This is a genomic window from Paracoccus subflavus (assembly GCF_004310345.1).
GTDB lineage: Bacteria > Pseudomonadota > Alphaproteobacteria > Rhodobacterales > Rhodobacteraceae > Paracoccus > Paracoccus subflavus.
Window position 1 is genome coordinate 218,673 of record NZ_SISK01000002.1, and the last position, 55,199, is coordinate 273,871.

Consider the following 55,199-nt stretch of genomic DNA (forward strand, 5'->3'; position numbering starts at 1 on the left):
CTTCACGGCGATCGTGAATTCCGTGATGACCGACCTTATTACCCCGATCCTGGGCGTGCTGACGGGCGGCGTCGATTTTTCGAACCTGTATGTCGTGCTGCCCACCGACATCGCCGTGCCCGAGGGGGCTGGCCTTGCGGCTGCCCGCGACACCGGGGCGCCGATCCTTGCCTATGGGGCCTTTATGATGGCGGTGCTGAACTTTCTTCTGGTTGCTTGGGCCGTTTTCCTGCTGGTCAAGGCGGTCAACCGCGTGCAACGGCTGGCAACCCGGCCAAGGCCCGATGAGGTGGTGGCCGCACCGACCCAAGAGGAACTGCTGGCGCAGATCCGCGATCTTCTGGCCGACCGTGCCATCTGGGCCGACCCTCGCGACCCGCGCGCCTGAGGGGTGTCACCCCGCCAAGGCCTCGTCGGGCGTGATCGCCTCGATTCCCAAGGCTTCCCCCACCGGGCGCGAGGTCAGGCGTCCTGCATGGGTCGAAAGCCCCGCCCGCAGATGGGGATCGTCGCTGACGGCCTGATGCCAGCCCTTGTCAGCCAGGGCCAGCACAAAGGGCAGCGTCGCATTGCCCAGCGCCTGGGTCGAGGTGCGGGCCACGGCGCCCGGCATGTTGGCCACGCAATAATGGACGATCCCGTCCACATCGTAGATCGGGTTTTCGTGGGTCGTCGGGCGCGAGGTTTCAAAGCACCCACCCTGGTCGATGGCGACATCCACAAGCACCGCACCGGGCCGCATCATGCCAAGCTGGTCGCGCGTCACCAGTTTCGGCGCGGCAGCGCCGGGGATCAGCACAGCGCCGATCACCATGTCGGCCACGCGGATCAGGTCGGCGGTAGCCGCCGCACTGGAATATTGCGTGGTCAGACGGCCCATGAAAATGTCGTCAAGATATGACAGACGCGGCACCGACCGATCGGTGACGGTGACGTTTGCCCCCATGCCCACCGCCACCCGCGCGGCCGCCGTGCCCACCACGCCGCCGCCGATGATGACAACATTCGCGGGCTGCACCCCCGGCACCCCGCCCATCAGCACGCCGCGTCCGCCATTGGCCTTTTGCAGCGCCCATGATCCGACCTGCGGGGCCAGCCGCCCTGCGACCTCGGACATGGGGGCCAACAGGGGCAGGCCGCCCCGTACATCGGTCACGGTTTCATAGGCGATGGCGGTGACGCCGCTGTCCAGCAGATCGCGTGTCTGGTCCGGATCGGGCGCCAGATGCAGATAGGTGAACAACACCTGACCCTTGCGCAGCATCCGACGCTCTGCGGCCTGCGGTTCCTTGACCTTCACGATCATCTCGGCCGTATCGAAGACGGACTTTGCATCGGGCGCGATCGTGGCCCCCGCGTCGCTGTAATCCCGGTCGGCAAAGCTCGCACCCAGGCCCGCGCCGGTTTCGATCACCACCTTGTGGCCACGTCCGATGGCCTCGGTCACGGCAGCGGGCGTCAGGCCCACACGAAATTCCTGCGGCTTGATTTCCTTTGGGCAACCTATCTTCATGGCTCCATCCTTCCCTGCTGCCGCAAGTGTGGCATGACGCGAAAGCAAGGTGCTGCGAAGCTGCCTGTGGAACAAAGGCCAGCATGGCAAAAATTGCTGGAAATGCGGGGATGCGTCGAAGAATATCGCGTCATGTCCGATCTTGATGCAATAGACCGCCGGATCCTTGCCCTTCTTCAGAAAGAGGGGCGAATCACCAATGCCGAATTGGCACTGCGCGTTCATCTGTCGCCCTCGGCCTGCCACAGGCGGGTCCAGCGGCTGGAGGAGGCGGGCGTCATCAACGGCTATGTGGCGCTGCTGGACGCGCGCAGTCTGCGCCGCCAGACCACGGTTTTCGTGGAAATCACCCTGTCCGGCCAGACGGATGAGGTATTGGAGGCATTCGAAAAGGGGGTGCGCGCCATTCCCGATGTGCTGGAATGCCACCTGATGGCCGGGACCGCCGACTATCTGCTCAAGATCGTGGTCGAGGATACCGACGATTTCGCCCGCATCCATCGTCAGCATCTGGCCCGGCTGCCGGGCGTGGCGCAGATGCATTCGTCGTTCGCGCTGCGCACGGTGTTCCGCACCACCGCGATCCCGGTCTGACATGGCGATGGGTCGCCGTTCCCTGCTGGGCCTGCTGGCCGCCGCCTCGGCGGGATCTGCGCTGGGCCAGCCGCGCCGCGATCCGCCGCCCGAGGTGGCAGATCCCCGTTCCAGTCATTTCGCCTTCGGCCCCGAAGGCAGGCAGTGGCGTATCCTTGTCGGGTTGCCTGCCGTTCCGCCCCCGGCGCAGGGCTATTCGGTGATCCTGTCGCTGGACGGCGCAACGACCTTTCCGCATTTCTGGCAGCATCGGCAGGAACGCGCAGCGCAGTCGCCCGTCATCCTGTTCGCCATCGGCTACGAAGGTGCCAACCGTCGCTGGTACGACCTGACATCGCGCGCGATGAAACCCATCGCCCCCATCCTGTTCTATCGCGCCCCGCCCGCCGATCGCCTGACAGGCGGGCGCGAGGCATTTCTGGCGATGATCGCCGACCAGCTTCTGCCCGAACTGGCCCTCCGCTATCCGTTGGATCGGGACGACATGACGATCTATGGGCATTCGCTGGGCGGATTGTTCGTGGTTCACGCGCTGCTGTCACGGCCGGGCCTGTTCGCCCGTTATGCGGCAGCCGATCCCTCGGTCTGGTGGAACGCCGGCGAATCGCAACGCGAGGCGGCGGCTTTTGTTGCAGGCGTCAGAGCGGCAGGCGGGACGATCAGACCCGGCGTCCGGCTGATGATCGCACAGGCGGGACGTACACGGCAGAACCATCCCCATGATCCGACAGCCCTTGTGCGGATTCTGTCGGGCCTTGGAGGGTTGGAGGTTCTGTATCGGCCCTATCCGCAGGAAAGCCACGGCTCTCTGGTAGGGCCCTCAACAGGCGATGCACTGGATTGGCATTTGAAACGCTAAAGTGTCAGGTTGTCCGGGGCTGCCGGGACGGCAGGCCGGCCGCATAACCAACCATCAGAGACAGAAAAATCATTTCGCCACCGTCTTCCAGAATGGCCATCAGGTCTTCCAACCGTGTTGCTCCTGGCGTGTAGGTATGCAGAAAGTCGATCACGACCCCGCAGAATATCATCCCTCCGAACAGCAGCAAAAGGGGAACCATCTGACTCCGGGCAGAGGGCGACGAATGTTTCCAGCCGTAAGCGAATGCCAGGACGATTATGATGCCCTCCATGGCCATGAACATTATTTCGCCAATCCCCAAGGGCAACTCAGGGAACAGCGAGGGGGCAATCACATCACCGAAATATTCATGCAATTGAAGGCTGTCATCCAGAAGTGCTAGCAGGCCCAGAAGGGCGATCCCAAGAAAGACAGGCTGTTTCCGTCTGCTATTCAAGGCCAATGCTATGCCGATCAGGAACAGCCATTTCACATAATTTGTCGTCTCGCCGATACCCCAGTCGCGATCAATCCGCAAAGCGTTGGGGGATTTGCCAATCACTCCTGCAACCGTAGCAACGCCAACGCCGACATGCACCAAGATCAGCAGGACATCGACCAGCAGCAGTCCCCGCGTCACGCGCCGATCAAAGATGCCAAGGACGGCAGAAAGGGAAAAACTCCACCTTTTGTCGGCCACCGCAGCGATAGTAGTTCCATTTTTCATACATCGCACCCCTTAAGTTACAAAACTGTTACACAGGATGCAGGAACAAGCAATCAGCAGTATTTCTGTCGTTGTGAAATCACCCGATAACTAGGCATGCAAACCCCCGCAGAAATGCTCTGCGGGGGTTTGACATATAATGCAGCTCGCGTTGTCTGTCACAACGCTTCGCGTCGCCTTACAGCGCGCCTTCGCGCTGTGCCTTTTTACGGGCCAGCTTGCGGGCGCGGCGCACGGCCTCTGCCTTTTCACGGGCTTTCTTGACCGACGGTTTCTCGAAATGCTGCTTGAGCTTCATTTCGCGGAACACGCCTTCGCGCTGAAGTTTCTTCTTCAGGGCACGAAGCGCCTGTTCGACGTTGTTGTCGCGAACGTTGACCTGCATGTGGTTGTCACCACCTTCCTAGGTTAGAGTTGCAAGATTGCAGGATGCGCCCCCCTACCAAGGCAGGGCGTCCTTGTCCAGACCGGAGGCTGTTTCATGAAACGAACCGACCGCGAGGCGCTGCTGGATGCCGCCCTGAACCATGTGCCCTTCGACGGGATGAACGACCGCGCGCTGATGGCGGGCGCGCGCGATCTGGGCATGTCGCGCGATCTGGCGCGGGTGCATTTCCCGAATGGCGGTGCGGGGCTTGCCGCAGCCTACCATCGCCGTGCCGACCGGATGCTGCGCGACAGCATGGTCCAGACCCCGCCGGGCGGGCGCATCCGCGACCGCGTGGCCGAGGCGATCTGGCGCCGGCTGATGCTGGTCGATCCCGAACTGGTGCGCGCCGGTGCCGCCACCCTGTCCCTGCCGCAGCACGCGCCCCTTGCCGCACGCCTGGTCTGGGAAACGGCGGATGTGATCTGGACGGGCCTGGGCGATACATCCGACGATGTGAACTGGTACACAAAGCGGGCCACCCTGTCGGCGGTCATCAGTGCCACGGTGCTGTTCTGGCTGGGCGATCATTCGCCCGACCATGCCGACACGCGCGCCTTTCTCGACCGGCGCATCGACGGCGTGATGCGGTTCGAGCAGGTCAAGGCAGGCTTGCGCAAGCTGCCGGGTGCAGAAACCTTGGCGGGACTGGCCTTTGGCTGGGTCCGCGCCCCGCAGCCGCGCGATCTGCCCGGCCGAATCCGGCCCTGAGCCTTGCCCTTGACCACAGGAGAAACGATGTTCCCCGATGCCATGAACGCGATCGAGATCGCAGACCCCGGCGATGCCACGATGCTGCGTCCCACGACGCGCCCGGTGCCGGTGCCGCGTCACGACCAGATCCTGATCCGCGTCGCCTGGGCCGGTGTGAACCGGCCCGACGTGCTGCAACGCCAGGGTCTTTATGCCCCGCCCGCGGATGCCTCGGACCTGCCGGGGCTGGAGGTGTCGGGAGAGATCGTGGGCATGGGCGTGGGCGTCACGCGCTGGCGCAAGGGCGAACAGGTCTGCGCCCTGGTGCCGGGCGGGGGATATGCCGAATACGTTGCCTGTAACGGCGACCACGCGCTGCGCATCCCCTATGGCCTGACCATGCGCGAGGGCGCCTGCCTGCCCGAAACGGCCTTTACCGTCTGGTCCAATGTGGTGACTCGCGGCCGCCTGGCGGGGGGCGAGCGGTTTCTGGTTCACGGCGGCACCTCGGGGATCGGGATGATGGCTGTCCAGGTGGCCCGCGGCCTGGGCGCGCGGGTTTTTGCCACGGCCGGCAGCGACGAGAAATGCGCGGCCATCGCCGCCCTGGGGGCCACGCCCATCAACTATCGCGATGCCGACTTCGTAAAGGTGCTGGAGGCCGAGGGCGGGGCCGACCTGATCCTGGACATGGTGGGCGGCGGCTATATCCCGCGCAACGTCCGTGCCTTGGCCGATGACGGGCGGCTGGTGATGATCGCCTTTCTGGACGGACCCAAGGTCGAGTTGAACTTTGCGCAGGTCATGGTCAAGCGCCTGACGCTGACCGGATCGACGCTGCGCCCCCAATCGGACGCCGCCAAGGCCGAGATCGCCGAGGCGCTGCGCAAACGGCTGTGGCCGATGATCTCGGCCGGGACGGTCAAGGTCGCGATCGACAGCGAATTCGACCTGAACGATGCGCCAAACGCCCACCGCCGCATGGAAAGCAGCCAGCATATCGGCAAGATCGTCCTGAAGGTGGCAGGCGATCCCGGCTGACCGGCCGCCGCGTCAGGCCCAGTATTTCCGGGCCCTGGCCAGCCGGTCATGGGCATCCTGCGCCGCCCTCATCAGGGCATCGCGGTCGGCTGTGGCCGTCAGGCGATCCGCCTGGGGCATGTCGATCAGGCCCAGGCGTTCCAGCACCAGCGGCGCGGCGGCCAGATCGTTCAGCGCGCCCATGCGGTCCTGGAAATCGCTCAGCGCGGCGCCAAAGCGCTTGTGGGCCTTGCGATGGTCGTCCTGGAACAGGGGTTCAAAGAAATCCGCGGCATAGCGCAGTTTCTTGGCGTCCTTGCGCAGGTCGTGACGGGCCTCGTCGTTCAGGGCGGCCAGGTTCCGCCCGCCCGCCTTGACCTTGCGCCGGAACCGCGACAGGGCCTTGGCGGCAAAGTTGTGGGCGGACATGCCGCGCGCATCCGCTGTGGCCGGATCGGACTGCCAGTCGCCCATGGCGATCCATTCGGCCAGATCCAGCATCAATCCGCGCGTGCGGCCCGACAGCAGGGCGGTTGTCATCCTGTCGTAGGCTTTCGCGCGTGCGGTACGCAGGCGGTCGCGCAGGGCGCCGTCCGGGCTGCGTACCAACAGCACGTCCAGATCGCGGGCATCGCCCAGTTCCCCCGCCAGCCAGCGCAATTCCTCGCGCAAGGCGGCCCCGTGATCGCCCAGCATCGGCTGAAAGATCGCAAGGGCCGATCGCAGACGGCGCAACGCGACCCGTGCCTGATGCAGGGATTCCGGGGATCGCGTAGCCAGCAGCAGATCCTCGTTTAGGCGGAACTGCCGCTGGCAGGACAGGACGATACGCCCAAAGGCCTCGGCGGCGGTCAGGTCGCCTGTAAGGGGGATCGCTTCGGCCTTTGCCGCCTGGGGCAGGGGGCCGATCAGGCGATAGCCGCGTTCGGATTTCGACAGCACCCCCAGCGATAGTGGGGCGGCTGCGCTGATCCGGCGGGCCAGGGCGAACAGGGCCTGCGGCGAACCTGACACCAGTTCCAGCTCGCATTCGCAGATCGGGCAGCGGCGGTCGGCGGCGGAAATCTCGCCCTGGTCGATGACAACCTCGATCCGGGCGCCGTCATGGGACACTTCCCAGGTGCGGCGCGTCACGGCCACGGCAAAGACCGGGGCAAGCTGCGCCGCCTGTTCGCCCAGGACATCGGCCAGGGGCGTCCGGTCGTCAGGGACAGGGGTGTCGCCCCTGACCGGAATTTCCCATTCCGGCCGAGAGAAAACCCCGACGGCGGCCTGATCTGCCTGCTTGATGGTCTGGATGCGCTTGCTGCCGGTCCTGCGGATGCGCAGCGACAGGCTGGCCGCGGCAAGATCATGACCGGGCGTGTCGAAATAAACCGACCGCTGCATGGCGGTTTTCGGCCGGCCCGTCAGCAGGCCCGAGACGCGAAGGGATTCGGCGGCGTCCTCGGTCAGTTGCAGCTTCAGTTCGGTCTCTTGCGCGGCGGTCATCGGATTTTTTCCATCAGCAGTCGCGGGCGGGAACAATCGCGCCGCACGTCCGGGGCGCAGTCGCGCGGCGCCAGGTCGCGGGTCAGGCAGATCCGCACCTCGTGCAGGGCATCGGCCTTGCAGGTGACGGTCACGCCATCGGGCGACAGGCGGGGATTGGCCTCAGTAAAGGCCTCCTCGACAACAGCGGGGGGCAGGGTGATGTCGCGGGCCAGATCGTCGAAGGGGGCGGGCACCGCCACACTGCGGGCGGCCTCGCGCAGGGCGGCGTAATAATCGGCTGCCGACAGTCCCGAACATCGGCCATGCTTGCGCCATTGGTGCAGCGCCAGTCCGGCCGGCATCAGGTCGGATACGGCCTGCGTTTCGCGCCGCGAAGGATCGCGTTCACCGGTGTCGCAATATTCGGGATAGCCGCGTTCGTATTGCGGCCAGAGCCCGTGAACGGTGAAGTCGATCCCGCTACCCGGCTTGCATTCGCTGGCACCGCGCCGGTCGCCGGTCGTGCGGCACCAGGCGGGCTGCCAGCTCAGCGACAGAACGTAATAGTCGAAATCCCCCGCTGCGTCCTGCGCGGGCACGGCGGCAGGCCACAGGGGCAGGATCAGGGCAAGGAACCGAAGGGCACTCATGGCGGCAGAATGCCCTCCCTTATGACTGTCGTCCACAGACCTGTGCGAATCCTCTTTTCTGCACGCATCAAAATCGCTATAGCGGCTGCCAATTCCCCCCGAAAACGAGGAATGGCAACCGCCGAAAGCCGTTTTCCCGGCCTGAAACCTGCTGTTCGGGGCAGACACGCGAAGGAGATTGACATGAGCAAGCCACTGATGGCCAAGGCGACCGCCGTCTGGCTGGTGGACAATACCACGCTCAGCTTCAAGCAGATCGGCGATTTCTGCGGTCTGCACGAACTCGAGGTGCAGGGCATCGCCGATGGCGACGTGGCTGCGGGGGTCAAGGGTTATGACCCTGTGGCTTCGCACCAACTGGATGCCGAGGAAATCCGCAAGGGCGAGGCCGATCCAGCCTACAGCCTGCGTCTCAAGCACAATCCCGCCGCCGAGGGCGAGGAAAAGCGCCGTGGGCCGCGCTATACGCCGCTGTCCAAGCGACAGGACCGTCCCAATGCGATCCTGTGGCTGGTCAAGTTCCACCCGGAACTGCCCGATGCGGCCATCGCCAAGCTGGTGGGAACGACGAAACCGACCATCGCCTCGATCCGCGAACGCACGCACTGGAACATTCAGAGCATGCAGCCCATCGACCCGGTGGCCCTGGGCCTGTGCCGCCAGACCGAACTGGATGCGGCCGTCCAGAAAGCCGCGAAAAAGGCCGCTGCCAATGGCGAGGTGATGAGCGACGACGAACGCCGCAAGCTGGTCAGCACCGAAACCTCGCTGTCCATGCCGGACGAACCGCGCCTGCCGTCGTCCATTGCGGGGCTGGAGAATTTCTCGCTGACCCGTGACGAGGAAAAGGCGCCAGAACCCAATCTGGATGCCGACAGCTTCTTCAACCTGCCCGATCGGGACGAGGACGACGAGGACCGCTGATGGCGGTTCATGAAAAAGGCCGGTGCGTCGATGCGCACCGGCCTTTTCTGTTTCAGAACGCCATCAGGCGCGGCCACGCACCATCCGCACGATCCAGATCAGGAGACAGGCACCGATCACGGCCACGATAAGCTGCCCGATGATGCTGCCTTCGGCGCTGGTGCCGATCAGCATGTCGAAGATGAAGTTACCGACCAGGGCGCCGATGATGCCGATGATGATGTTCATCAGCAGGCCGGTATCGGTCTTCATGATCTTTTCAGCGATCCATCCGGCAATAGCCCCCAGGATGATCGACATAATCCAGCCAAAACCTTCCATGCACTTCCCCTTTTTCCAAATGACCCCCATGGAACCGGAACGGCGGGGCCTTCGCCAGTCAATGCACAACTCCCGCCATGCGTTCCCGCAAGCGACGGATTTTGCTGCAATCTGTCAAATCGACAGGCAGATGTACTTCAACTCCAAGTAATCCTCGATCCCGTGACGGCTGCCCTCGCGGCCCAGCCCCGACTGCTTGACCCCCCCGAATGGCGCAACCTCGGTCGAGATGATGCCGGTGTTCACGCCGACGATGCCGTATTCCAAGGCCTCCTGGACACGGGTGATGCGGCCGATGTCGCGGGCATAGAAATAGGACGCCAGGCCGAAGATCGTGTCGTTGGCCTTGGCAACGGCTTCCTCTTCGGTGTCGAACCTGAACAGCGGGGCCAGGGGGCCAAAGGTTTCCTCGGTCGCGACCTTCATGCGGTCGGTGACTCCGGTGACGACGGTGGGTTGAAAGAACAGCCCCTCCATCCGTTCGCCGCCGGTGACGACCTCGCCGCCGCCGTCCAGAACGTCGCGGATATGCTCCTCGACCTTCTCGACCGCATCCTTGTTGATCAGCGGTCCGGTGGTCACGCCGTCTTCCAGCCCGTCGCCCACGCGCAGCTTGTCCACCGCCGCCGCCAGCTTTTCGGCGAATGCGTCATAGACCCCCGCCTGGACATAGATGCGGTTGGCGCAGACGCAGGTCTGGCCGTTGTTGCGGAACTTGGACGCCATCGCGCCCTCGACCGCCGCATCCAGATCGGCGTCGTCAAAGACGATGAAGGGCGCATTGCCGCCCAGCTCCATGCTGCATTTCATCACCTGATCCGCGGCCTGGCGCAGCAGGATGCGTCCCACCTCGGTCGAGCCGGTGAAGGTCAGCTTGCGAACCAGCGGGTTCTCGCAGAACTCCTTGCCGATGTCCGAGGACCGCGACGATGTGATCACGGATAGGATGCCCTTGGGCAGGCCCGCGCGTTCCCCCAGCACCGCCATCGCCAGGGCCGACAACGGCGTCTCGGCGGCGGGGCGGGCGACAAAGCCGCAGCCCACCGCCAGCGCCGGCCCTGCCTTGCGGGCGATCATGGCATTGGGAAAGTTCCAGGGGGTGATGGACCCCACCACGCCGATCGGCTGGCGGATCACGGTCAGCCGCTTGTCAGGCTGGTGCCCGGGGATGGTTTCGCCATAGACGCGCTTGGCCTCTTCGCCGAACCATTCAATGAAGCTGGCGCCATAGGCGATCTCGCCCTTGGCCTCGGGAAAGGGCTTGCCCATCTCGGCGGTCAGGATGCGGGCAAGGTCGTCCTGATTTTCCATCATCAGGTCGAACCACTTGCGCATCACCTGCGCGCGGTCCTTGGCAGTGCGGGCGGCCCAGCCCTTCATCGCCTCGGCCGCGGCCTCGATGGCGCGGGCGGCATCCTTTCGATCCATGTCGGCGACCTTGGCGATGATGTCGCCGCGGGCCGGATTGACGACGTCGAAGGTCGCACCGTCGCACGCCTTGACCCATTCGCCGGCGACGAAGGCGCGGGTTTCCAGCAGCGACGGATCGCGAAGCAGGGTCTGTAGGTCAGTGGAATGCTTGGTCATGGCTGGCTCCTGAAAGGTCGGGGCAAGATCAGCACGCGGGCGGGGCGATGTCAAAGCGGCGACGATCCGCCTGAAGACGTGCAGGGCGGGGGAAAGTCGCTTTGTGGGTGAAACCAGTAGGATGCGGCCGCGTTGAGCCGACATCGCTAAGCCTTCCCTCTTGGCGACTCTCTCTGGACGGGGCGGTGTGCCGACGGCACGCCGCCTTTTTCCTTCAACGATGCAAGGTGTTCCAGCAGGGTTGCAGATCGTCGGGAACGGGCGTGGCCGCATGGATGCCCCGTGCGATCGCGCGCGCAAGAACACAAGCTGCCGCATGGCCCAGCGCAAAGGCATCGGAAACTGGATCGGGCAGGGGCCGTGATCGGGTCGAGACCGCAAACACAAGGTCGCCGTCAAGGGGCGTATGGCTGGGCACAAGCGCGCGGGCCATGCCGTCATGGGCCGCAACGGCCAGCCGTTGAAGCGAGGCCTTGTCCAATGCGGCGTTGGTGGCGACGATGGCAATGGTCGTCGCCTCGCCCAACCGCTTGGCCGGGGCGGGCTCATGCCCGGCCGCAAAAGTCGAGGACAGGCCGAGGGCGCCGAATTCCGCCCCCAGTTCCCAGGGGGCGGCCCAGAAATGCGGCCCTTTTCCCACGGTGGCGCAGCCCAGGGCGTTGACCACGACCAGCGCCCCGACCGTCAGCCCGTTTTCCAGCAAGGCCGAGGCCGACCCGATGCCCCCCTTGAGGTTGCCCGTCATGGCGCCTGTTCCCGCGCCTGCCGTGCCGATCCCGAAATCCTCGGCTGCGGCCTCAAGCGCCCTCTGGCCAAGCGCAGGATAGGGGTTTTCCGTCCAATCCTTCTGCCCGCCGTTCAGCAGATCGAAAATGATGGCCCCCGGCACGATGGGCACCCGCGCCGATCTGACGGCAAAGCCCCGTCCCGCCATGCGCAGACCGGCCATGACCCCATCGCAGGCTGCCAGCCCAAAGGCCGATCCCCCCGACAGAACCAGGGCATCGACCCCGTCCACCAGCTTGTCGGGGGCCAGCAGGTCGGTTTCGCGGGTGCCCGGCGCGCCTCCCATCACGTGAACCGCTGCACCAAAGGGTGCATCGGCGGTCAGCACCGTCACGCCCGATTTCAGCTTCGGCTCTGCGGCATGGCCGACCCGCAGGCCGGGGATATCGCTGATCAGGTTGCGCGGACCGGGGATCATGATGGCGTCAAGACCTTCCGCGCAGGATCCAGCACGCCCGACAAGTTCGCTGCCGGGTCCGATGACCAGCAGACGAGGGGGTGTCGGCATGGCTTTGGCCGCAAGCGATCAAGACAATCTCCAAGGCTATGACCGTGTGATTCGCAGCGCCTGTCGTCAGGGGCAAGTCAGCAATTGATATGAGGTTACATAATCGCCCTAAATCCACTGGAGGGAGAACGTTCAATCTGTCGGGAATGCCTGCCGATTGCAAAATGTTCCCGGTTAACCTTCCATGCTTGGTGAACTCCGGAGCTTGCCTCACTCTGTCGTGGCGCGAACTGTTTAGAGGAGGCTGACTGTGCTTGGTATCAAAACTGTTCTGGCGGCTTATGCCGTTTCGGCATTTGCAATTCTCGGTGTCCCTGAAACCCATGCCGCGACCCTGGACTTTTTCAGTCCGGTTCCGGCGCCCCTGATCCTGGACCCTGACAGTCCCGGCATCGTCGGCGGTCCTTGCGCGGATGGGCAATGCCTGGGGGTGAATACCCAGGGCGCCGCGTCCCTGACGGTCGAGACGGGCTACACGTTCTCGATCTCGTCGTTCTGGTTCCAGCTTCTGGGCAACATGGACGACCTGCTGGTGACGACCAACAAGGGCTCTGTGCTTCTGACCGAGGCGGTCTATGGCCACAACAATGGCGGCCAGACCTTTATCGCGTCGGATGGGATCTTCAAGGACATCACCTTGTTGAGCTTTATCATGCAGACCGGCGGTCAGGGGCAGGCCGGAAACGGCCGGGTCGATGACATCGAGGTCGATGTAGCGCCGATCCCGCTGCCGGCATCGGCGGTGCTGCTGCTTGCCGGCCTGGGCGGGCTTGCCGCGGTCCGCCGCAAGAAAAAGGCTGCCTGATCCGGGCGACCCTTCATGACCGGCCGGTTCGCGGGGACTTGCCGGTCATTCCTTCATGAACTCGATCTGGCGCACGCGGACATGGCGCAGCGATTCGATCAGAAGCGCCGTGGTGAGGCCAAAGCTCAACAGGCCGTTCGCCGCCGCTATCCCCCCAAGAAGGCGCCAGTCCTGGGGCAGCAGCACATCGCCATAGCCCAGCGTGGTGAATGTCACGAGCGTGAAATACATCGCCTCCTCGAAGGTGTCGAACACGTCCAGCAGGTGAAAGGCCGCCGCCCAGAGCCAGACCGACACGGTGACCATGACCATGACGGCCAGGCTGGAGACAAGCACGATCAGGACCAGCTTGGGCCGGTGCGGCGCGCGCAGCAGCCATGTCTCGCTGCGGGCATAGGCCCATTCCAGCAGCCAGATCAGCATTGCGCCCATGACGATGCTTCCCAGCATCAAGACCGATCCCAGCGCGAACTGTACGAACATGCGTCCCCCAAGCCTTCTGAATGTCCCTGCCACGGCGCGGAGCCGGATAGGCCTGGCTCTCTTTACAGGCCAGCCGCCACCCCCTATCTACCCCCGTCATGACCAGTGAACCCGACAAGAATTACAAGATCATCGCCGAAAACCGGCGGGCGCGGTTCGATTACTTCATCGAAAGCGATCTCGAGGTCGGAATCATCCTGACGGGGTCCGAGGTCAAGTCCCTGCGCACCGGACAGTCGAACATCGCCGAAAGCTATGCCTCGGTCGAGGGGGGCGAGTTGTGGCTGATCAACGGCTATATCGCCGCCTACAAGCAGGCAGGCGTCTGGGGGCACGAGGAACGGCGACGGCGCAAGCTGCTGGTATCACGCAAGGAGCTTGCGCGGCTGTGGCAGGCCATCGGGCGCGAGGGGATGACCCTGGTGCCGCTGGTGATGTATTTCAACCACCGCGGCATCGTGAAGCTGAAGATCGGCGTCGCCAAGGGCAAGAAGAATCACGACAAGCGCGAAACCGACGCCAAGCGTGACTGGAGCCGACAAAAGCAGCGGCTGCTGAAACAGGGCTGAGGCCCATTGCACGGGGGCGTCCCGTTCGCTAGATGCGTCCCCGATCCAGGGAGCAAACGCCATGCAGGACGATCCGACGACCTTGGTTTCGACCGCATGGCTGGCCGCGCGGCTGGACGATCCGGACCTCCGCCTTGTGGATGCAAGCTGGCACATGCCTGCTGCCGGGCGCGACGCCCGCGCCGAATATGAGGCTGCCCATATCACGGGTGCGGTGTTCTTCGACATCGAGGCGATCAGCGATCCGTCCAGCCCCCTGCCGCACATGGCGCCCTCGGCCAAGGATTTCGCCACGGCGGTGCAGGGCCTTGGCATCGGCGACGGCCATCAGGTGGTCGTCTATGACCATTCCGATGTCCGCAGCGCCGCGCGGGTCTGGTGGACCTTCCGCCTGATGGGCAAGACGAATGTCGCCGTCCTGGATGGCGGTTTCGGAAAATGGCGCGCCGAGGGGCGGCCCGTCAGCAATGTGGCCCCCGTTGTCCAGCCCGCCCGTTTCACACCACGACCGCAACCAGACCGGCTCCGTGACCGGACCCAGGTCGCCCAAGCCAGTGCGGCGGGCGATCCCCCCATTGTCGATGCCCGCGCGGCCGGGCGGTTCCGCGGCGAGACACCGGAGCCGCGCCCCGGCCTGCGGTCGGGTCATATCCCCGGCGCACGGAACCTGCCTTTTGACCGGCTGCTGAACGCCGACGGCACGATGAAGGCGCCGGATTTCCTGCGCGCGGAATTCGAAGCCGCGGGGGTGGATCTGGAAAAGCCCGTCATCACCAGTTGCGGCAGCGGCATCACCGCCGCCGTGCTGTCGCTTGCACTTGATCGGATCGGGCACCGCAACCACGCGCTTTATGACGGAAGCTGGACCGAATGGGGCAGCTTGCCGGACCTGCCCATCGCAACCGGAGACGCCTGATGCTGTCCAGCCTGCAACCCCAAACCCCCGATTCGATCCTGAAGCTGATCGAGGAATTCAAGGCCGATACCCGGCAGGGCAAGATCGATCTGGGGGTCGGCGTCTATAAGGACTCGCAAGGGGTGACGCCGGTCATGCGGGCGGTCAAGGCGGCGGAACGGCGGATCTGGGAAACCCAGACGACCAAGGCCTATACGGGTCTGGCGGGGGAACCCGAATATCGCAATGCCATGGCGCAGATGGTGCTGAAGGATGTGCCTGCGGACCGTCTGGCCTCGCTGGCCACCGTCGGCGGCACCGGTGCGATCCGCCAGGCGCTGGAACTGGCGCGGCTCGCCAATCCGGGGGTGACGGTCCATGTCTCGAACCCGACCTGGCCGAACCATCTGTCGATCATGAAGTTCATGGGCCTGCCCTTTGTGGAATACCGCTATTTCGACGCTGAAACGCGCGGCGTCGATTTCGACGGGCTAAAGGCGGACATCGCCAGGGCGGGCAAGGGCGACATCGTGCTGCTGCACGGCTGCTGCCACAACCCGACCGGCGCGAACCTGACCATGGCCCAGTGGGAGGAGGTCGCGGCGATCCTGGAGGCATCGGGCGCGATCCCACTGATCGACTTGGCCTATCAGGGCTTCGGCGACGGGCTGGAGGAGGACGCGGCCGCGACGCGGATGATCGCGCAGCGCCTGCCCGAGGTGCTGATCGCGGCATCCTGTTCAAAAAACTTCGGCATCTATCGCGAACGGACGGGCATCCTGTTCGCCCTAGCCGAAAACGCGGCGGCGCGCGATTTGGCGCAGGGGTCGATGGCCTTCCTGAACAGGCAGAACTATTCGTTCCCGCCGGATCATGGCGCCCGGATCGTCAGCACCATCCTGACCGACGACGCGCTGCGCGCCGACTGGGCCGCCGAACTGGAAGAGGTGCGCAACACCATGCTGGGCTTGCGTGCGCAGCTTGCGTCGGACCTGCGCGATCTGTCGGGCAGCGACCGGTTCGACTTCATCGGCAATCATCGCGGCATGTTCTCGCGACTGGGGGCCACGCCGGAACAGGTGCAGCGGCTGAAATCCGATGCGGCGATCTATATGGTGGGCGATTCACGGCTGAACATCGCCGGGTTGAACCGCCATACCGTGCCCGTGCTGGCCCGCGCGATCATCGACGCGGGCATCTGATCGGGGCGTCAGCCCGGACTGCGCAGCAGGTCGTTCACGCCGCGCAGCACCGGGCCGTTCTCGCCCATGTCCACCACGACCGCGCCGGTCCGACGCAGCCGGCTCTGATCCAGCATCACGCAGGGCCAGTCGGTTCCCCCTTCCAGCCGCTCTGACACCACGACGATACGCTGCGCCTGGCAGGCGGCGGGCGCGCGGTCCGCGGCGCCCTTGCCGGTGAAATGCCAGATTTCCCAGCCCTGCGGCAATGCGGCCATGCGGTCGCGCCTGTCGCCCTGCCAGGCGGGACGGGCGGCGGACTCCTCTTGCGTGGCGGTATCGCCGTCTTCTTGCAGCCATGTCCCGACGATGAAGGCCCCGCCCGAGGGCTTGGACGCAGCCCGCCCCATGGCTGTCATCAGCCCCACCGCCTCGCCCTCGGGCGCGATCAGCAGCAAGGGGCGGCGGTCCGTGGCCCAGAGAAGGGCCGAGGCCACCAGCATCGCAATTCCCGCCGCCATGCCGGCCCCGGCGGGGGTGGCGGGCCGGATGCGCAGGCTGCCCCGCCAGCACAGCACCGCCAGCGTCGCGCCAAAGCACATGAGCGGAATCACCGGGCCGGGGGGCAGGGGCAGGGCCGTGACCGCCCCGCCCAGCCCCGCAACGAAATCGGACACCCACAGCATCCAGCGTGTGCCAAGACCCATCACCCACAGCGCCGGTCCCGCCAGACCCACGGGCGCCAGCAGCGCCCCGATGACGCCCGCAGGCATCACCAGCGCCCCCATCACCGGCACGACCAGCAGGTTTGCCAGCAGCCCGTATTGCGACATCCGGTTGAAATGCGCCGCGGCCAGCGGCGAGGTCGCGACCGAGGCCACCAGCGACGACACCAGCAGCATCGCCACCGGCCGCAACCAGAACGGCATGTGCGGCGAGATGCGCGACCAGGGTCCATAGGACAGGATAAGCGCCACGGTGGCCGCAAAGCTCATGTGAAAGCCGGGATGGGTGACGGCCTCGGGCGAATAGATCAGGATGATCGTCGCGGCGAGTGCCACCGTTCGCAGCGAAATTGCCCTCCGGTCGGCGATGATGGCCAGCAGCATCACCGCCACCATGACAAAGGCGCGTTCCGTCGCCACACCGCCGCCCGACAGCCACAGATAGGCCCCCGATGCCAGCAGCGCGCCCAGCGCCGCGATCTTGTGGATGCCCTGCGGCAGAGGAGCCCCCAGTCCCTGCGCCAGTACCAGCGCCATGCGCAGCGCCGTATAGACGAAGCCGGCCAGCATCGACATGTGCAGCCCGGAAATCGAAATGATGTGGTACAGGTTCGAGGCGCGCATGGATTCGTTGGTGGCCTCGGCGATGCCCGACCGGTCGCCGGTGGTCAGGGCGGCGGCGACCGCGCCTTCCTGTCCGCCGATGCGCGTCTGGATGGCCTGGCTGATCGCCATGCGGGCGCGGTGCATCGCCCACAGGCCCCCTTCGGCCGGGGCAACGGTCATGATGGGCGTGCGGGAATAGCCGACGCCGCCAAGCCCCTCGAACCAGGCCAGCCAGCGGAAATCGAAGCTGCCGGGTGATGCCGGGGCAGGGGGCGGGCCAAGATGGCCGGTCAGCATCACCCGCTGGCCCAGAGGCGGCAGGGGGTCGGTATTGTCCATCAGCGACAGGCGGACCATGGCAGGTGTGCGGTCGGTGGCCGTGTCGCGCAGCACTACCCGGTCCAGCGTCAGCCGGATGCGGTCGCGGGCGGATCGGTCGATTTCCACCAGCCGCCCCTCGACCGGACCGTAGTATCGCCATTCCATCACCGGCGCGGCCACGCTGGCCGAGCGCAGCTCGATCAGTCCGAATCCGGCAATGACCAGCAGCAGTCCCGTCGTGCCCGTGTGCAGCGCGTCGGCCATCGGCCAGCCGATGCGCCCCCGTCCCGCCCAAGGCAGCGCCAGGCGTCGTGCGGCCAGAAGGCAGGCGGCCAGAACAGCGAGGGCCAGCCATGTGCCGGGGCCGGGAGGGGCGGGCAGGGCGAACCAGGCGGCAATTCCCGCGGCAAGGCAGACCGGCACCCAGACGAACAGTCCGGCCCGCAGCGATGCCGCCAACCGCGCAGGGCGGACATCGGCGTGGCGAGACATCCGCCGCGCGTCCGAAAATCCTGGCATCGCCACCCTGTCGCCTGTCATGGCGGCCATTCTTGTTCTTTCCCCCCGGCTTCTTTATTCCTGCCCGACATTGGCATGGAGTGCTTACCAAAGCGTTAAAAGCCTCTGTCCCATGCCTCATCTTGCAAAGGCCGCCATGTCCCAGAACCGCCCCGTCGTCACCCGCTTTGCCCCTTCGCCCACGGGATACCTGCATATCGGCGGCGCGCGGACGGCGCTGTTCAACTGGCTTTTCGCACGCGGCCGGGGAGGCAGGTTCCTGCTGCGGATCGAGGATACCGACCGCGCCCGATCAACCCCCGAAGCGACCGAGGCGATCCTGAAGGGTCTGACCTGGCTGGGCCTTGACTGGAACGGCGATCCGATCAGCCAGTTCGCCCGCCGCGACCGCCATGCCGAGGTCGCGCGGCAGATGCTGGCCGGCGGGACGGCCTATAAATGCTTTTCGACCCCCGAGGAGATCGCAGCCTGGCGCGAGGAAAACCCCCGCCAGCCGTTCCAAAGCCCATGGCGCGACGCGACCGACCTGCCCGACGCGCCCTATGCGATCCGTCTGCGGGCGCCGCGCGACGGCGAAACGGTGATCGACGATGCGGTGCAGGGCCAGGTCCGGGTGGCCAACGACCAGTTGGACGACATGGTCATCCTGCGGTCGGACGGCACGCCCACCTATATGCTGGCGGTGGTGGTGGACGATCACGACATGGACGTGACCCATGTGATCCGGGGCGACGACCACCTGACCAACACCTTCCGGCAGGTCCAGATCTTTGACGCGATGGGCTGGCCGCGTCCGGTCTTTGCCCATATCCCCCTGATCCACGGCGAAGACGGCAAGAAGCTGTCAAAACGGCATGGGGCGGTCGGCCTGCACGAATTTGCGGCCCTTGGCTATCCGGCGGCGGCAATGCGCAACTATCTTGCGCGACTGGGCTGGAGCCATGGCGACGACGAACTGTTTAACGACGAACAGGCCCGCGCGTGGTTCGACCTGGGGGGTATCGGGCGGGCACCCGCGCGTCTGGACTTCAAGAAGCTGGAGCATGTCAGCGGGCATCATGTCGGCACGATGCCGGATGCCGACCTGCTGGGCGCACTGGACGGGTTCCTGGCTGAAACAGGCGGCCAGCCCCTGACGCAATGTCAAAAGGACCGGCTGGCTCCTGCGCTTTCCGTCTTGAAGGAAAAGGCACGGACGCTGCCGCAACTGCTGGAGCAAGCCCGTTTCGCGCTGATCGACCGTCCCGTGGACATTGATGAGAAAGCATCCGGGTCTCTGGATACGGTATCCCGTGGTATGCTGTCCGCGTTGACTGCCGCAATGCAGCATGTTAGCTGGACCCGAGACGAGCTGGAGCAGGCGGCCAAGCGGGTTGCCGAGGAACACGGCGTCGGGTTGGGCAAGCTGGCGGCACCCCTGCGCGCCGCGCTTGCCGGCAGGACGTCTACCCCCAGTGTGTTCGACATGATGACGGCGCTAGGCCGCGAGGAGTCGCTGGCCCGGCTGCAGGACCAGACGGATTCGGCAGGCTGAAGGCCTGCCTCAACTTGCCAGGGACGGCCGCGCACAGACGAGGGCCGGCCCGGCCCAGCCGAAAGGATGCTTTGAATGGCCGACACGACCGCCACGATCAGGATCAATGGTTCCGACTACGAATTGCCCGTCCTCAGCCCGACGCAGGGGCCGAAGGTGCTGGATATCCGCAAGCTATACGGGCAGGCGGACGTGTTCACCTATGATCCCGGCTTCACCTCGACCGCGAGTTGCGATTCCACCATCACGTATATCGACGGCGACAAGGGAGAGTTGTGGTATCGCGGCTATCCGATCGAGCAACTGGCCGAAAGATCGCATTATCTCGAGGTCTGCTATCTGCTGCTTTACGGCGAACTGCCTACGGCGGAACAGCAGGCCGATTTCGAACGCCGCATCACCCGGCACACCATGGTGCATGAACAGATGCACAATTTCTTTCGCGGATTCCGCCGGGATGCGCACCCGATGGCGACCATGGTCGGTGTGGTGGGTGCGATGTCGGCCTTTTACCACGATTCGACCGATGTCAACGATCCCTGGCAGCGCGAGGTCGCGGCGATCCGCCTGATCGCCAAGATGCCCACGATCGCGGCGATGGCCTATAAATATTCGATCGGCCAACCCTTCGTCTATCCGCAGAACGAACTGGATTACGCAGCCAACTTCCTGCACATGTGCTTTTCGGTTCCGGCCGAGAAATACAACGTCGATCCCGCCCTGGCCCGCGCCATGGATCGCATCTTCACCCTGCATGCCGATCATGAACAGAACGCGTCCACCTCGACCGTGCGGCTGGCCGGGTCGTCGGGGGCGAACCCCTTTGCCTGCATCGCGGCGGGCATCGCCTGTCTGTGGGGTCCGGCGCATGGCGGGGCCAACCAGGCCTGCCTCGAGATGCTGCGCGAGATCGGGTCCGTGGACCGGATCCCCGAATACATCGCCAAGGCCAAGGACAAGGACGATCCGTTCCGCCTGATGGGCTTTGGCCACCGCGTCTACAAGAACTTCGATCCCCGCGCCAAGGTGATGAAGGAATCCGCCGACGAGGTTCTGGATTTGCTGGGCATCCACGACAACCCGACCCTTCAGGTTGCCAAGGAACTGGAACGGATCGCGCTCGAGGACGAATACTTCGTGTCCAAGAAGCTGTATCCCAATGTCGATTTCTATTCCGGCATCATTCTCGAGGCGATGGGCTTCCCGACCTCGATGTTCACGCCCATCTTTGCCCTGTCGCGCACGGTTGGCTGGATCGCGCAGTGGAAGGAAATGATCGGCGATCCGCAGAACAGGATCGGCCGCCCGCGCCAGTTGTATGTGGGACAGGATCGCCGCGACTATATCGACGTCGAGGCGCGCTGACCTGCGGCACCGGATGAAAGGCCCCTTCGGGGGCCTTTTTCATGACGCCCCTTGCGAAGGTGCCGGGCCGATGGCAAGGGAGCGGGCATGACGGAAACATCAAAAATCGCGCTTGTGACGGGCGCATCACGCGGCCTGGGTGCCGCCTTGACCGAGGAATTGGCGACGCGGGGTTATCACGTTCTGGCGGTCGCGCGCACGGTCGGGGGGCTTGAGGAACTGGACGACCGCATCCGCCGCAAGGGCGGCGTCGCGACGCTCGCGCCCATGGACGTAAGCGAAGCGCCTGCGATGCAGCAACTGGCCCGGGCGATCCTGGACCGCTGGGGCGGGCTGGACATGTGGGCGCATTGCGCGATCCACGCCGCCCCGCTGGCCCCCGCGTCGCATGTCGACGGCAAGGATTGGGCCAGGTCGGTCCTGGTCAACATGGACGTGACGCGGGGACTGATCGCGTTGTTGGAGCCGTTGCTGCGCGCACGAGGCGGCACGGCGCTGTTTTTCGACGATCCGCGTGCGGGACAAAAATTCTTTGGTGCCTATGGCGCGACCAAGGCGGGCCAGATCGCGCTTGCCCGCAGTTGGCAGGCCGAAACCGCCTCCCTTGGCCCGCGCGTGGTCATTGCCGAACCCACCCCGATGCCCACCGCCGTGCGGGCGCGGTTCTTTCCGGGCGAGGATCGGACGACGCTGACGCCCTGCAAGAACGAGGCGGTGCGGATTCTGGACGCATTATAGGCTGGCGTCCCGTGCCGGCCAGGGATGCCTTGACCCCGGGCCCCTGCAAGGAGATTTTTACGAAGACGATCCGAGAGGCAGGGTTGCCTGCTGCAACCAGATACGCGTGTCGTCATCCAGATGGGGCGAAAGCGCATCCCGCACCTGCGCGTGATAGGCATCCAGCCAGTCGATTTCATCGCGCGACAGCGCGGCCATGTCGATCAGGCGGCGATCGATGGGACACAGGGTCAACGTCTCGAATCCCAGCATGGTGCGGCCTGCCTCTGCTTCTGCCGGGCGGATCGCGACCAGGTTCTCGATACGAATGCCGAAGTTGCCTTCGCGGTAATAGCCCGGTTCGTTCGACAGGATCATGCCCGCTTCCAGCGGCAGGGTGCTGACGCGGCTGATGCGTGCCGGGCCTTCGTGGACACACAGTGCCGCGCCGACGCCGTGTCCGGTGCCATGGTCATAGTCCAGCCCCTGCGCCCAGAGATGCTGCCGCGCAAGCGCGTCCAGATGCGCGCCCGCGACGCCTTTCGGAAAGCGTGTCCGGCTGAGGGCGATCATGCCCCGCAGCACGGCGGTATAGGGAACCACGGCATCGGGCAGCGGATCGCCCAGCGGCACGGTGCGGGTGATGTCGGTTGTCCCGTCGGGATATTGCCCGCCGGAATCGATCAGCAGCACCTCTCCCCGTGCAAGGCGGCGGTTGGTGGCGCGGGTGACGCGGTAATGGACGATGGCGCCGTTCGGGCCTGCCCCGCAGATCGTGTCGAAGCTGATATCGGTGATACCCGCCTCGCGGCGCAGGGATTCCAGCTTTTCGACCACGTCGATCTCGGTCAGCCTGCCTGGGTCCTGTGCATCAAGCCAGGCCAGCAGCCGCGCCATGGCCACCCCGTCGCGCAGATGGGCTGCGCGCATCCCCACCAGTTCGGCGGGGTTTTTGCGCGCCTTGGGCAGGATCGCCGGATCCGGGGCGCGGGCGATCTGGGTATCGGCGCTTTCCAGCAGGCGAAAGGCGGCCTCGGGTGCGGTGGCGGGGTCGATGCGGACAGGCCCCTCCAGATCCAGCAGGGCGGGGGCCAGGCCCTCGGGGTGCAGGATCGCGACCTGATTGCCCAGATGGGCGCGCAAGGCGTCGTCGAACTTGGCCGGGTCAGTGAACAGCGCGACATGGCCATCGTCCGACAGGACCGCGAATGACTGCACCACCGGGTTCTTGGGCAGGTCGCTGCCCCGGATGTTCAACAGCCAGGATATGGAATCGGGCAGCGTCAGCAACGCCGCCGCTTGCCCGTCCTTGCGCAACTGGGCCGCCAGACGGGCGCGTTTGTCGGCCGCCGTTTCACCCGCAACGCTGTCGTCATGGATGCGCGCCCGGCCCACCGGGGGGGCGGGGCGGTCGGTCCATATCTGATCGACGGGATTGCGGTCCACGGCGATCAGGCCGATGCCGCTGTCGATCAGGGCCTTGTCCAGGGTTTCAACCTCCTGCCGGGTGTGCAGCCAGGGATCAAATCCGACACGTCCCCCAGCGGGCAACGCATCCCTCAGCCAGTCCGAAGGCCTGGTTTCGGGCCAGGCAACCGGGGTGAAATGGTCCGGATCAACCTGCCCCTTGACCTGAACGCGATAACGCCCGTCGATGAACAGGCCCGCGCGGTCCCTGGTCACGATGGCAAAGCCGGCGCTGCCGGTGAACCCGGTCAGCCACCCCAGCCGCGCATCGGCATCGGCCACGTATTCGCCCTGATGGGCATCGGCGCGCGGTATGATGAAGGCGTCCAGGCCGTCGGCCGCCATCTGCACGCGCAAGCTGGCCAGGCGGGCGGCGTGATCGGCCCGGACCGGCGCGTCGTCGAAGGTCTGAAAGCTCACAACGTGATCGCCTTCATCACCTCGGGTTCGATCACCTGAACGCCCGGCAAACCCTCGATCAGCGCCTGGGCTGATTGTTCCAGCAAAGGGAAGGTCTTGTAATGGCAGGGAATCACGGACTTGAAGTCGAAATACTTTCTGGCCGCCCAGGCCGCGCGCTTCATGTCCATGGTAAAGTGCCCGCCCGCGCAGAGAATGCCGATATCCGGCTGGTGGTATTCGCCCATCCAGGCCATGTCCGCCATGATGTCAGTGTCGCCCGAAACATAGATCACATGGCCTTCGCCCGCGATCATGTAGCCCGATTCGTGACCTGCATAGATCGGCCCGTCGGCGCCTTCGATCGAACTGGAATGGCTGGCATTCACCATCGTCACCTGCGCCCCGCCCAGATCGACGGTGCCGCCCTTGTTGAAGCCGATGCCGACGATGTCGTGATGGGTGGCCCAGGTGTTGATCAGGTCATAGATGCCCGCCACCGGGATCTTCAGTTCCTTGGCAATGGCCAGCGCGTCGCCGGAATGATCGCCATGGCCGTGGGTCAGCAGAATGTGGGTCGCGCCCCGGACAGCCTCGTCTCGCCGATCCTCGGGGAAAACCGGGTTTCCGGAAATCCAGGGGTCGATCAGGATGACAGCATCCTCGATTTCCAGGCGAAAGCCGGAATGTCCAAGCCAGAACAGTTTCATCGCGTCCTCCTGCGGGTGTCGGGAACAGGTTAGCGGCGGGGCCGGGCGCTGACCAGACGGGTCAGACGGGGGCCGCATCCTCCAGCCGCAGGCGCAGGCGTTCGCGCCCGTTCCAGGTGGACAGATCCAGCCTTCCCGCAAGATGGAACCGCCGCCCCCGCGCACCGATCAGTGCGGGCCCCAGCGGGCCGTTCATGGCGCCCCAGGCGACGGCCTCCAACGCCGGACCGCCCGCACTGCGGAACGACAGGCGCAGGTGGCTGTCGCCCATGGTGCCGGCGCTGTGGATCATCTGGTCGGCAAAGGCGAAACGCGGCGCCGGGGCGGCCTGGCCGAAAGGGCCCGCATCCTCGATCTGGCGATAGAGCTGCGGCGTGGCGCCCGCGCATTCCATCAGGCCGGAAATGCGCAGGTCGCGCGCGCCGCTGCGCTGTGCCAGATCGGCCGCGATCAGGTCCGACAGGCGGGCCATGGCGGCGGGGATTTTCTCCTCGGCCACGGTCAGCCCGGCGGCCATCATGTGCCCGCCGCCCTTGATCAGCAGGCCTTCGTCCGCAAGGCGGTGAATGACGCGACCCAGATCGACGCCCGGAACCGAGCGGGCCGAACCCTTGCCGATCCCGTTTTCGATGCCGATCACCACCGAGGGCAGGTCCGTTGCCTCCTTGATCCGGGCGGCGACGATGCCCACGACGCCCGGATGCCAGCCCTGGCCCGCCGCCCAGGACAGGCCGGCATCGCCCCGCGCCTCGACCTGTGCCAGGGCCTCGTCTCGGACGGCGGCTTCGATGGCACGGCGGTCGCGGTTCAGCGCGTCCAGTTCGGCGGCCAGTCGCCCCGCCTCGCGTGGGTCGCGACAGGCCAGGCACCGCGCGCCCAGATCGGCACGACCCACCCGGCCGCCCGCATTGATGCGCGGCCCCAACAGAAAACCCAGGTGAAAGGCGCCCGGCGGGCCATCCAGACGCGCCACGTCGGACAGGGCCACCAGACCGGGGCGGTTGCGGCGGGCCATGATCGCCAAGCCCTGCCGCACAAAGGCGCGGTTGACGCCGATCAGGGGCGCAACGTCGGCCACCGTCGCCAGGGCCACCAGATCCAGCAGTGCCATGAGATCGGGTTCGGGCCGTCCCATGCCGCGCAGCACGCGGCCCGCCTGCACCAGCGTCAGAAACACGACGCCGGCGGCGCACAGGTGGCCCAGAGAGCCGTCCTCATCCGCGCGGTTGGGATTCACGACCGCCAGGGCAGGAGGCAGGATCGCGCCGCCCAGATGGTGATCCAGAACGATGATATCGGTGCCCCCCGCATCGGTCAGGGCATCATGGCTCAGCGTTCCGCAATCCACGCAGACGATCAGGTCGTGATCCCCCGCAAGCGCCGCCATCGCAGGGCCATTCGGGCCGTAGCCCTCGTCAATGCGGTCCGGAATATACAGGGTCGCGTCGCGGCCCTGTCCGCGCAGCCAGTCCAGCAGCAGGGCCGCCGAACTGCCGCCGTCCACGTCGTAATCGGCAAAGATGGCGATGCGCTCGGCATTGACCGTGGCCGCCACCAGCCTTTCCGCCGCGACGCCCATGTCGCGAAGCGACAGCGGATCGGGCAGCAGTTCGCGCAGGCGGGGCGTCAGGAAGCCTTCAGCACCCTCGGCCTCGACCCCGCGTTCGGCCAGGATGCGCGCAACGGCCAGGGGCAGGCCTGCACGTTGGGCCAGCCCTTCTGCCAGACGGTCGGCAGCGGCATCCGGGCCGACCCACCGCCGACCCGTCAGCGATCGCTCGATGCCCAGAAACGTCACGCCTGCACCTTCTTTGTTGCCCAAATACCCTTGGGGGCGCGCGCGGCACGCGCGGCGGGGGCGAAGCCCCCTTACTTCAGCGGGTTGCGATAGATCATCCGGCGCACCGATCCGGTCTTGGATCGCATCAGGATGGTTTCGGTCGTCAGATAGCCGGGCTCGCGCTTGACCCCGGCCACGATGGACCCGTTCGTGACCCCGGTGGCTGCAAAGATGACGTCGCCCGTGACCAGTTCGTCCCGCGCATAGATGCGATCCAGATCGGCGATGCCTGCCTTGCGGGCCCGGCCGCGTTCGTCGTCGTTGCGAAACAGCAGCTTGCCCCACATCTGCCCGCCCATGCATTTCAGCGCCGATGCCGCCAGCACACCTTCGGGCGCGCCGCCCGAGCCCATGTACATGTCAATGCCGGTCAGATCGGCCTCGGCGCAGTGGATCACCCCCGCCACGTCGCCATCGGTGATCAGCCGGATCGCGGCGCCGGTGGACCGCACCTCGGCCACCAGATCCTCGTGGCGCGGACGTTCCAGGATGCACACGGTGATGTCGCTGTTTTCGCAGCCGCGCGCCTTGGCCAGGGCGCGCACCCGCTCGGAGGGCGTCATCTCCAGGCTGACCACATCGACCGGATAGCCCGGCCCGATTGCCAGCTTTTCCATATACACGTCCGGCGCGTGCAGCAGCGTGCCGCGCGGTGCCATGGCGATCACCGTCAGGGCGTTCGGCATATCCTTTGCCGTCAGGGTCGTGCCTTCCAGCGGGTCAAGGGCGATGTCCACCTCGGGGCCTTCGCCGGTGCCGACCTCCTCGCCGATGTACAACATCGGCGCCTCGTCCCGTTCGCCCTCGCCGATCACAACGACACCCTTGATGTCCAGCATGTTCAACTGGTCGCGCATGGCATTCACGGCGGCCTGGTCGGCGGCCTTTTCATCGCCACGTCCGATCAATCGGGCCGATGCATGGGCCGCAGCCTCGCTGACGCGGGCCAGGCCCAGCGAAAGCATCCGGTCGTTGAAATCCTTGGGCGCGGTCATGTCCATCCCTTTTTGACGCAGGTCCGCCCGGTTTCTACGCCCCCCCCGGCGCGGCGGCAAGCCCGAGGGGGCCAAAGCTCAGGTCTCGGACAGATCCAGCGCCAGGGCATGGATGCGCGGCACGATGTCGCCAAGGGTCCGGTGGACCAGCCGGTGTTGCTGGACACGGCCAAGCCCGGCAAAGGCAGGGCTTGCCATGCGGATTCGGAAATGGGTCTGGCCCCCGTCGCGGTATCCGGCATGGCCGCGATGGCTTTCGCTTTCGTCGATCACCTCCAGCCGGGTGGGGTGCAGGGCGGACAGTTTGTCGCGCATTTCATCGGCAATCATCCGTCAAGACCTTTCATGTCGCGACAAAAACCCTAAACTGCTGCCTTCGAGTCGCAAAGGTGCCCCGGAATGAGCAAAAACGACCCGTTCGGCTTTGATATTTCGGCCGCAAAGGACAAAAAGCGCAAGACCAAGGGCCGTCGCGGCATGTCCGGCGCCTTCGAAACCTCGACCCGGATCTGCGACAAGCAGGATTGCGACGAGCCGGGCCAGTACCGCGCGCCGAAAAACCCGCGGCATCTGGATGACTATTTCTGGTTCTGCAAGGAACACGTACGCGAATACAACGCGAACTGGAATTACTTCCAGGGTCAGTCCGAGGAAGAGTTCCAGCAGTTCATCGACAATGCGACCGTGTGGGAACGTCCCACGAAGCCCTTTGGCCGGGCTGCGCAAGAGGGGAAATGGGCCCGCCACGGCATCAGCGACCCGCTGGAAATCCTGGGCGCCAACGGCACCGCCCCCGAGGCGCGGGCCAAGGCCAACCGCAAGCTGCCCCCGACCGAGCGCAAGGCACTGGATATTCTGGAAGCCAAGGACACCTGGACCCGCGCCGAGATTCGCAAGCAGTACAAGTCCCTGGTCAAGGATCTGCATCCCGACATGAACGGCGGCGACCGCTCCGACGAGGATCGGCTGGCCGAGGTGGTCTGGGCCTGGGATCAGGTCAAGGACAGCCGGTATTTCAAGGACTGACACCCTGTCAGGGGGCTGCCGCCCTGTCCTTTATGGATAGGGAGAGAACGAACCTGTCTCAGCGTCTGCGCCGCAGGAGGGCTGCGGCCAGCGCCAGAACCGCCAGCAGGACGGCAGGGATATTGCCCCATCGCATCCAAGGCGTTTCGGGCAGGGCGGCCGGCAGGGCCGCGTCGATCTTGCCCGACACGCCAAGGCTCAGCGACTGCCGGACGGTTCCATGCGGGTCGATGACGGCGCTGACGCCGGTATTTGCGGCCCGGACCAGCGGCAGACCCGATTCGATCGCCCGCAACCGGGCCTGGGCAAGATGCTGGTAGGGGCCAGAGAACTGTCCGAACCAGGCGTCGTTCGTGGCCTGAAGCAACCAGGCAGGCCGGCGGTCCAGCCCGCGCAGATGCTGGGGAAAGATCGCTTCATAGCAGATCAGCGGCTGGAAATCGGGGATGCCGGGGGCCGTCATGACAGCAGGGCCCGGGCCGGGGGAATAGCCGTTGCCCTGCTGGGCCGCAAAGGCGCCGATCCCGACTCGCGCCAAGGCATCGCCCCAGGGGATGTATTCGCCGAACGGGACAAGGTGAAACTTGTCATAAGTGCCGCTGACCGTCGCATCGGGGTTCAGTGTGACAAGGCTGTTGTGAAACCGGCTGCCTTCACGCCGCTGGATGCCCATCACCAGCGGCGCACCTGCCGCCTGTGCCATGGCTGGCAGCACCGGACCCGCATCCTCGAGCAGGAAGTTCACGGCGGTTTCCGGCCAGATCACCAGATCGCGCGGACCAGGCGCGGCCGACAGATCCAGAAGCCGTTGAAAGAACACCGCCGCCCATTCCGGGTCCCATTTCAGATGCTGTTCGGCATTGGGCTGAACGATGCGCAGCAGGGTTGGCGTATCCGGGGGCAGGGGGGTCGCCAGACGCGCCGCGCCGGCCAGCCACAGCCCTCCGGTCAGCGCGACGGCGGGCATGACCGCGGCCAGCGGGCGCAACAGCGATGGCAGCGCGGCCAGGGTCAGCGTCACGAGACAAAGGCCGATGGCGCCGGCATAGGCCGCGGCCTGGGCCACCGGCGTGTCGATCCAGACATGGCCCGTCAGCGCCCAGGGCAATCCGGTAAAGATCCAGCCGCGCATCCAGTCCGACAGCACCAGCGCGGCCGCGACAGCCACGGCCCGGCGGGGGCCGGGCAAGGCCAGGCGCGCGGCCAGCCCGGCGGGGATCGCCCAGAACAGCGCGCCTCCTGCAGCCAGCAGTACAAGGGCAAAGGGCGCCATCCAGCCATAAATATCAGGCTCGACCAGAAACGGCTCGACGATCCAGTGCATCGACAGTCCAAACCAGCCCAGGCCACCCGCCAGCATCGGCCAGAATGCCCCCCTGGCGCCGGCCGCACGGGCCACCAGCAGCGCCAGGGCCAAGGGCGTGGCGATCCAAAGGCCGAAGGGTGCCAACCCCAGGGCGGCGATCCCACCCAAGGCGAGATCAATCCCAAACTGCCGCAAGGACGAACGGCCGTTCATGCCCGACGTTCAGGCGTCCGCGTCGGCGCTGACCTGCGGTTCGGCGGGGGCCTCGTCGGTCTTTTTCCGGCGGGTCCGCTTGGGTTTGGGCGCGTCCTCGGGGGTTGGCTCGGCGGCCTCGTCCGGTTTCTTGCGGCGGGTGCGTTTCGGTTTTTCGGCCGGGGCGGATGCGTCAGGTACTGCTTCTGCCTCGGTCTCTGCCTTCTTGCGCCGAGTGCGCTTCGGCTTGGGCGCTTTCTCCACCGTTTCCTGTGCAGGGGCTTCGACCGAGGATTCGGGCATGGCCTCAGGTGCGGCATTTCCCGCAGGATCGGAAGCGGCGGTCTCCAGGGCAATGGATTCGTCCGGCAGCACGATGGGGGCGTCGGTCACCGCAGTTTCTGACGAGGTGTCGGGCATCGCTTCGGACTTCTTGCGCCGGTTGCGTCCCCGCCGCGGCTTGTCGGCAAGAGTTTCGCCAGCCGGCACCGATTCGACCGGCTGTTCGGGGGTTTCCCCGGAATCCCGAGCAATGGCTGCAAGCGCCGGGCGCAGTTCCACCAGCATGAATTCGGGAACATGATCGCCCATGCCCATGACCGCCGGGCCGCGAACCTCGTCCCGGCGCCCGCGCCGGTCGCGGGATGGATCGCGGCGATCCTCGCGCTTCTCCTCGCGGTATTCTTCTTTTGCGGGCTCGCGTCGTACGTCCTCGCGCCGTACTTCTTCCCGCCGTACGTCCTCGCGCCGGGCTTCCTCCCGGCGCGGCTCGGGCGCGCGATCCTCCCGGCGCGGCTCGGAAGCGCGATCCTCTCGGCGTTCATCGTCGCGGCGCTGGCCGCGCTTTTTGTCGCGGCCATTGCGGCGGTCGTCGCGGCCTGCGCTGCGGTCGGTTTCGGACAAGGTGAATCCCTCTGGCAAGGCGGTGCGCGGCAAGGTCTTTTTCACAAGATTTTCGATCGCCGCCAGATATTTCTCATCCGAGGGCGTGGCAATGCTGAAGGCGCTGCCCAGACGGCCCGCGCGACCGGTTCGGCCGATGCGGTGGACGTAATCCTCGGCATGGGACGGCAGGTCATAGTTGAAGACATGGCTGACTGCCGGAATGTCCAGGCCCCGCGCCGCCACGTCCGAGGCAATGAGCAGTTTCAGCGTGCCATCGCGGAAGCTGTCCAGCGTGCGGGTGCGGTGGCTCTGGTCCAGGTCGCCGTGGATCGGGGCGGCGTCATAGCCGTGCTTGGCCAGCGACTTGGCAACGATGTCCACATCCGTCTTGCGATTGCAGAAAATGATCGCGTTTTTCAGGCCCTCGCCCTCGGCGTCGATCAGCGCGCGCAGCAGGTCGCGTTTCTGCTTGGCCGCCATGTCGCGGCGGGTGGGCACCAGTTCGACCAGCTTCTGGGTGATCGTCTCGCTGGCTGTGGCTTGGCGCGCGACCTCGATCCGTTCGGGGGCGTGCAGGAAGGTATCGGTGATCCGCTCGATCTCGGGCGCCATGGTGGCGGAAAAGAACAACGTCTGGCGGGTAAAGGGGGTCAGTTGGAAGATGCGTTCGATGTCGGGAATAAAGCCCATGTCCAGCATCCGGTCGGCCTCGTCCACAACCATGATCTGCACGCCGGTCAGCAACAGCTTGCCGCGTTCGAAATGATCCAGCAGGCGGCCGGGGGTGGCGATCAGCACATCGACGCCCCGGTCGATCAGCTTGTCCTGTTCGCCAAAGCTGACGCCGCCGATCAGCAGCGCCTTGGTCAGGCGGGTGTGCTTGGCATAGGTGTCGAAGTTTTCGGCCACCTGGGCCGCCAGTTCGCGCGTCGGGCACAGAACCAGCGACCGCGGCATGCGCGCACGCGCCCGTCCACGGCCCAGCAGCGTGATCATCGGCAACACAAAGCTGGCGGTCTTGCCGGTGCCCGTCTGCGCGATGCCCAGCACGTCGCGGCCTTCAAGCGCGGGGGGAATGGCGCCTGCCTGGATCGGCGTTGGCGTTTCGTACCCGGACTCGCCAATGGCCTTCAATACGGCGGGGTCAAGCTTCAGATCGGAGAATTTCGTCATTCAGGGCTTTCCAAGAGATACGCGTCGATCCTTCGACGCCATGCGTTCCATCGCCGCAAGACCCGGATGGCTGGTGCGGCCTGCAATGGGACGCAGACTCGCACGCCCCTTCAGTCGGCCCGCCGGATGCGAACCATGCATTGCGTTAGACCAAGTGGACGGCCGCGTCAATGTTTCGGCCCGAAAACGTTGCGAAAAATGCCGGTTTCCGGGCTTTGTGTTGACCGAACCCCGCCCCAGGGGATAACCGGCAGCGGACAGTCAGGAAAGCGATGATGAACCTATTCACCGATCTGCGCGGCGTCGTTCTGGCCGCGTTGGAGCAAATGACGCAAGCGGGCGAACTGCCGCCGGGTCTGGATTTCGCCAATGTCGCGGTGGAACCGCCCCGCGATCCCGCCCATGGCGACATGGCGACCAATGCCGCGATGGTGCTGGCCAAGCCCGCCGGCATGAAGCCGCGTGACATCGCTGACAGGCTGGCGGGTCGTCTGACCGATCCGCGCATCAGCGCGGCCGAGGTCGCGGGACCGGGTTTCCTGAATTTGCGCCTGTCGCCCGCCGTCTGGCAGGACGTTGTTGCAACCGCCATCCGCGAGGGTGCGGAGTTCGGCCGGTCCGACATCGGCGCCGGGCAGCGGGTCAACGTGGAATTCGTCAGTGCCAACCCGACCGGCCCGATGCATGTGGGCCATGTCCGCGGCGCGGTCTTTGGCGACGCGCTGGCGAACCTGCTGGCCTTCTCGGGCCATGACGTGACGCGCGAATACTATATCAACGACGGCGGCGCGCAGGTCGATGTGCTGGCCCGGTCCGCCTATGAGCGTTACCGCGAGGCCAATGGGCTGGAGCCCGAGATCCGCGAGGGGCTGTATCCCGGCGACTATCTGATCCCGGTGGGAGAGGCGCTGAAGGCGAAGTACGGCACCCGCCTGCTGGACTGCCCGGAATCCGACTGGCTGGCCGAGGTCCGCGATTTCGCCACCGAGGCGATGATGGAAATGATCCGGCAGGATCTGGCGGTGCTGGGTGTGCGCATGGATGTCTATTCCAGCGAAAAGGCGCTTTACGGCACCGGCCGGATCGAGGCCGCGATCGAGAGATTGCGGTCCATGGACCTGATCTATCGCGGCGTGCTGGAACCGCCCAAGGGCAAGCTGCCCGAGGATTGGGAGGAACGCGAGCAACTGCTGTTCCGGTCCACCGCGCATGGCGACGACGTGGACAGGCCGATCCAGAAATCGGACGGGGCCTGGACCTATTTCGCGCCCGACATCGCCTATCACTGGGACAAGATCGACCGGGGGTTCGATGCGCTGATCGACGTGTTCGGCGCCGATCATGGGGGCTATGTCAAGCGGATGCAGGCGGCGGTGGCGGCGCTGTCGAACGGGCGTGTGCCGCTGGACATCAAGCTGATCCAGTTGGTCAAGCTCTTCAAGAACGGCGAGCCGTTCAAGATGTCCAAGCGCGCAGGCACCTTCGTCACCCTGCGCGATGTGGTCGAGGAGGCGGGGGCCGATGTCACCCGCTTTATCATGCTGACGCGCAAGAACGACGCGGCGCTGGATTTCGATTTCGCGCGTGTGCTGGAACAATCCAAGGACAATCCCGTCTGGTATGTCCAGTATGCCAACGCGCGCGTGCATTCCGTGCTGCGCCGGGCGACCGAATCAGGCATCGACGTGGGTGATTCGTCTCTGGCCTGCGCGGATCTGACAGGTCTGTCGCACCCGGCGGAACTGGATCTGGCGCGAAAGGTCGCCGAATGGCCGCGCCTGGTGGAAAATGCGGCGCGCGCGCACGAACCGCACCGGGTCGCCTTTTTCCTCTACGAAATCGCGTCCGATCTGCATTCGTTATGGAATCGGGGCAATGACGAGGTTGCGCTGCGATTCGTCCAGAATGGCGATCCGGCCACGTCGCAAGCAAAAATTGCGCTGGTTCGTGCAGTTGGCGTTGTTATTTCAAGTGGCCTCGCTATTCTGGGTGTTACGCCGGTCAAGGAAATGCGCTGATCTTACAAAGCGTCCCCGCCGGTCGGAACGGGCAGTCAAGTTCAGGCCGGATCAACCGGCAGGCAGGCAGGCTATGGCAGTGATGGATTACCGCGAAGGCGGCTATGTGTTCTCGCGTCACAAGGTGAAGCGTGAATTTGCGTATGAAGGCGGCGGCCGGGACGACCGGGCGCAGGGCCACCCCCCCGGTTCTGCCGGGGATCAGCAGGGCGGCGGCGGTCTGACCGCGCGGTTCGCCCGATTGTCGCATTATCTGGGCGCGGTCGCCTCGGTGGCGCTGATGGTCGGACTGACGGTTTGGGGCTGGCAACTGGTATCGCGCGATGTGTCGGGCGTGCCGGTAATCCGGGCCATTGTGGGTGATGCGCGCACCACCCCCACCGAACCGGGGGGCGAACTGACCAGCTATACCGGCTATGCCGTGAACGATGTGGCCGAGGGTGCCGAAACGCAGCCGACCCAGCAGGTCGCCATTGCGCCCGCGCCTACCGGCCTGTCCGACGAGGACGTGGCCATGGGGCGGCTGGGGGCGACCGCCCGCGAACCCGCCTCGACCTCTGAAGTGCCGCTGAGCTTTGCCGGAGATCCGATCGTTCCCCTGTCCGACAGCGAAGCCCGTTCCCTGGCCGAAGCGGAAGCTGCCGCCGCAGCCGAACGATTGGCCTTTGCAGACAGCACCGTGCAGAACGCGGCCATCAGCGATGCTCCGGCCAGCGAAGGTCCCGTGAACGAGGCGCTGACCGACGAGAACGGCGCCCCGGCCCAGGCCGCCGCCATTGCCGAGGCCCTGGTCCTGGCACAGGCCGAGGCCGATCCGGGCGTCCTGATAGCCTCGCCCCGCCCCGCCCCGCGCCCGCGCAGCATGCGCATCGCCTCGGCCGGAACCACCGCCACCGACGCCCGCCCGGTGGCTGCCGCCGAGGCCGCGCCCGAGGCTCGTCCCGCATCGGCCCCGGTGTCTCAGGCCAGCGGCCCGCAGGTGCAGCTTGGCGCCTTCGACAGCGACGCCATCGCGGCCGGCGAATGGAACCGGCTGATGAACAAGCATGTGGTCTTTGCCGGCAAGCAGCAGGTGATCCAACCGCATCAGTCGAATGGCCGCACCTTCTGGCGCCTGCGCGTCGCCGGATTTGGATCGCTGTCCGAGGCGCGTCAGTTCTGCGCCGCGCTGAAATCGGCGGGCACCGACTGCCTCGCCCTGAACTGATGGCGTCGAACGCCACGATTGTGGGCGGCATCGCCGGGACGGAACTGACCCCAGCCGAGCGCGATTTCTTTCGCGCGGCGGACCCTTGGGGGTTCATCCTGTTCGGCCGCAACGTCGAGAGCCCCGATCAGCTGCGCCGCTTGACGGGCGATCTGCGCGATGCGGTAGGCCGCGAGGCGGTTATCACCGTCGATCAGGAAGGCGGACGGGTGCAGCGTCTGCGCGGCCCTTACTGGAGCGACTGGCCCGCCCCGCTGGATCAGGCCGGGGCCGGGACACGCGCGATGTGGCTGCGCTATCATCTGATCGGGAGGGAGTTGCGCGACGTGGGCATCGATTCGAACTGCGCCCCGACGCTGGACGTGGTGCAGGCCGAAACCCATCCCTTTCTGCGCAACCGGTGTCTGGGGGCCGACGCCGAAACCGTCGCCAGGCTTGGCCGCGCCGCTGCCGAGGGAATGATGTCCGCGGGTGTTTTGCCGGTGATGAAGCATCTGCCCGGCCATGGCCGGGCCGTGGCCGACAGCCATCATGACCTGCCCATCGTCACCGCCACAGTCGAGGATCTGGAGGCGGTGGACTTTGCCCCGTTCCGCGCGCTGAACGACCTGCCGATGGGCATGACCGCGCATATCCGCTTTGCCGAACTGGACGATGCTCCGGCAACGGCTTCGCCGACGCTGATCCGCCTGATCCGCGACCGGATCGGTTTCGGCGGACTGCTGATGACCGACGACATCACCATGAGCGCCTTGTCGGGGACCCAGGCGGAACGCGCTGCGGCTGCGATCGCCGCAGGCTGCGATCTGGTGCTGCACTGCAACGGCACCCTTGCAGAGATGGAGGCCGTGATGGACGCGGCAGGATTCCTGTCGGCCCCGGCGCAGCGCCGGGCCGATGCCGCCCTGGCGCAGCGCGGGCCGCCGCCGCAGGATTCGGACCGCGCCGCCCTGATGGCGGAATGGCGCGGCCTGACCACAGCCCAGGTCTGAGGGCGCGGCCTTTTTCTCATGCACGTATCCGCGGGGAATCCTTGGGGCAGACAGCCCCTGCAATAGGCTGGGCCTCGCTTGACTTCGATCCTGTCCGGCCTGATCCTGCCGCGCCGACAGCAAAAAAGGAACCCCGTGGCCCGTCTGCCCGCCGATATCCCCTATCTGCGTCCGGTGCCCGATGCCGATACCGTTGCCCGGCGGCAAGCGGACGAATTGCTGATTGTCGATGTGGACGGCTACGAAGGGCCGCTGGATCTGCTGCTGACGCTGGCGCGCACGCAGAAAGTGGATCTGATGCGGATCTCGGTCCTGGAACTGGCGCAGCAGTATCTGGACTTTGTGGAACAGGCCCGGACCCTACGCATCGAACTGGCCGCAGATTACCTGGTGATGGCCGCCTGGCTCGCGTTCCTGAAATCGCGCCTGCTGCTGCCTCCCGACCCTGAGACCGAAGGCCCCTCGGCCGAGGACATGGCAGCGCATCTGGCCTTTCAACTGGAGCGGCTGGGCGCGATGCGGCAGGCAGCGGCGCGATTGATGGGTTGCAACCGGCTGGGGATCGACCGGTTTGCGCGCGGGATGCCGGAAACCGTGGCACGGACACGGCGCATGGAATGGCAGGCAGGGCTGATCGACCTGATGCGCGCCTATGCCCGGCTGAGGACGCGCGACGAATTCCGTCCCTATGCCTTCGACCGCCGCGATGTCTTCACGATGGAACAGGCCCTTGACCGCCTGCGCGGTCTGGTGGGCGAGGCAGCGGACTGGACCGATCTGGCGGCCTATCTGCCCGATGGCTGGCAATCCCAGCCGGGGCGGCGCCGTTCGGCCACGGCGGCGACCTTTGCCGCCTCGCTGGAACTTGCACGGCAAGGCCGGATCGAGCTACGACAGACCGATGCCTTTGCGCCGATCCGTCTTCGCCGCAAGCCGCTGGACAGCGACCCGCCGTGACAGATCCCGCCCCGCGCCCCGCCGATCACGCCCCGCCCCTGCCGCAGCAGATGCGCATGGTCGAGGCGATCCTGTTCGCATCGGGCCAGCCTGTGACCCTGCGCGAGATCGAAGCCCGCCTGCCGCCCGGCTGCGACCCCCTCGGGGCGGTCGAGGAACTGCGCCGCGCCTATGCCGGGCGCGGGGTGGTTCTGGAAAGGGTCGGCGACGGTTATGCCTTTCGCACCGCGCCAGACCTGTCCTTTCTGATGCAGGCCGAGACGGTCGAACAGCGCCGCTTGTCGCGCGCCGCCATCGAGACCCTGGCGATCATCGCTTATCACCAGCCCGTCACCCGCGCCGAGATCGAGGACATCCGCGGCGTCGCCGTCAACCGCGGCACGCTGGACCAGTTGATCGAGATGGGTTGGGTCCGTGTCGGCCGCCGCCGCATGACCCCCGGCCGGCCCGCGACCTTTGTGGTGACGGAAGTCTTTCTGGATCATTTCGGCCTGGAATCGGCCCGCGACTTGCCGGGCCTGGCCGAGTTGCGCGCCGCCGGCCTTCTGGATTCGCGCCCGGTCGCCCCCGGGCTGCATATGCCTCTTGTTCCCGGGGACGGCGATGACGATATCGCTGTCGTTCACGATGCTTTTGACCTGTCCAAGGACGACCGACCATGATTCTGAACCGGATCCTTTCCGCTCTGACCCACATGGTCGGCCGGCGCCTTCTGCATTGGGGCGTGAACAAGGGCATCGACCGGATCGCCAGGACCGGCGGCAAGCCCGCCAGTGTGTCCGCCAAGCAGGCCAAGGACATGCGCGCCGCCGTCAAGCGCGCCCGCCAGGCCGCCAGGCTGACCCGGCGCATCGGCCGCTGACGCATGGCCTTTGTCGCGCAGCCAGGCTAGGGCTGCACGATGAACGAGACATTCGAGATTTTCCTGGTGGCGACGCCGGGGCTGGAGGCGCCCTTGGCGGCCGAGGCTGCGGAACTGGGCTGGCAGCCGGTGGTGCAGCCGGGCGGGGTGACGATTGCCGGCGGCTGGCCCGATGTGTGGCGTGCGAACCTGTGGCTGCGCGGGGCGACCCGTGTGCTTGCCCGTGTCGGCAGCTTTCGCGCGCTGCATCTGGCGCAATTGGACAAGCGGGCGCGCCGGTTTCCCTGGGCATCGGTTCTGCGGCCCGATGTGGCGGTGCGGGTCGAAACCACCTGCAAGGGCAGCCGCATCTATCACGCGGGTGCCGCGACCCAGCGGATCGAACGCGCCATTGCCGAGGAACTGGGCGCACCGCTGGCCCCTGACGCCACCCTGGTCGTCAAGACGCGGATCGACGATGACCTGGTGACGATCAGCCTGGATACGACGGGCGAGTCCCTGCACAAGCGCGGCCACAAGGAAGCCGTCGCCAAGGCCCCCATGCGCGAAACCATGGCCGCGATGTTCCTGCGCGACATGGGGTTCGACGGCAGCCAGACGGTGCTGGACCCGATGTGCGGGTCGGGCACCTTTGTCATCGAGGCCGCCGAGATCGCCGCCGGACTGGCCCCCGGCCGCAGCCGCAGTTTCGGGTTCCAGCAGCTTGCCAGCTTCGATCCCGCAGCCTGGGAGGCGATGCGCCGGGCCGATACCCGGCATCCCGTATCGGCAAGGTTTCTTGGCAGCGACCGGGACGCGGGCGCCGTCCGCATGGCCCTGGCGAATGCCGAACGGGCCGGGGTGGCGGCCCTGACCGGATTCGAGTGCCGTGCAATCAAGGATCTGCAACCGCAGGATGGCCTGCCCGGCATTCTGATCGTCAACCCGCCCTATGGCGCGCGCATTGGCAACAAGGGGCCGCTGTTCGGCCTGTACGCCGCCATGGGGCAGGTGTTTCGCGAACGGTTTTCCGGCTGGCAGGTGGGGATCGTCACGGGTGAGGGCGCCTTGGCCAAGGCGACGGGCCTGCCGCTGAAGGCCGGGCCGGTGGTGGCGCATGGCGGGCTGAAGGTGCGGTTGTGGCGGACGGGACCGCTGTAACCCGCAAGCGCGGTGCTTGTCCCCCGATCCCCCGGTTCCTTTGACCAAGAAAAAGGGTGTCAGCGGAACTGCTTCGCAAGCTTCAGGCCCTGTCCTTGGTAATTGGACCTGATCCCGGCACCATAAAGCATGTCCGGGCGCGCGGCCATGCGCTCATAGACCAGGCGGCCCACCACCTGACCATGTTCCAGCACGAAGGGCGCCTCGTGGCAGCGCACCTCCAGCACGCCGCGCGCGCCCTGGCCCGCCGCGCCGATGCCGAAGCCTGGATCGAAGAAGCCCGCGTAATGGACCCGGAATTCGCCCACCATCGCCAGATAGGGTGCCATTTCAGCCGCGTAATCCGCAGGGATTGCCACCGATTCCCGGCTGACCAGGATATAAAAGGCGCCGGGGTCCAGGATCAGCCGGCCCTGGGTGGTGCGCAATTCATCCCAGAAGTCGCGCGCGTCATAGGCGCCGATCCGGTCGAGGTCGATCACCCCGCTGTGCGGACGCGCGCGATAGCCCACCAGATCGCCCGCCGCCGGACGCAGATCCACGGAAAAGCCAAGTCCCTGGTCGATCAGAGGCTGGCCCCCGACCAGGGGCTGGCGCGCATTCAGGTCGCGCAGCTCTGGGTCCGACAGCACCGCCTGCCCCCGCCGCAGGCGCAACTGGTTCAGGCGCATTCCGGGGCGCACCAGGACCGAGAAGCTGCGCGGGCAGATTTCGGCGTAAAGCGGGCCGTCATAGCCTTCGGGAAGGCGGTCGAATTCGATACCGTCATCGGCGACCAGCCGGGTCAGCAGGTCCAGCCTGCCGGTCGAGGATTTGGCATTGGCCACCGCCGTCACCCCGGAGGGCAGGGCAATCCGTTCCATCAGGGGGATCAGATAAACGCAGCCCCGCTCCAGAACGGCGCCTGCGCCCAGATCCATCTGGTGCATCTGCAAATCGTCCAGCCGGTCCGCCACGCGCCGGCCCCGGCCGGCCAGAAAGCTGGCGCGCAGGCGATAGGCCACCGTTCCCAGCCGCAGATCCAGAGAGGCAGGCTGGATCTGTTCGGAAGTGATCCCCGGATCGGCCGTGATCGCACCCGACCGGACCAGGTCGCGGATACCGCTGTCGGGAAGAACGCCGTTCATGCCGAACCCTTTCATGCGGAAACGCCCACCCCCTTAAGGGGATGGGCGTTTTCGGAATGGTCGGGCCGGCGAGATTCGAACTCGCGGCCTTCCGCCCCCCAGACGGACGCGCTAACCAGACTGCGCCACGGCCCGACGCGCATCGTATAGAGTGATCGGACCGCCCTGCACAAGGGCTGCCAGGCAGAAATCTGCGTTGCCCCGACAGCCTGCTTCAGCACATCCGGGCCAGGGTATCGCGCAGCCGGACCAGCGTGGCACGATCGCCTTCGGACAGGGGGCGCAGGGTGCCCAGCGCGCGCAGGCGGGCCGTCAGGACCGCCACGTCCGCAAGCCATCCCGCCGGCGACTGGTCGCGCCGGGACGTCGGGGCAGGGGGGCGCCGCCGGAGGCGCGATCGCGGCGCATGATGGGGGTCTGGATCGGCGGTATCGTCGACAAACTCGAATTCGGTGGAATTGACGGCGGCCTGGTCGGCATCCTCCGGCAACGGAGCCAGGATCGCCGACAGCCGGACACTGCCGCGCTCACGCACCGATGCGCCACGGTCGCGGGCCAGAAGCTTGCGCGCGCCCCGGATCGTCAGGCCTTCGTCCCGCAGCACCGTGCATAGCCCGGCGGCAAGGCGGACATCTTCGGGGCGGTAATAACGCCTGCCGTCCGCCCGCTTCATGGGGCGGAGCATGGGAAACTGCGTTTCCCAATAGCGCAGCACGTGGGGCGCCACACCCAGAAGCCTTGCGACCTCGCCAATGGACCGGAATGCGTCAGCGCCCTTTGTCATTCCCCCTGAACCACCTTAGCCTTGGTTGCCAGCCGCCACGCGGTCCTTCATGAGATGGGACGGACGAAAGGACAGCACGCGGCGGGGGGTGATGGGAACCTCCTCGCCCGTCTTGGGATTGCGGCCGATGCGCTTGTTCTTGTCGCGCAGGCTGAAGGTGCCAAAGGACGAGATCTTGACCTGTTCGCCCCGCACCAGGGCATCGGAAATGTGGTCCAGAACCGATTCGACCAACTGGGCGGATTCGTGACGGGACAGGCCTACCTCTCGAAAGACCGCTTCGGCCAGGTCCATCCGAGTCAGCGTCTTGTCGCTCATGATTTTTCCCTTTTGATTTCACTAGGATGGTTGCAAATCTTGCGCCTGTCAACGAGTTGCGGGGGTTTTTCGTTCCGGTGAGGGGCCGCCGCGGGCGGCGGCTGGCTTTTGCAGACGTTGCAAAATGACCGGGGCATCCCATCTAGCAGGCAGGACGGGAAAAGGGACAGCCATGGCCGGGGGATGGGCGCGCGACGACGCGGTGAACGACCAGATCGACATCAGCACGGCAGAGGCCGTGGCCCGCGCAAGGTTGCGCGCGGCGCGGCCTGCGGTCGCGGCACAAAGCGCCTTGGCCTGCATGGAATGCGACGAGCCGATTCCCCAGGCGCGGCGGCTTGCCGTTCCGGGCGTGCAGCTATGCGTGGCCTGCCAGTCCGGGCGCGACCGGGCTTGGCAGCCGGCCGGCGGCATCAACCGGCGCGGCAGTAAGGATTCGCAACTGAAATAGGCGTCTTACCAGCGCAGGACGACCGAACCCCAGCTCAGTCCGCCGCCGATCGCCTCGGTCACGATCACGTCGCCCGGGCGAAACCGGCCCTGAGCATCGGCCACCGACAACGCCAGGGGGATGGACGCAGCCGAGGTGTTGCCGTGATCGGCCACCGTCAGAACGACCTTGTCCATCGAAAGGCCCATTTTCTGCGCTGTGGCCGTGATGATGCGGGCATTGGCCTGATGGGGCACCAGCCAGTCGACATCGGCCGTGGTGAGTCCGGCTTTATCAAGCGCGGTATGGGCGGTCTTGGCCAGCTTTTCGACGGCATGGCGAAACACCAGATTTCCCTGCATCCGCAACTGCCCCGCCGTTCCGGTGGTGGACACGCCGCCATCGACATACAGCAGGTCGCGATACTGGCCGTCGCTGTTCAGGTCGCTGGCCAGAATGCCGCGATCCTCGCTGGCGCCCGCACCCTCCTGACCCTCCAGCACGACCGCGCCGGCACCGTCGCCGAACAGGACGCAGGTGCCGCGGTCCGACCAGTCGAGGATGCGGGAAAAGGTTTCCGATCCGATCACCAGCACACGGCGCGCCATGCCGCTGCGGATCATGGCATCGCCATTGGCCAGCGCAAAGACGAAGCCCGCGCAGACGGCCTGCACGTCATAGGCAAAGCCGTGGGTCATTCCCAGGCCATGCTGGATCATCGTGGCCGAGGCGGGAAAGGTGTGATCGGGTGTCGAAGTCGCCAGGATGATCCCGTCGATATCGTCGGGCCGCAGTCCGGCCTTGTCTAGGGCCGCGCGCGCCGCGCGGATGCCCATGTCGCTGGTGGCCTGCCCTTCGGCGGCAAAATGACGCCGCTCGATCCCGGTGCGGGCGCGAATCCATTCGTCGGTGGTATCCAGCCGTTCCTCGAACCAACTGTTCTCGATCACGCGGTCGGGCAGGTAGTGGCCGGTCCCCAGGACGACGGAACGCAGGGTCACGATGCGGCCTCGGTTCCGGGCGCCGATGCGGCCGCCTGCGCCACGCGCGCGGCCAGTCGATCCTGGAACCCCGAACTGGCCAGCGTGAAGGCCAGCTTGATCGCCGCCGACACGCCCGTCGCATCGGCCGATCCGTGCGATTTGACGATGGTGCCGTTCAGGCCCAGGAAGATCCCGCCATTGACCCGGCGCGGGTCGATCCGCTTTTGCAGGCGTTTGAGCGAGGTCATCGCCAGCAGGGCGGCAAACTTGGACATGATGGAATTCGCAAAGGCGTCCTTGAGAAGGGTGCCGACAAGCTTGGCCGTGCCTTCGCCCGTCTTCAAGGCGATGTTGCCGGTGAAGCCATCCGTGACGATCACATCCACGCGCGTCGAGGGCAGATCGCCCCCTTCGACAAAGCCCACATAGTCGAACTTCCCCGCATCCGTGGCGGCCAGGATCAGATCCTGGGCCTGCTTCAGTTCGGCCCGGCCCTTGTGTTCCTCGGTCCCCACGTTCAGCAGGCCGACGCGGGGCTGCGACAGGCCAAGCCCGTTGCGGGCATAGGACGCCCCCATCAGCGCATATTGCAGCAGATCATGCGCGTCGGCACGGATGTCGGCGCCCACGTCCAGCATGATGTTGAAACCCTGCGGGTTCAGCGACGGCCACAGGCAGGCGATGGCGGGGCGGTTCACGCCCGGCAACTTGCGCAGCCGCAGCATCGACAGGGCCATCAGCGCCCCGGTATTGCCGCAGCTTACGGCAGCCCCGGCCTCGCCCGTCTTGACCGATTCGATGGCGGACCACATGGACGTGCCATCGCCCTTGCGCAGCACCTGACTGGGCTTGTCGTCCATGGTCACGACGCCACCCGCATGGCGGATGTCACACCGTCCGGCCAAGGCCTTGCGCCTGCCCACAAGACGACGAAGCTCGGTCTCGTCGCCATGGACGATGAACCGGATATCGGGGTTCTTGGACGCGCTTTCGGCCATGCCTGCGACAACCGCCGCCGGGCCGCGATCACCCCCCATGGCATCGACCGAAATCACGACGCCGGCCCCAGGGTCAGGGGCGGGCGCTGCGGATGGGGGCACGTCGCGGTCGGTCATCGGGCGCAGATCGCAGGCCCGATCAGGCCGCGTCGTCGTCCAGGTCGATCTCGTTCGCCTGCGCGATCACTTCGCGATCGGCGTAATGGCCGCAGGACGGGCAGACGTGATGGGGACGTTTCAATTCGCCGCAGTTCGAACATTCGTTCGGGTTGCCTGCGACCAGGGCATCGTGCGACCGGCGCATGTTCCGGCGGGACCGGGTGACGCGATTCTGAGGGACAGCCATGTCTCGACCTCGGGTTTGTAGGGGGCAGGACGGACTGGAGTCTTGCGCACCACAGGTTTGGAATTCAAATGAACCGCGCAGATACGCCAGGACGGCCCCGCCCGCAACCCCTTGTGACGGGGCAGGCAGGATGAATTGCACCAAGGACAGCGGTTTCCGCCAGCCCCGATCCCCTGACCGGTGCGCAGCGCCCCGACGATGTGGCGCCGTGGCAACGGTCTGGGCCTAGTCGGCGTCGCGTTCGCGCAGCAGGCGGTCCAGCGCCGCAAAGGGGCGGCGGGTATCGGCAGGAGCCTCGGTCGGCGCTGGTCCGAATTCCGCGTCCGGCGCCCGCGGGTATTCGGGCAAGGCCAAGGCCAGTTCCTCGATCATCACGGCGGCGAGGTCGATGAATTGCCCCAAGGGCTCCAGCGTCTCGTCTGGCATCTCGATCTCGTCGCCCTCGGGGGGACGGACATGGGGCGAATACCGCCGCTCCACCGCCTCGTCGAGGCTGGTTTTGACGGGTTTCAGCGTCACGACGCAGGGCTGGGTGACGCGCGCGCGCAGCCGGCCCGTCAAGGTCCAGGCCTCGCCGCCCTCGGCGCGCAGTTCGCCCTGAAAAACCAGGGCTGACAGGGCGTCGATGCCAAGTTCGCCGGCAATGGCCGCCATCCGCCCGGCGTCGGGCGCCAGGCGAAAGGGGGTGGGGGATCGCGGGTTCAGATGGGCGACGCGCAGGCGTTCGGGCTGCTGTGCGGGCGGGGTCGGGGGGGCGGACATGGCGGGCCTCGGGGCGGTGCCGGCGGGATTGGGCCTGTGAGGCGGCGCCAAACCCGTGGCGGGATTGTCATTCTTGAGCGCGGTTCCCGAGTTTGCTAAGCCGGGCGGGCCGCGTCAACAGCCCCTTGCAAAGGAAATACGGAATGACAGCCCTGAGAAAGATCGTCGTTCTGGCCTTTGCGGCCCTTCTGGGCCTTTCCGCCTGTTCGCCGGTCTACCGCAACCACGGCTTCATCCCCGCGCCCGAGGATTTGTCGCAGGTCATCGTCGGCCAGACCACCGTGGACGAACTGGAGGGACTGATCGGGCGCCCCTCGGCCCAGGGCCTTCTGACGGGGTCGGGCTGGTATTATGTCGGATCGCGCTGGCGCTTTTATGGCCCCACACAGCCGCGCGAGGTGGAGCGCCAGGTCGTCGCGGTATCCTTTGCGCCGGACGGTGTGGTGACGAATGTGGAACGCTTCGGTCTGGAACGCGGGCGCGTCGTCACCCTGTCGCGCCGCGTGACCGAAGGCAGCGTGACCGAAATCTCGCTGATCGGACAGTTGCTGGGCAACCTGGGGAATTTCCAGGCGGCTGACATCATCGACTGACAAGGACATGCGGGCGGCTATACCGCCTGTACGATCCGGTCCGCCAGCATGTGCAGGTCATTGCGATAGCCGGTCCGCGCCGACGGCTGGTCGGGGTCCGAGGTCATGGCGATGGCCACTGCGGGCCGGCGCCCGGCTGCGGGAAAGACATAGATCATCTGCCCGCCATAGCCCCAGCCGTATCGCACCGGCCGGCCGCTGGCCTGGCCCAGGAACCAGCCATAGCCATAGCCCTGCCCGCTGAAGATAGAGGCGGTGCGGCGCTGCCAGCTTTGCGCGATCCAGTCGGCGGGGACCACCTGCCGACCGCCCGCACGGCCACCGTCTGCGTACATCGCGCCGAAGGCCAGCAGGGACCGCGTGCTCATCGCCATCTGGTTGCCGCCCAGATAGATGCCTTGGGGGTCGCGTTCCCAGCCGGTGATCGCAAAGCCGGGCACATCGGCCAGCCAGTCGCGCGCCAGATCCAGCGTGGACCGGCCCGTCACTCGCGTCAGGATCGCCGACACCAGATGGGTAGAGGCCGTCGAATACTGCATCCGCCCGCCCGGATCCTGGGTAAAGGGCGCCGCCAGCGCGGCCCGGACCCAGTTGCGGCTGCTGACCCAGGCGCCGTAATTTGCGCCCGATTGCCGTTCCAGACCCGCCTGCATCGACAGCAGATGGCCCAGCGTCACCGTGGCCAGCCGGGGATCGGGATCGGCGGGCAGGTCGGCTTGCAGGATCGGCGCAATGGGCTGGTCCGGACCGTCAAGGTCGCCCTGCCGAATGGCGATGCCCGCCAAGGCCGAGACGATGGATTTCGACGCCGACTTGATATTGGTCGGGCTGTCGGTGCTAAAGCGGCCATAACCGCGCGCGGCGATCTCGGACCCGTCCGACCAGACGGCGATGGCGCGCAGGTTCTCCAGGCGCTCGGCCTCGGACAGGATCGCGGTCAGGTCGGCTTGCGCCAGCGCGGGGGCGGCAAGCAGCGGGGACAGCGCGGCGGTCAAAAGAAGGGTGCGTCGGTACATGCAGGTTATATGTGCCACCCGGCCCCGCTAGGGGAATCACGGTTGCGTCAGTGCGGACTTGCCGGGCCGCCCTGGCGCCATTAGGGCAGGGACGCCCATTTCAGCAGCACGAAGGCCTGCCATGACCGCGCTTGACGACCTTGCCCCGGTTCCCTTTCACGACGCCGATGCCCGGCAGCGTGCCCGGATGCTGTCGCGGCTGGCCGATACCGAACTGGCCGTTGCCCTGGTGGCCGAGCCCGCAGGCGACACCATCGAATTGCGCATGTTCCCGCTGGAAGGCGGGCCGGTAGCCTTGGCCTGCGACGCCGAGGATCGGCTGGCCGGTTTCCTGGGCGGCCCCGTGGCCTATGCCGCGATGCCGGGGCGGGTTCTGGCCGGGCTGCTGAAAACGCAGGGCTCGGGTCTGCTGGTCAATCCGGGCCAGCCCTCGGAAATGCTGCTGGATCCGGCCATGCTGGACTGGCTGACCGCCGCGCTGTCCGCCGCGCCCCAGGCGACCGATGCCCGGTTGCGCCTGACCCCGCCCGCGCCCTCGGTGGTCGAGGCACTGGCGCAGCCCCTGGCCGAACGGTTGGGCGACATGCGCGGGCTGATCGCAGGTGCCGCGCTTGCCGGGACAGGGGCCGGCCATGTCGTCCTGATCGCCGGGGCCGATCCCGCCCGCCAGCCCGCCATCGCCAAGGCCCTGGCCGAAACGCTGGCCTTTCTGCCCTTTCAGCCGGGCGGGGTCGATGTCAGCTTCACCGATGCCGCGCTGCCTGCGACCGTGCTGCAATTCGACCTGTCGGTCCCCGACGAGCCTGCATCCCAACCGCGTCCGAAAGGCCCGCCAATTCTGCGCTGAGGGTCCAAGCAAGGTTGCGTGATGGGCGCCAAGCTGCAAGAACCGCATGATGCAGAACCGTCACAAAGCCCTGTCCGTCCATCTTCTGACCGCAACCGGCGCCGTGTTGTCCATGCTGGCCATGCTTGCCGCGGTCGAGGGAGAATGGTCGCTGATGTTCCTATGGCTGGTGGTGGCCCTGGTCGTGGACGGCATCGACGGCCCGCTGGCGCGGCGATACGACGTCAAGGTCAATTCGCCGAACTATGATGGCGTGCTGATGGACCTGATCATCGACTATCTGACCTATGTCTTCATCCCGGCCTATGCCCTTTTCAAGTCGGGGCTGCTGTCGGGCTGGACGGGCTGGTTCGCCATAATTGTCATCGTTTATGGCAGCGTGATCTATTTCGCGGACAGCCGCATGAAGACCAAGGACAATTCCTTTTCGGGCTTTCCCGGCTGCTGGAACATGGTCGTGCTGGTGCTGTTCGCGACCGACCCGCACTGGACGGTGATCCTGCTGATCGTGGTCGCGCTGACCGTGGCGATGTTTCTGCCCATCAAGTTCATCCATCCGGTCCGCACCGCACGCTGGCGCGTGGTATCGCTGCCCATCGCGATCCTGTGGTGCGTCTTTGCCGCCCGTGCCGCCTGGGTGGATTTCCATCCCGACAGTTGGGCCAACTGGGGTCTTGTGCCGACATCGTTGTGGTTGATGCTGGCGGGGGCCGCGCAGCAACTGATGCCTGAACGCACCTGACGGGGATGCCCATGAACGTGGCGAAGGCGTTTTTCCGGGGGATCGACCGGACGATCACTCTGCGCAGAGACAGGCGGGGCGATGGCCTGGCCCAGATACCGCGGGTTCGATAGCATGTCACGGCTGCGCTGGATTCTGTCGCGCCTGCGCCGGACCCTGTGGGTGCGTGTGTCGCTCTATGCGCTTCTGGGCGTCGCGGCGGCGGTTGCGGCAAGCCTGGCATCGTTCCTGCCCTGGCCCCTGCCCATCGACATCAGCGCCGAGGCGATCGACAGCCTGCTGAACGTGATCGCCTCGTCGATGCTGGCGGTCACGACCTTTTCGGTCACGGCGCTGACCTCGGCCTATGGGTCGGCCACGTCGAACGCGACGCCGCGCGCGACGACGCTGCTGACCGAGGATGCGTTCATCCAATCGGTGCTGGCGACCTTTATCGGATCGTTCCTGTTCAGCGTCGTGGGCCTGGTCGCGCTGCGCGTCAGCATCTATGGCCCGCAAGGCCGGGCGCTGCTGTTCGTGGTCACGGTGCTGGTCATCATCCTGATCGTGCTGGCCCTGCTGCGCTGGATTCACCAGTTGACCAAGCTGGGGCGTGTCGGCGACACCATCGACAGGCTGGAACAGGCCACCGCCCGGTCGATCAGGGCACGGCTGGATCTGCCCTTTCTGGGCGGGCTCGCCTTGCCCGAGGATGCCCCCGATGGCCCCGCTGTGCTGTCCGATCAGGTCGGCTATGTCCAGTTCATCGATACCGCCGCGCTGTCCGACCTGTGCGAAAAGCGAGGGCTTTACCTGGACATCTTGGTTTTGCCAGGGACGTTTCTGTATCACGGCAGCCCCCTTGTCGTGATCCGGGACCAAACCTTTGCCGAGGATCTGGCAGCCGAAATAAGAGAGGCCTTCACCATCGACAGGGCGCGGTCCTTTGACCAGGATCCCCGTTTCGGCATCATCGCCCTGACCGAGGTCGCTCTGCGTGCGCTGTCGCCCGCCATGAACGACCCCGGCACCGCCATCGACGTGATCGGCCGCCAGACCAGGCTGCTGTCGCTTCTGTCCGAAGGCTGGCACAAGACCGAATTGCACAAGCCCGACTATCCCCGGCTGCGCCTGCCGCCGTTGCGGTACGACGACCTTTACGACGATGCCTTTCATCTGATCGGGCGCGACGCGGCCGGACAGATCGACGTGCTGACCCGGGCGATCAAGGCTCTTGCGGCACTGACCCGCATCGGACCCGAAGCTGCCCGGCAGGCCGCAGCCAAGCAGTTGCACATCGCCTGCGCACGGGGAGCCGAGAATTTGCCCGGTCCGGACAAGGACCGGCTGCGGCGGCTGACGGACGACATGAAAGAGGACGGGCAAACAGGGTGATTTCCGCTTTTCATTTGCCCCTCCTCGCGGCATAGTCCGCGCCATGACCCGGATGCTGGACATTCCCGCCGCCCCGACCGCGCCCCGTGGCGCGCGTCTGGCCGTGACCCTTCGCGGTCTGCTGCTTCTTACGCTGCGCTGAGCGGGTCTTCCGGGCCGCCGCTCAGCCAGGAAGTGCCCGGTTCATCCCCGACAGAACCCGCAAGAGAACAGTATCCCATGTCCGACAAGAACCGCGTCGTCATCTTCGACACCACCCTCCGCGACGGCGAGCAATCGCCCGGTGCCACCATGTCCCACGAGGAAAAGCTGGAAATCGCGTCCCTGCTGGACGAGATGGGCGTGGACATCATCGAGGCGGGCTTTCCCATCGCCTCGGAAGGCGATTTTGCCGCTGTCAGCGCCATCGCCCGGCAGGCGCGGAATGCTGTCGTCTGCGGCCTGGCCCGGGCGCAAATTCCCGACATCGACCGCTGCTGGGAGGCGGTGCGTCACGCGAAACGCCCGCGCATCCATACCTTCATCGGCACATCGCCGCTGCACCGGGCGATCCCGAACCTGGACATGGACCAGATGGCTGAACGGATCGAACAGACCGTGACGCACGCCCGCAACCTGTGCGACAACGTGCAGTGGTCACCCATGGATGCGACCCGGACGGAACACGATTACCTGTGCCGGGTGGTGGAAATCGCCATCAGGGCGGGCGCCACCACGATCAACATCCCCGACACCGTGGGATATACCGCGCCCCGCGAATCGGCCGCGCTGATCCGGATGCTGCTGGAACGCGTGCCCGGCGCCGACACGGTGGTCTTTGCAACTCATTGCCACAACGACCTGGGCATGGCGACCGCCAACGCCCTGGCCGCGGTCGAGGCGGGTGCCCGCCAGATCGAATGCACCATCAACGGCCTTGGCGAACGCGCCGGCAACACCGCGCTGGAAGAGGTCGTGATGGCCCTGAAGGTGCGCCACGACATCATGCCCTTCGACACCGGCATCGACACCACCAAGATCATCGGCATTTCCCGCCGGGTGGCGCAGGTCAGCGGTTTCCCGGTCCAATTCAACAAGGCCATCGTCGGCAAGAATGCCTTTCTGCACGAATCGGGCATCCATCAGGACGGCGTGCTGAAGAACGTCGAAACCTTCGAGATCATGCGCCCCGCCGATATCGGCCTGAACGAAACCAATATCGCCATGGGCAAGCATTCGGGCCGCGCCGCGCTGCGGGCCAAGCTGTCCGATCTGGGATATGACGTGGGCGACAACCAGTTGAAGGATATCTTCGTGCGGTTCAAGGCCTTGGCCGACCGCAAGAAAGAGGTCTATGACGAGGATATCGTGGCCCTTGTCCAGGACGCCTCGGCCAACACGGGCGACGATTTCCTGCAAGTGAAGCATCTGCGTGTCGTCTGTGGCAGCGATGGACAGTCGGCGGACCTGACCATGATCGTGGACGGGCAGGAAAAGACCGTTCACGCGACCGGCGACGGTCCCGTCGATGCCTGCTTCAGGGCGGTCAAGCAGATATTCCCGCATACTGCGATGTTGAAGCTGTATCAGGTCCATGCCGTGACCGAGGGCACCGACGCGCAGGCCACCGTCTCTGTGCGGATGGAGGAGGACGGCCGCATCGTCAACGGCCAGGCTTCCGACACCGATACGATCCTTGCCTCGGTCAAGGCCTATGTGGGCGCGCTGAACCACCTGATCGTCCGCCGCACCCGCGCAGGCAGGGACGGCAAGGAAATCAGCATGTATTCGCATTGACCGGTCCGGCCCGGCCCCCTGCTTGCCGGGGTCGGGCATGTCATTCGACGGGGGTGATTCGGTCAGAACGGCATGGGTCTGGCTTTTGCAACCGGCAGCTTAACTGGACCATGCCTGCCGGTTGCGGCCGGTGAATGCTGGAGAATAAAGATCCCAGTTCGCCAGCCCATGAAGCGTAATTTTCTTTCAATCGCGTCGGTCCCATATTAAACGGATATACGGTCGCCCGAGGATGGGACTGGCGGTGGAAAAGGGAATTTTAACGATGAAGATGGTTATCGCGGCGTCGATCCTGGCGCTGACATGTGGCGTGGCACAGGCAGCAACCTGCACGTCCACCTATCAAAACGGCAACGGAAACGGAAAAACCAAGTCTGTGACCTATATGCTGGAACAGGGCAGCGCCACTGTGGTTGCGGACTGCTATTCGAACAACGATACGAATACTATCGACGCCAGCTTTGCCATTGGCGGCATCAGCAACTGGATGCTGGCGGACAAGACCGATGACAATGATGCCTATCTGGATGGCGGTTTCAGCCAGTTCGGCGCGGGGACCTGGTCGGTCGTGAACCCGCTGGGCTATGAAAGCATCATGGTCACGCTGAAGCAGGGCAGGTCGTTTGCGGCTTTCCTGCTGGATTCCACGGCGCCTCTCTCGGGGATCTGGAACACGTTCGGTCCGGGCCAAGGCACCGGCGGCCTGTCTCACGCGTCTGTCTATTTCTCGGGCGACACGGCCCCGGCGCCGGTTCCGCTGCCCGCGGGTGTGGCCCTGCTGCCGGCCGGTCTGGCGGGCCTGGCCTTGCTGCGCCGTCGCCGCAAGGCCGCCTGAGAGCTGTCTGACACGATTGCAAGGGCGCCCATGCCGGTCATGGGCGCCTTTTTCATGTCAGCGGCCCGTCTTGCCCGATGATGACAATATGTGCCTTGTTCCGCCCATTGCGGGAACGGGGCTTTCGTGTTGCAACCGAGGCTTCTATACGGGGTCACGGCCTGCGCGGCGATTCCGCGCGAGCGATCCGACGCGAACAAGAACGGGCAGGGCCGGAGAAACCGGCGCGAAAGGATAACGGGCATGGCATTCGGTGGTCTGTTTTCGACCGACATCGCAATCGACTTGGGGACGGCGAACACGCTGATCTATGTCAAGGGCAAGGGTATCATCCTGAACGAGCCCTCGGTCGTGGCCTATCACGTCAAGGACGGCAAGCGTCAGGTGCTGGCCGTGGGCGAGGATGCCAAGCTGATGCTGGGCCGCACGCCCGGCAGCATCGAGGCGATCCGCCCGATGCGCGAAGGCGTCATCGCCGATTTCGACAGCGCCGAGCAGATGATCAAGCATTTCATCAAGAAGGTCTTCAAGCGCACCAGCTTTTCCAAGCCCAAGGTCATCGTCTGCGTGCCCCATGGCGCGACGCCCGTCGAAAAGCGGGCGATCCGCCAGTCGGTGCTGTCGGCGGGCGCCCGCAAGGCGGGCCTGATCGCCGAACCGATCGCGGCGGCCATCGGCGCGGGGATGCCCATCACCGAACCCACCGGATCCATGGTCGTGGATATCGGCGGCGGCACGACCGAGGTTGCGGTCCTGTCGCTGGGCGACGTGGTCTATGCCCGGTCGGTCCGCATCGGCGGCGACCGCATGGACGAGGCGATCATTAACTATCTGCGCCGCAACCAGAACATGCTGATCGGCGAATCCACGGCCGAACGTGTCAAGACCAGCATCGGCACCGCCCGGATGCCCGACGACGGGCGCGGCGCCACGATCATGGTCCGGGGCCGCGACCTTCTGAACGGCATCCCCCGAGAGATCGAGATCAGCCAGGCCATGGTCGCCGAGGCGCTGGCCGAGCCCGTGCAGGCCATCTGCGAGGCGGTGATGGTCGCGCTGGAGGCGACGCCGCCCGATCTGGCCGCCGACATCGTCGATCGGGGCGTGATCCTGACCGGCGGCGGGGCGATGCTGGGCGACCTGGATCTGGCGCTGCGCGAACAGACGGGCCTGTCGATCACCCTGGCCGATCAGCCGATGAGCTGCGTGGCGCTGGGCACGGGCAAGGCGCTGGAATATGAAAAGCAGCTTCGCCACGTCATCGACTACGACAGCTAAGGAGCGGCGGTTTATGGCTGCCCATACGGGGTTCGCCTGAATGGCACGCAGGGGACCGGATTTCGCGACCCCTGTCCGGCGCGTGCTGATCGGATTGCTGGCTCTGGTGCTGATCGGGCTGTTCCTGTTCTGGCGCATCGACAGCCCGCGTGCCGAACGGATGCGCATCGCCATCGTCGATCGGATGGTGCCCGGTCTTGACTGGGCGCTGGCGCCGGTCACGCAGGTCAGCCAGATGATCGGCGGGCTTCAATCCTATGCCCGGATCTATCAGCAGAACCAGGAACTGCGGCGCGAGTTGCAGAAGATGCAGGCCTGGAAAGAGGCGGCCGTCCAGTTGGAGCAGGAGAATTCCAAGCTGATGGCGCTGAACAACGTCCGCATCGACCCGGCGCTGACCAGCGTGACGGGCGTGGTGATGGTGGATAGCGGGTCGGCCTTTCGTCAGTCTGTGCTGCTGAACGTGGGCTCTGACGACGGCATCGTCGAGGGATGGGCGACCATGGACGGGCTGGGCCTGGTGGGGCGGATTTCGGGCGTGGGACGCCGGACCAGCAGGGTGGTGCTTCTGACCGATCCGTCCTCGCGCATTCCGGTTTCTGTCCTGCCCTCGGGCGAACGCGCGCTGCTGAAGGGCGATAATACCTCCCTGCCGTTTCTGGACTTCATCGAGACGCCTGACAACGTGCGGCCGGGCGACCGGGTCGTGACCTCGGGCGACGGGGGGGTATTCCCGCCGGGCCTGCTGGCGGGACAGGTGGTGCAGGGCAGGGACGGCCGGATGCGGCTGCACATGGCCGCCGATTACGGGCGGCTGGAATTCCTGCGGGTGCTGCGGTCCCATCCGGCGGAAACGGTGGCGGATTCGGGGGCGGTCATTCCGGTGGGCGACAAGGGGCTGATCGGCCCGCAGATGCCCGTCTCGCCGGTCGAGGCGGCTGTCGCCTCGGACCCCTTGTCCACAGGGACGGAATGATGCGCCGCCCGGTCGTGACCGGCACGCTGCTGTTCGGCGCGGCCATGGCGGCGCTGCTGTTCCTGCGCCTGCTGCCGCTGTCGGCGGGGGTCGTCCGGCTGCCCGGCCCGGATGTGGCGCTGTGTCTCGCGATGGCCTGGGTATTGCGCAGGCCCGACCAGCTTGCGGCCCCGGTGATCGCGCTGGCCTTTCTGGTCCAGGATATCCTTTTGTTTCACCCGCTGGGGTTGTGGCCGGCCATCGTGCTGCTGGGAACCGAGACCGCACGCTTGCGTGAGGGGCGTTGGCGCGACCAGCCGTTCATGGTTGAATGGCTGCGCATCGCCACGCTGATCGGTTTGATGATGTTGGCATATCGTATCGTGCAGGTGTTGTTCATGATGCCGGTTCCGGCCCTGGGTCAGGTGATCCTGCATTTCATCGCCACCGTCGCCGCCTATCCCCTGGTGGTGCTGGCGGCGCGGTTTCTGCTGGGATTGCGTCCTGCCATGCCGCTGGATGTCGATATGACAGGGGCTGCGCGATGACCCGGAACGCCGCCCGTCCCGGAGACGAGGCCGGTTCCTCGGTCACGCGCCGGGGCCTGATGCTGGCGGGCCTTCAACTGGGCGTAGTGACGACCTTGGCGCTGAAGCTGCGGTCGATGCAGGTCGAACAGGCCGAGGAATTCCGCCTGCTGGCCGACGGCAATTCCATCAAGATCCGCCTTCTGGTGCCCGCGCGCGGGCTGATCCATGACCGCAACGGCATCATCATCGCCGGCAACGAACAGAACTATCGCGTCACCCTGACGCGCGAGGAGGCGGGCGGCGATGTCGAACCCGTCCTGCGCCGTCTGGCACGCCTGATCCCCATCAGCGAGGCGCGCATGGCCGAACTGCTGGAGGAATTCACAAAGCGCAGCGCCGTGACGCCCATCGTTCTGGCCGACCGGCTGAGCTGGGAACAGTTCAGTTCGATTGCCGTCAACGCGCCGTCCCTGGCGGGTGTCACGCCCGAGGCGGGCCTGTCGCGCGCCTATCCGCGCGCGGGCGATCTGGCGCATGTGCTGGGCTACGTCG

General features: G+C 66.0%; 56 protein-coding genes, 1 tRNA gene and 1 pseudogene (2 of these 58 cut by a window edge). 32 read left to right on the forward strand and 26 right to left on the reverse strand.

What is annotated here, in order from left to right:
* Nucleotides 1-388, forward strand: partial view of a large conductance mechanosensitive channel protein MscL gene (gene mscL, locus EYE42_RS04185; RefSeq protein WP_130990231.1) — the 3' portion only. The gene continues 77 nt to the left of window position 1, outside the view; the window shows 388 of its 465 coding nt (coding positions 78-465); its start codon lies beyond the left edge, outside the window; it ends in the stop codon at nt 386-388.
* A gap of 6 nt (nt 389-394) precedes the next feature.
* Here the strand turns inward: mscL and ald are convergent, their stop codons facing one another.
* Complete coding sequence (ald, locus tag EYE42_RS04190; RefSeq protein ID WP_130990056.1) at nt 395-1,513, reverse strand: alanine dehydrogenase; 1,119 nt, start codon at nt 1,511-1,513, stop codon at nt 395-397.
* A 132-nt stretch (nt 1,514-1,645) separates the two neighbouring features.
* Between ald and EYE42_RS04195 the strand changes: the two genes are divergently transcribed.
* Together EYE42_RS04195 and EYE42_RS04200 are read left to right on the forward strand one after the other, a co-directional pair.
* The gene (locus tag EYE42_RS04195) at nt 1,646-2,107 is read left to right on the forward strand and encodes an Lrp/AsnC family transcriptional regulator (protein WP_130990057.1); all 462 of its coding nucleotides are present in this window, start codon (nt 1,646-1,648) and stop codon (nt 2,105-2,107) included.
* Nucleotides 2,108-2,114: 7 nt separating this feature from the next.
* Complete coding sequence (locus EYE42_RS04200) at nt 2,115-2,966, forward strand: alpha/beta hydrolase (protein WP_246020575.1); 852 nt, start codon at nt 2,115-2,117, stop codon at nt 2,964-2,966.
* 4 nt (nt 2,967-2,970) lie between these two features.
* Here the strand turns inward: EYE42_RS04200 and EYE42_RS04205 are convergent, their stop codons facing one another.
* A complete protein-coding gene (locus EYE42_RS04205) occupies nt 2,971-3,675 on the reverse strand; it encodes a hypothetical protein (protein WP_130990059.1) in 705 nt (234 codons plus the stop codon).
* A 178-nt stretch (nt 3,676-3,853) separates the two neighbouring features.
* Nucleotides 3,854-4,060 carry a 30S ribosomal protein S21 gene (gene rpsU / locus EYE42_RS04210; protein ID WP_081994671.1) on the reverse strand — a complete coding sequence of 69 codons (207 nt, stop codon included), beginning with the start codon at nt 4,058-4,060 and terminating at the stop codon, nt 3,854-3,856.
* A 96-nt stretch (nt 4,061-4,156) separates the two neighbouring features.
* Here rpsU and EYE42_RS04215 point away from each other — a divergent pair, with 96 nt between their 5' ends.
* Nucleotides 4,157-4,813, forward strand: coding sequence for a COQ9 family protein (locus tag EYE42_RS04215; RefSeq protein ID WP_130990060.1), 657 nt, complete (start codon nt 4,157-4,159; stop codon nt 4,811-4,813).
* Between the two features lie 27 nt (nt 4,814-4,840).
* Nucleotides 4,841-5,836, forward strand: a complete 996-nt coding sequence (locus tag EYE42_RS04220) for an NAD(P)H-quinone oxidoreductase (RefSeq protein WP_130990061.1) — start codon at nt 4,841-4,843, stop codon at nt 5,834-5,836.
* Nucleotides 5,837-5,848: 12 nt separating this feature from the next.
* On the opposite strand, the gene EYE42_RS04225 is transcribed toward EYE42_RS04220, so the two are convergent.
* Complete coding sequence (locus EYE42_RS04225) at nt 5,849-7,306, reverse strand: CYTH and CHAD domain-containing protein (protein ID WP_130990062.1); 1,458 nt, start codon at nt 7,304-7,306, stop codon at nt 5,849-5,851.
* Entirely contained in the window at nt 7,303-7,938 is a 636-nt protein-coding gene (locus tag EYE42_RS04230) for a ribonuclease T2 family protein (RefSeq protein WP_130990063.1), read from the reverse strand. Before EYE42_RS04230 ends, EYE42_RS04225 begins: the two co-directional genes overlap by 4 nt.
* A gap of 183 nt (nt 7,939-8,121) precedes the next feature.
* Here EYE42_RS04230 and EYE42_RS04235 point away from each other — a divergent pair, with 183 nt between their 5' ends.
* Nucleotides 8,122-8,862, forward strand: coding sequence for a DUF1013 domain-containing protein (locus tag EYE42_RS04235; protein WP_130990064.1), 741 nt, complete (start codon nt 8,122-8,124; stop codon nt 8,860-8,862).
* A 63-nt stretch (nt 8,863-8,925) separates the two neighbouring features.
* Here the strand turns inward: EYE42_RS04235 and EYE42_RS04240 are convergent, their stop codons facing one another.
* From EYE42_RS04240 to EYE42_RS04250, 3 genes are all read right to left on the reverse strand, one after another.
* Nucleotides 8,926-9,183, reverse strand: coding sequence for a GlsB/YeaQ/YmgE family stress response membrane protein (locus tag EYE42_RS04240; RefSeq protein ID WP_130990065.1), 258 nt, complete (start codon nt 9,181-9,183; stop codon nt 8,926-8,928).
* Between the two features lie 114 nt (nt 9,184-9,297).
* Entirely contained in the window at nt 9,298-10,770 is a 1,473-nt protein-coding gene (locus tag EYE42_RS04245; protein WP_130990066.1) for an NAD-dependent succinate-semialdehyde dehydrogenase, read from the reverse strand.
* Between the two features lie 214 nt (nt 10,771-10,984).
* Nucleotides 10,985-11,974, reverse strand: coding sequence for a P1 family peptidase (locus EYE42_RS04250; protein ID WP_130990232.1), 990 nt, complete (start codon nt 11,972-11,974; stop codon nt 10,985-10,987).
* Between the two features lie 340 nt (nt 11,975-12,314).
* On the opposite strand from EYE42_RS04250, the gene EYE42_RS16280 reads away from it, so the two are divergent.
* Nucleotides 12,315-12,869 (forward strand): VPLPA-CTERM sorting domain-containing protein, encoded by a 555-nt coding sequence (locus EYE42_RS16280; RefSeq protein WP_246020576.1) that lies wholly within the window; start codon nt 12,315-12,317, stop codon nt 12,867-12,869.
* Between the two features lie 45 nt (nt 12,870-12,914).
* Here EYE42_RS16280 and EYE42_RS04260 read toward each other — a convergent pair whose 3' ends face one another.
* Nucleotides 12,915-13,352, reverse strand: coding sequence for a potassium channel family protein (locus tag EYE42_RS04260; RefSeq protein WP_130990067.1), 438 nt, complete (start codon nt 13,350-13,352; stop codon nt 12,915-12,917).
* Nucleotides 13,353-13,450: 98 nt separating this feature from the next.
* Between EYE42_RS04260 and smpB the strand changes: the two genes are divergently transcribed.
* The 3 genes from smpB (at nt 13,451) to EYE42_RS04275 (ending at nt 16,018) form a co-directional block, all read left to right on the forward strand.
* Entirely contained in the window at nt 13,451-13,921 is a 471-nt protein-coding gene (gene smpB / locus EYE42_RS04265) for an SsrA-binding protein SmpB (RefSeq protein ID WP_130990068.1), read from the forward strand.
* Nucleotides 13,922-13,982: 61 nt separating this feature from the next.
* Nucleotides 13,983-14,837 (forward strand): 3-mercaptopyruvate sulfurtransferase, encoded by an 855-nt coding sequence (sseA, locus tag EYE42_RS04270; RefSeq protein ID WP_130990069.1) that lies wholly within the window; start codon nt 13,983-13,985, stop codon nt 14,835-14,837.
* Nucleotides 14,837-16,018: an amino acid aminotransferase gene (locus tag EYE42_RS04275; RefSeq protein WP_130990070.1), complete on the forward strand. Its 1,182-nt coding sequence runs from the start codon at nt 14,837-14,839 to the stop codon at nt 16,016-16,018. Before sseA ends, EYE42_RS04275 begins: the two co-directional genes overlap by 1 nt.
* 8 nt (nt 16,019-16,026) lie before the next feature.
* Here the strand turns inward: EYE42_RS04275 and EYE42_RS04280 are convergent, their stop codons facing one another.
* A complete protein-coding gene (locus EYE42_RS04280; protein ID WP_130990071.1) occupies nt 16,027-18,198 on the reverse strand; it encodes a ComEC/Rec2 family competence protein in 2,172 nt (723 codons plus the stop codon).
* Nucleotides 18,199-18,304: 106 nt separating this feature from the next.
* On the opposite strand from EYE42_RS04280, the gene gltX reads away from it, so the two are divergent.
* The 3 genes from gltX to EYE42_RS04295 all read left to right on the forward strand — a co-directional run bounded on the left by gltX (nt 18,305) and on the right by EYE42_RS04295 (nt 21,805).
* Nucleotides 18,305-19,702, forward strand: a complete 1,398-nt coding sequence (gene gltX, locus EYE42_RS04285; RefSeq protein ID WP_130990072.1) for a glutamate--tRNA ligase — start codon at nt 18,305-18,307, stop codon at nt 19,700-19,702.
* A 75-nt stretch (nt 19,703-19,777) separates the two neighbouring features.
* Nucleotides 19,778-21,067: a citrate synthase gene (locus EYE42_RS04290; protein WP_130990073.1), complete on the forward strand. Its 1,290-nt coding sequence runs from the start codon at nt 19,778-19,780 to the stop codon at nt 21,065-21,067.
* Between the two features lie 87 nt (nt 21,068-21,154).
* Nucleotides 21,155-21,805 carry an SDR family NAD(P)-dependent oxidoreductase gene (locus EYE42_RS04295; RefSeq protein WP_130990074.1) on the forward strand — a complete coding sequence of 217 codons (651 nt, stop codon included), beginning with the start codon at nt 21,155-21,157 and terminating at the stop codon, nt 21,803-21,805.
* Between the two features lie 57 nt (nt 21,806-21,862).
* On the opposite strand, the gene EYE42_RS04300 is transcribed toward EYE42_RS04295, so the two are convergent.
* From EYE42_RS04300 to EYE42_RS04320, 5 genes are all read right to left on the reverse strand, one after another.
* Nucleotides 21,863-23,671 (reverse strand): aminopeptidase P family protein, encoded by a 1,809-nt coding sequence (locus EYE42_RS04300; RefSeq protein WP_246020577.1) that lies wholly within the window; start codon nt 23,669-23,671, stop codon nt 21,863-21,865.
* Nucleotides 23,668-24,360, reverse strand: coding sequence for a metal-dependent hydrolase (locus tag EYE42_RS04305; RefSeq protein ID WP_130990075.1), 693 nt, complete (start codon nt 24,358-24,360; stop codon nt 23,668-23,670). Before EYE42_RS04305 ends, EYE42_RS04300 begins: the two co-directional genes overlap by 4 nt.
* Before the next feature lie 61 nt (nt 24,361-24,421).
* Nucleotides 24,422-26,158, reverse strand: a complete 1,737-nt coding sequence (gene recJ / locus EYE42_RS04310; RefSeq protein ID WP_130990076.1) for a single-stranded-DNA-specific exonuclease RecJ — start codon at nt 26,156-26,158, stop codon at nt 24,422-24,424.
* Nucleotides 26,159-26,229: 71 nt separating this feature from the next.
* The gene (gene glpX / locus EYE42_RS04315) at nt 26,230-27,195 is read right to left on the reverse strand and encodes a class II fructose-bisphosphatase (protein WP_130990077.1); all 966 of its coding nucleotides are present in this window, start codon (nt 27,193-27,195) and stop codon (nt 26,230-26,232) included.
* Nucleotides 27,196-27,273: 78 nt separating this feature from the next.
* A complete protein-coding gene (locus EYE42_RS04320) occupies nt 27,274-27,525 on the reverse strand; it encodes a BolA family protein (protein WP_130990078.1) in 252 nt (83 codons plus the stop codon).
* A 69-nt stretch (nt 27,526-27,594) separates the two neighbouring features.
* Here EYE42_RS04320 and EYE42_RS04325 point away from each other — a divergent pair, with 69 nt between their 5' ends.
* A complete protein-coding gene (locus tag EYE42_RS04325; RefSeq protein WP_130990079.1) occupies nt 27,595-28,221 on the forward strand; it encodes a J domain-containing protein in 627 nt (208 codons plus the stop codon).
* Nucleotides 28,222-28,279: 58 nt separating this feature from the next.
* Here EYE42_RS04325 and lnt read toward each other — a convergent pair whose 3' ends face one another.
* Together lnt and EYE42_RS04335 are read right to left on the reverse strand one after the other, a co-directional pair.
* Nucleotides 28,280-29,695 (reverse strand): apolipoprotein N-acyltransferase, encoded by a 1,416-nt coding sequence (lnt, locus tag EYE42_RS04330; RefSeq protein ID WP_246020578.1) that lies wholly within the window; start codon nt 29,693-29,695, stop codon nt 28,280-28,282.
* Between the two features lie 558 nt (nt 29,696-30,253).
* A pseudogene (locus EYE42_RS04335) lies at nt 30,254-31,777 on the reverse strand (DEAD/DEAH box helicase); the annotation flags it as partial.
* A gap of 275 nt (nt 31,778-32,052) precedes the next feature.
* On the opposite strand from EYE42_RS04335, the gene argS reads away from it, so the two are divergent.
* From argS to EYE42_RS04370, 7 genes are all read left to right on the forward strand, one after another.
* On the forward strand, nt 32,053-33,795 hold the full coding sequence (gene argS / locus EYE42_RS04340) for an arginine--tRNA ligase (protein WP_130990235.1): 1,743 nt from the start codon (nt 32,053-32,055) through the stop codon (nt 33,793-33,795).
* 73 nt (nt 33,796-33,868) lie between these two features.
* Nucleotides 33,869-35,002, forward strand: coding sequence for an SPOR domain-containing protein (locus EYE42_RS04345; RefSeq protein WP_130990082.1), 1,134 nt, complete (start codon nt 33,869-33,871; stop codon nt 35,000-35,002).
* Nucleotides 35,002-35,994, forward strand: a complete 993-nt coding sequence (nagZ, locus tag EYE42_RS04350; protein ID WP_130990083.1) for a beta-N-acetylhexosaminidase — start codon at nt 35,002-35,004, stop codon at nt 35,992-35,994. The genes EYE42_RS04345 and nagZ overlap by 1 nt, the downstream gene beginning before the upstream one ends.
* A gap of 135 nt (nt 35,995-36,129) precedes the next feature.
* Nucleotides 36,130-36,951: a segregation and condensation protein A gene (locus EYE42_RS04355; RefSeq protein WP_130990084.1), complete on the forward strand. Its 822-nt coding sequence runs from the start codon at nt 36,130-36,132 to the stop codon at nt 36,949-36,951.
* A gap of 50 nt (nt 36,952-37,001) precedes the next feature.
* Nucleotides 37,002-37,613: an SMC-Scp complex subunit ScpB gene (gene scpB, locus EYE42_RS04360; RefSeq protein ID WP_130990236.1), complete on the forward strand. Its 612-nt coding sequence runs from the start codon at nt 37,002-37,004 to the stop codon at nt 37,611-37,613.
* The gene (locus EYE42_RS04365; RefSeq protein ID WP_130990085.1) at nt 37,610-37,813 is read left to right on the forward strand and encodes a hypothetical protein; all 204 of its coding nucleotides are present in this window, start codon (nt 37,610-37,612) and stop codon (nt 37,811-37,813) included. The genes scpB and EYE42_RS04365 overlap by 4 nt, the downstream gene beginning before the upstream one ends.
* A 39-nt stretch (nt 37,814-37,852) precedes the next feature.
* Nucleotides 37,853-38,953 (forward strand): THUMP domain-containing class I SAM-dependent RNA methyltransferase, encoded by a 1,101-nt coding sequence (locus EYE42_RS04370; protein WP_130990086.1) that lies wholly within the window; start codon nt 37,853-37,855, stop codon nt 38,951-38,953.
* Between the two features lie 59 nt (nt 38,954-39,012).
* Here the strand turns inward: EYE42_RS04370 and EYE42_RS04375 are convergent, their stop codons facing one another.
* From EYE42_RS04375 to ihfA, 4 genes are all read right to left on the reverse strand, one after another.
* The gene (locus EYE42_RS04375) at nt 39,013-40,080 is read right to left on the reverse strand and encodes a 2'-deoxycytidine 5'-triphosphate deaminase (RefSeq protein ID WP_130990087.1); all 1,068 of its coding nucleotides are present in this window, start codon (nt 40,078-40,080) and stop codon (nt 39,013-39,015) included.
* Nucleotides 40,081-40,137: 57 nt separating this feature from the next.
* Nucleotides 40,138-40,215: transfer RNA gene (locus EYE42_RS04380), tRNA-Pro, on the reverse strand.
* A 79-nt stretch (nt 40,216-40,294) separates the two neighbouring features.
* Complete coding sequence (locus EYE42_RS04385; protein WP_130990088.1) at nt 40,295-40,864, reverse strand: MerR family transcriptional regulator; 570 nt, start codon at nt 40,862-40,864, stop codon at nt 40,295-40,297.
* 15 nt (nt 40,865-40,879) lie between these two features.
* Nucleotides 40,880-41,182, reverse strand: coding sequence for an integration host factor subunit alpha (gene ihfA / locus EYE42_RS04390; RefSeq protein WP_130990089.1), 303 nt, complete (start codon nt 41,180-41,182; stop codon nt 40,880-40,882).
* A 172-nt stretch (nt 41,183-41,354) separates the two neighbouring features.
* Here ihfA and EYE42_RS04395 point away from each other — a divergent pair, with 172 nt between their 5' ends.
* On the forward strand, nt 41,355-41,633 hold the full coding sequence (locus tag EYE42_RS04395) for a DksA/TraR family C4-type zinc finger protein (RefSeq protein ID WP_130990090.1): 279 nt from the start codon (nt 41,355-41,357) through the stop codon (nt 41,631-41,633).
* A gap of 5 nt (nt 41,634-41,638) precedes the next feature.
* On the opposite strand, the gene EYE42_RS04400 is transcribed toward EYE42_RS04395, so the two are convergent.
* The 4 genes from EYE42_RS04400 to EYE42_RS04415 form a co-directional block, all read right to left on the reverse strand.
* The gene (locus EYE42_RS04400) at nt 41,639-42,613 is read right to left on the reverse strand and encodes a beta-ketoacyl-ACP synthase III (RefSeq protein WP_130990091.1); all 975 of its coding nucleotides are present in this window, start codon (nt 42,611-42,613) and stop codon (nt 41,639-41,641) included.
* A complete protein-coding gene (gene plsX, locus EYE42_RS04405) occupies nt 42,610-43,710 on the reverse strand; it encodes a phosphate acyltransferase PlsX (RefSeq protein WP_130990092.1) in 1,101 nt (366 codons plus the stop codon). Before plsX ends, EYE42_RS04400 begins: the two co-directional genes overlap by 4 nt.
* Before the next feature lie 22 nt (nt 43,711-43,732).
* Nucleotides 43,733-43,939: a 50S ribosomal protein L32 gene (gene rpmF, locus EYE42_RS04410; protein ID WP_130990093.1), complete on the reverse strand. Its 207-nt coding sequence runs from the start codon at nt 43,937-43,939 to the stop codon at nt 43,733-43,735.
* 225 nt (nt 43,940-44,164) lie between these two features.
* Nucleotides 44,165-44,701, reverse strand: coding sequence for a YceD family protein (locus EYE42_RS04415; protein ID WP_130990094.1), 537 nt, complete (start codon nt 44,699-44,701; stop codon nt 44,165-44,167).
* 143 nt (nt 44,702-44,844) lie between these two features.
* On the opposite strand from EYE42_RS04415, the gene EYE42_RS04420 reads away from it, so the two are divergent.
* On the forward strand, nt 44,845-45,294 hold the full coding sequence (locus EYE42_RS04420) for an outer membrane protein assembly factor BamE (protein ID WP_130990095.1): 450 nt from the start codon (nt 44,845-44,847) through the stop codon (nt 45,292-45,294).
* Between the two features lie 17 nt (nt 45,295-45,311).
* Here the strand turns inward: EYE42_RS04420 and EYE42_RS04425 are convergent, their stop codons facing one another.
* On the reverse strand, nt 45,312-46,310 hold the full coding sequence (locus EYE42_RS04425) for a serine hydrolase domain-containing protein (protein WP_130990096.1): 999 nt from the start codon (nt 46,308-46,310) through the stop codon (nt 45,312-45,314).
* A 121-nt stretch (nt 46,311-46,431) separates the two neighbouring features.
* On the opposite strand from EYE42_RS04425, the gene EYE42_RS04430 reads away from it, so the two are divergent.
* The 9 genes from EYE42_RS04430 to mrdA form a co-directional block, all read left to right on the forward strand.
* Nucleotides 46,432-47,157, forward strand: coding sequence for an SseB family protein (locus tag EYE42_RS04430; protein ID WP_130990097.1), 726 nt, complete (start codon nt 46,432-46,434; stop codon nt 47,155-47,157).
* Between the two features lie 49 nt (nt 47,158-47,206).
* Nucleotides 47,207-47,899 carry a CDP-alcohol phosphatidyltransferase family protein gene (locus EYE42_RS04435; RefSeq protein WP_130990098.1) on the forward strand — a complete coding sequence of 231 codons (693 nt, stop codon included), beginning with the start codon at nt 47,207-47,209 and terminating at the stop codon, nt 47,897-47,899.
* An 81-nt stretch (nt 47,900-47,980) separates the two neighbouring features.
* On the forward strand, nt 47,981-49,273 hold the full coding sequence (locus tag EYE42_RS04440) for a DUF2254 domain-containing protein (RefSeq protein ID WP_130990099.1): 1,293 nt from the start codon (nt 47,981-47,983) through the stop codon (nt 49,271-49,273).
* A gap of 219 nt (nt 49,274-49,492) precedes the next feature.
* On the forward strand, nt 49,493-51,049 hold the full coding sequence (locus EYE42_RS04445; protein ID WP_130990100.1) for a 2-isopropylmalate synthase: 1,557 nt from the start codon (nt 49,493-49,495) through the stop codon (nt 51,047-51,049).
* 265 nt (nt 51,050-51,314) lie between these two features.
* A complete protein-coding gene (locus tag EYE42_RS04450) occupies nt 51,315-51,884 on the forward strand; it encodes a VPLPA-CTERM sorting domain-containing protein (RefSeq protein WP_211657891.1) in 570 nt (189 codons plus the stop codon).
* A gap of 243 nt (nt 51,885-52,127) precedes the next feature.
* Nucleotides 52,128-53,162 (forward strand): rod shape-determining protein, encoded by a 1,035-nt coding sequence (locus EYE42_RS04455; RefSeq protein WP_130990102.1) that lies wholly within the window; start codon nt 52,128-52,130, stop codon nt 53,160-53,162.
* 40 nt (nt 53,163-53,202) lie between these two features.
* Nucleotides 53,203-54,138: a rod shape-determining protein MreC gene (gene mreC / locus EYE42_RS04460; RefSeq protein WP_130990103.1), complete on the forward strand. Its 936-nt coding sequence runs from the start codon at nt 53,203-53,205 to the stop codon at nt 54,136-54,138.
* Nucleotides 54,135-54,665: a rod shape-determining protein MreD gene (locus EYE42_RS04465; RefSeq protein WP_130990104.1), complete on the forward strand. Its 531-nt coding sequence runs from the start codon at nt 54,135-54,137 to the stop codon at nt 54,663-54,665. The genes mreC and EYE42_RS04465 overlap by 4 nt, the downstream gene beginning before the upstream one ends.
* Nucleotides 54,662-55,199 carry the 5' end (the start) of a penicillin-binding protein 2 gene (mrdA, locus tag EYE42_RS04470; protein ID WP_130990105.1) on the forward strand. The gene runs 1,406 nt beyond the window's last position, so the window shows 538 of its 1,944 coding nt (coding positions 1-538); its start codon is at nt 54,662-54,664; its stop codon lies off the right edge, out of view. Before EYE42_RS04465 ends, mrdA begins: the two co-directional genes overlap by 4 nt.

Excerpts from the sequence above, each read along its gene's own strand:
- smpB (WP_130990068.1), top strand. The coding sequence starts at position 13,451 with ATGACCAGTGAACCCGACAAGAATTACAAGATCATCGCCGAAAACCGG.
- nagZ (WP_130990083.1), top strand. The coding sequence starts at position 35,002 with ATGGCGTCGAACGCCACGATTGTGGGCGGCATCGCCGGGACGGAACTG.
- EYE42_RS04430 (WP_130990097.1), top strand. The coding sequence starts at position 46,432 with ATGACCGCGCTTGACGACCTTGCCCCGGTTCCCTTTCACGACGCCGAT.
- EYE42_RS04375 (WP_130990087.1), bottom strand. The coding sequence starts at position 40,080 with ATGAACGGCGTTCTTCCCGACAGCGGTATCCGCGACCTGGTCCGGTCG.
- EYE42_RS04420 (WP_130990095.1), top strand. The coding sequence starts at position 44,845 with ATGACAGCCCTGAGAAAGATCGTCGTTCTGGCCTTTGCGGCCCTTCTG.
- EYE42_RS04445 (WP_130990100.1), top strand. The coding sequence starts at position 49,493 with ATGTCCGACAAGAACCGCGTCGTCATCTTCGACACCACCCTCCGCGAC.
- argS (WP_130990235.1), top strand. The coding sequence starts at position 32,053 with ATGAACCTATTCACCGATCTGCGCGGCGTCGTTCTGGCCGCGTTGGAG.
- EYE42_RS04415 (WP_130990094.1), bottom strand. The coding sequence starts at position 44,701 with ATGTCCGCCCCCCCGACCCCGCCCGCACAGCAGCCCGAACGCCTGCGC.
- EYE42_RS04220 (WP_130990061.1), top strand. The coding sequence starts at position 4,841 with ATGTTCCCCGATGCCATGAACGCGATCGAGATCGCAGACCCCGGCGAT.
- EYE42_RS04235 (WP_130990064.1), top strand. The coding sequence starts at position 8,122 with ATGAGCAAGCCACTGATGGCCAAGGCGACCGCCGTCTGGCTGGTGGAC.
- rpsU (WP_081994671.1), bottom strand. The coding sequence starts at position 4,060 with ATGCAGGTCAACGTTCGCGACAACAACGTCGAACAGGCGCTTCGTGCC.
- rpmF (WP_130990093.1), bottom strand. The coding sequence starts at position 43,939 with ATGGCTGTCCCTCAGAATCGCGTCACCCGGTCCCGCCGGAACATGCGC.
- plsX (WP_130990092.1), bottom strand. The coding sequence starts at position 43,710 with ATGACCGACCGCGACGTGCCCCCATCCGCAGCGCCCGCCCCTGACCCT.
- EYE42_RS04365 (WP_130990085.1), top strand. The coding sequence starts at position 37,610 with ATGATTCTGAACCGGATCCTTTCCGCTCTGACCCACATGGTCGGCCGG.
- EYE42_RS04215 (WP_130990060.1), top strand. The coding sequence starts at position 4,157 with ATGAAACGAACCGACCGCGAGGCGCTGCTGGATGCCGCCCTGAACCAT.
- EYE42_RS04385 (WP_130990088.1), bottom strand. The coding sequence starts at position 40,864 with ATGACAAAGGGCGCTGACGCATTCCGGTCCATTGGCGAGGTCGCAAGG.
- EYE42_RS04345 (WP_130990082.1), top strand. The coding sequence starts at position 33,869 with ATGGCAGTGATGGATTACCGCGAAGGCGGCTATGTGTTCTCGCGTCAC.
- EYE42_RS04260 (WP_130990067.1), bottom strand. The coding sequence starts at position 13,352 with ATGTTCGTACAGTTCGCGCTGGGATCGGTCTTGATGCTGGGAAGCATC.
- mreC (WP_130990103.1), top strand. The coding sequence starts at position 53,203 with ATGGCACGCAGGGGACCGGATTTCGCGACCCCTGTCCGGCGCGTGCTG.
- EYE42_RS04280 (WP_130990071.1), bottom strand. The coding sequence starts at position 18,198 with ATGGCCGCCATGACAGGCGACAGGGTGGCGATGCCAGGATTTTCGGAC.
- EYE42_RS04200 (WP_246020575.1), top strand. The coding sequence starts at position 2,115 with ATGGGTCGCCGTTCCCTGCTGGGCCTGCTGGCCGCCGCCTCGGCGGGA.
- gltX (WP_130990072.1), top strand. The coding sequence starts at position 18,305 with ATGTCCCAGAACCGCCCCGTCGTCACCCGCTTTGCCCCTTCGCCCACG.
- EYE42_RS04435 (WP_130990098.1), top strand. The coding sequence starts at position 47,207 with ATGCAGAACCGTCACAAAGCCCTGTCCGTCCATCTTCTGACCGCAACC.
- EYE42_RS04225 (WP_130990062.1), bottom strand. The coding sequence starts at position 7,306 with ATGACCGCCGCGCAAGAGACCGAACTGAAGCTGCAACTGACCGAGGAC.
- ihfA (WP_130990089.1), bottom strand. The coding sequence starts at position 41,182 with ATGAGCGACAAGACGCTGACTCGGATGGACCTGGCCGAAGCGGTCTTT.
- EYE42_RS04425 (WP_130990096.1), bottom strand. The coding sequence starts at position 46,310 with ATGTACCGACGCACCCTTCTTTTGACCGCCGCGCTGTCCCCGCTGCTT.
- EYE42_RS04370 (WP_130990086.1), top strand. The coding sequence starts at position 37,853 with ATGAACGAGACATTCGAGATTTTCCTGGTGGCGACGCCGGGGCTGGAG.
- EYE42_RS04450 (WP_211657891.1), top strand. The coding sequence starts at position 51,315 with ATGAAGATGGTTATCGCGGCGTCGATCCTGGCGCTGACATGTGGCGTG.
- EYE42_RS04240 (WP_130990065.1), bottom strand. The coding sequence starts at position 9,183 with ATGGAAGGTTTTGGCTGGATTATGTCGATCATCCTGGGGGCTATTGCC.
- EYE42_RS04245 (WP_130990066.1), bottom strand. The coding sequence starts at position 10,770 with ATGACCAAGCATTCCACTGACCTACAGACCCTGCTTCGCGATCCGTCG.
- EYE42_RS04455 (WP_130990102.1), top strand. The coding sequence starts at position 52,128 with ATGGCATTCGGTGGTCTGTTTTCGACCGACATCGCAATCGACTTGGGG.
- EYE42_RS04195 (WP_130990057.1), top strand. The coding sequence starts at position 1,646 with ATGTCCGATCTTGATGCAATAGACCGCCGGATCCTTGCCCTTCTTCAG.
- EYE42_RS04230 (WP_130990063.1), bottom strand. The coding sequence starts at position 7,938 with ATGAGTGCCCTTCGGTTCCTTGCCCTGATCCTGCCCCTGTGGCCTGCC.
- EYE42_RS04325 (WP_130990079.1), top strand. The coding sequence starts at position 27,595 with ATGAGCAAAAACGACCCGTTCGGCTTTGATATTTCGGCCGCAAAGGAC.
- glpX (WP_130990077.1), bottom strand. The coding sequence starts at position 27,195 with ATGACCGCGCCCAAGGATTTCAACGACCGGATGCTTTCGCTGGGCCTG.
- EYE42_RS04290 (WP_130990073.1), top strand. The coding sequence starts at position 19,778 with ATGGCCGACACGACCGCCACGATCAGGATCAATGGTTCCGACTACGAA.
- EYE42_RS04250 (WP_130990232.1), bottom strand. The coding sequence starts at position 11,974 with ATGATCCCCGGTCCGCGCAACCTGATCAGCGATATCCCCGGCCTGCGG.
- sseA (WP_130990069.1), top strand. The coding sequence starts at position 13,983 with ATGCAGGACGATCCGACGACCTTGGTTTCGACCGCATGGCTGGCCGCG.
- ald (WP_130990056.1), bottom strand. The coding sequence starts at position 1,513 with ATGAAGATAGGTTGCCCAAAGGAAATCAAGCCGCAGGAATTTCGTGTG.
- scpB (WP_130990236.1), top strand. The coding sequence starts at position 37,002 with ATGCGCATGGTCGAGGCGATCCTGTTCGCATCGGGCCAGCCTGTGACC.
- EYE42_RS04395 (WP_130990090.1), top strand. The coding sequence starts at position 41,355 with ATGGCCGGGGGATGGGCGCGCGACGACGCGGTGAACGACCAGATCGAC.
- EYE42_RS04440 (WP_130990099.1), top strand. The coding sequence starts at position 47,981 with ATGGCCTGGCCCAGATACCGCGGGTTCGATAGCATGTCACGGCTGCGC.
- EYE42_RS04275 (WP_130990070.1), top strand. The coding sequence starts at position 14,837 with ATGCTGTCCAGCCTGCAACCCCAAACCCCCGATTCGATCCTGAAGCTG.
- EYE42_RS04320 (WP_130990078.1), bottom strand. The coding sequence starts at position 27,525 with ATGATTGCCGATGAAATGCGCGACAAACTGTCCGCCCTGCACCCCACC.
- EYE42_RS04465 (WP_130990104.1), top strand. The coding sequence starts at position 54,135 with ATGATGCGCCGCCCGGTCGTGACCGGCACGCTGCTGTTCGGCGCGGCC.
- EYE42_RS04305 (WP_130990075.1), bottom strand. The coding sequence starts at position 24,360 with ATGAAACTGTTCTGGCTTGGACATTCCGGCTTTCGCCTGGAAATCGAG.
- EYE42_RS04205 (WP_130990059.1), bottom strand. The coding sequence starts at position 3,675 with ATGAAAAATGGAACTACTATCGCTGCGGTGGCCGACAAAAGGTGGAGT.
- EYE42_RS04295 (WP_130990074.1), top strand. The coding sequence starts at position 21,155 with ATGACGGAAACATCAAAAATCGCGCTTGTGACGGGCGCATCACGCGGC.